This is a genomic window from Enterococcus sp. AZ088, assembly GCF_051714845.1.
GTDB lineage: Bacteria > Bacillota > Bacilli > Lactobacillales > Enterococcaceae > Enterococcus > Enterococcus faecalis.
On sequence record NZ_JBIOSQ010000001.1, the window covers coordinates 332675 to 390345 of the forward strand.

At 37.9% G+C, this 57671-nt stretch carries 58 protein-coding genes, 1 tRNA gene, 1 pseudogene and 1 other annotated feature (2 of these 61 running past the window's edge); of the genes and pseudogenes, 45 read left to right on the top strand and 15 right to left on the bottom strand.

Features of this window, described 5'->3' with window-relative positions; genetic code table 11:
- The 5 genes in view from IGL17_RS01675 to menC are tightly spaced (each overlapping or abutting the next) and all read left to right on the top strand, a layout consistent with a single transcriptional unit that may run on beyond the window.
- Nucleotides 1-328 carry the end of an o-succinylbenzoate--CoA ligase gene (locus IGL17_RS01675; RefSeq protein WP_438839730.1) on the top strand. Its footprint begins 1130 nt before the window's first position, so the window shows 328 of its 1458 coding nt (coding positions 1131-1458); its start codon lies off the left edge, out of view; the stop codon is at nucleotides 326-328.
- Nucleotides 325-1692, top strand: a complete 1368-nt coding sequence (locus IGL17_RS01680; protein ID WP_002364946.1) for an isochorismate synthase — start codon at nucleotides 325-327, stop codon at nucleotides 1690-1692. The genes IGL17_RS01675 and IGL17_RS01680 overlap by 4 nt, the downstream gene beginning before the upstream one ends.
- On the top strand, nucleotides 1692-3425 hold the full coding sequence (gene menD, locus IGL17_RS01685; RefSeq protein WP_016618128.1) for a 2-succinyl-5-enolpyruvyl-6-hydroxy-3-cyclohexene-1-carboxylic-acid synthase: 1734 nt from the start codon (nucleotides 1692-1694) through the stop codon (nucleotides 3423-3425). The genes IGL17_RS01680 and menD overlap by 1 nt, the downstream gene beginning before the upstream one ends.
- On the top strand, nucleotides 3413-4237 hold the full coding sequence (gene menH, locus IGL17_RS01690) for a 2-succinyl-6-hydroxy-2,4-cyclohexadiene-1-carboxylate synthase (protein WP_016618129.1): 825 nt from the start codon (nucleotides 3413-3415) through the stop codon (nucleotides 4235-4237). Before menD ends, menH begins: the two co-directional genes overlap by 13 nt.
- Nucleotides 4238-5341 carry an o-succinylbenzoate synthase gene (gene menC, locus IGL17_RS01695; protein ID WP_016618130.1) on the top strand — a complete coding sequence of 368 codons (1104 nt, stop codon included), beginning with the start codon at nucleotides 4238-4240 and terminating at the stop codon, nucleotides 5339-5341.
- Nucleotides 5342-5397: 56 nt separating this feature from the next.
- On the opposite strand, the gene IGL17_RS01700 is transcribed toward menC, so the two are convergent.
- Together IGL17_RS01700 and IGL17_RS01705 are read right to left on the bottom strand one after the other, a co-directional pair.
- Complete coding sequence (locus tag IGL17_RS01700; protein ID WP_002375854.1) at nucleotides 5398-6096, bottom strand: glucosamine-6-phosphate deaminase; 699 nt, start codon at nucleotides 6094-6096, stop codon at nucleotides 5398-5400.
- A 251-nt stretch (nucleotides 6097-6347) separates the two neighbouring features.
- On the bottom strand, nucleotides 6348-7874 hold the full coding sequence (locus IGL17_RS01705; protein WP_002361196.1) for an AMP-binding protein: 1527 nt from the start codon (nucleotides 7872-7874) through the stop codon (nucleotides 6348-6350).
- Nucleotides 7875-8094: 220 nt separating this feature from the next.
- On the opposite strand from IGL17_RS01705, the gene IGL17_RS01710 reads away from it, so the two are divergent.
- On the top strand, nucleotides 8095-8496 hold the full coding sequence (locus IGL17_RS01710) for an organic hydroperoxide resistance protein (protein WP_002355332.1): 402 nt from the start codon (nucleotides 8095-8097) through the stop codon (nucleotides 8494-8496).
- Between the two features lie 43 nt (nucleotides 8497-8539).
- Here the strand turns inward: IGL17_RS01710 and IGL17_RS01715 are convergent, their stop codons facing one another.
- A complete protein-coding gene (locus tag IGL17_RS01715; RefSeq protein WP_189656411.1) occupies nucleotides 8540-9310 on the bottom strand; it encodes a sulfite exporter TauE/SafE family protein in 771 nt (256 codons plus the stop codon).
- Between the two features lie 169 nt (nucleotides 9311-9479).
- Here IGL17_RS01715 and IGL17_RS01720 point away from each other — a divergent pair, with 169 nt between their 5' ends.
- From IGL17_RS01720 to IGL17_RS01750, 7 genes are read left to right on the top strand one after another with little or no spacing between them, the layout of a single operon-like run.
- Complete coding sequence (locus IGL17_RS01720; RefSeq protein ID WP_002373226.1) at nucleotides 9480-10283, top strand: PTS mannose/fructose/sorbose/N-acetylgalactosamine transporter subunit IIC; 804 nt, start codon at nucleotides 9480-9482, stop codon at nucleotides 10281-10283.
- The gene (locus IGL17_RS01725; RefSeq protein ID WP_002355336.1) at nucleotides 10276-11094 is read left to right on the top strand and encodes a PTS system mannose/fructose/sorbose family transporter subunit IID; all 819 of its coding nucleotides are present in this window, start codon (nucleotides 10276-10278) and stop codon (nucleotides 11092-11094) included. The genes IGL17_RS01720 and IGL17_RS01725 overlap by 8 nt, the downstream gene beginning before the upstream one ends.
- A 30-nt stretch (nucleotides 11095-11124) precedes the next feature.
- Nucleotides 11125-11601 carry a PTS system mannose/fructose/N-acetylgalactosamine-transporter subunit IIB gene (locus IGL17_RS01730; RefSeq protein WP_002355337.1) on the top strand — a complete coding sequence of 159 codons (477 nt, stop codon included), beginning with the start codon at nucleotides 11125-11127 and terminating at the stop codon, nucleotides 11599-11601.
- A 16-nt stretch (nucleotides 11602-11617) separates the two neighbouring features.
- Entirely contained in the window at nucleotides 11618-12469 is an 852-nt protein-coding gene (locus IGL17_RS01735) for a MurR/RpiR family transcriptional regulator (protein ID WP_002355339.1), read from the top strand.
- Between the two features lie 14 nt (nucleotides 12470-12483).
- Nucleotides 12484-13374 (top strand): N-acetylmuramic acid 6-phosphate etherase, encoded by an 891-nt coding sequence (gene murQ / locus IGL17_RS01740; RefSeq protein WP_016618133.1) that lies wholly within the window; start codon nucleotides 12484-12486, stop codon nucleotides 13372-13374.
- Between the two features lie 12 nt (nucleotides 13375-13386).
- Nucleotides 13387-14376 carry a serine hydrolase domain-containing protein gene (locus IGL17_RS01745; protein WP_016618134.1) on the top strand — a complete coding sequence of 330 codons (990 nt, stop codon included), beginning with the start codon at nucleotides 13387-13389 and terminating at the stop codon, nucleotides 14374-14376.
- 9 nt (nucleotides 14377-14385) lie between these two features.
- Entirely contained in the window at nucleotides 14386-14805 is a 420-nt protein-coding gene (locus IGL17_RS01750) for a PTS sugar transporter subunit IIA (protein ID WP_010708253.1), read from the top strand.
- Between the two features lie 179 nt (nucleotides 14806-14984).
- Here IGL17_RS01750 and IGL17_RS01755 read toward each other — a convergent pair whose 3' ends face one another.
- Nucleotides 14985-15794 carry a DUF1189 domain-containing protein gene (locus IGL17_RS01755; protein WP_002355344.1) on the bottom strand — a complete coding sequence of 270 codons (810 nt, stop codon included), beginning with the start codon at nucleotides 15792-15794 and terminating at the stop codon, nucleotides 14985-14987.
- A 193-nt stretch (nucleotides 15795-15987) separates the two neighbouring features.
- On the opposite strand from IGL17_RS01755, the gene IGL17_RS01760 reads away from it, so the two are divergent.
- The 7 genes from IGL17_RS01760 to IGL17_RS01790 all read left to right on the top strand — a co-directional run bounded on the left by IGL17_RS01760 (nucleotide 15988) and on the right by IGL17_RS01790 (nucleotide 22771).
- Nucleotides 15988-16596, top strand: coding sequence for a superoxide dismutase (locus tag IGL17_RS01760; RefSeq protein WP_002361201.1), 609 nt, complete (start codon nucleotides 15988-15990; stop codon nucleotides 16594-16596).
- A 147-nt stretch (nucleotides 16597-16743) separates the two neighbouring features.
- On the top strand, nucleotides 16744-17724 hold the full coding sequence (gene dapF, locus IGL17_RS01765) for a diaminopimelate epimerase (protein ID WP_010777383.1): 981 nt from the start codon (nucleotides 16744-16746) through the stop codon (nucleotides 17722-17724).
- A gap of 149 nt (nucleotides 17725-17873) precedes the next feature.
- Nucleotides 17874-19082 (top strand): LCP family glycopolymer transferase, encoded by a 1209-nt coding sequence (locus tag IGL17_RS01770; protein ID WP_002390468.1) that lies wholly within the window; start codon nucleotides 17874-17876, stop codon nucleotides 19080-19082.
- Between the two features lie 130 nt (nucleotides 19083-19212).
- Entirely contained in the window at nucleotides 19213-19914 is a 702-nt protein-coding gene (nagB, locus tag IGL17_RS01775; protein ID WP_002355352.1) for a glucosamine-6-phosphate deaminase, read from the top strand.
- A 95-nt stretch (nucleotides 19915-20009) separates the two neighbouring features.
- Nucleotides 20010-20711 carry an MgtC/SapB family protein gene (locus IGL17_RS01780; RefSeq protein ID WP_010711985.1) on the top strand — a complete coding sequence of 234 codons (702 nt, stop codon included), beginning with the start codon at nucleotides 20010-20012 and terminating at the stop codon, nucleotides 20709-20711.
- Nucleotides 20712-20869: 158 nt separating this feature from the next.
- Nucleotides 20870-21439: a LemA family protein gene (locus IGL17_RS01785; protein WP_002385314.1), complete on the top strand. Its 570-nt coding sequence runs from the start codon at nucleotides 20870-20872 to the stop codon at nucleotides 21437-21439.
- Nucleotides 21440-21484: 45 nt separating this feature from the next.
- Entirely contained in the window at nucleotides 21485-22771 is a 1287-nt protein-coding gene (locus IGL17_RS01790) for a TPM domain-containing protein (RefSeq protein WP_016617053.1), read from the top strand.
- Nucleotides 22772-22810: 39 nt separating this feature from the next.
- Here IGL17_RS01790 and nrdF read toward each other — a convergent pair whose 3' ends face one another.
- The 4 genes from nrdF to IGL17_RS01810 form a co-directional block, all read right to left on the bottom strand.
- Entirely contained in the window at nucleotides 22811-23776 is a 966-nt protein-coding gene (nrdF, locus tag IGL17_RS01795; protein ID WP_002355357.1) for a class 1b ribonucleoside-diphosphate reductase subunit beta, read from the bottom strand.
- Between the two features lie 200 nt (nucleotides 23777-23976).
- Nucleotides 23977-26136, bottom strand: coding sequence for a class 1b ribonucleoside-diphosphate reductase subunit alpha (gene nrdE / locus IGL17_RS01800; protein WP_010775548.1), 2160 nt, complete (start codon nucleotides 26134-26136; stop codon nucleotides 23977-23979).
- Complete coding sequence (gene nrdI, locus IGL17_RS01805) at nucleotides 26117-26494, bottom strand: class Ib ribonucleoside-diphosphate reductase assembly flavoprotein NrdI (RefSeq protein WP_002355359.1); 378 nt, start codon at nucleotides 26492-26494, stop codon at nucleotides 26117-26119. Before nrdI ends, nrdE begins: the two co-directional genes overlap by 20 nt.
- A 1-nt stretch (nucleotide 26495) precedes the next feature.
- Entirely contained in the window at nucleotides 26496-26720 is a 225-nt protein-coding gene (locus tag IGL17_RS01810) for a redoxin NrdH (protein WP_002355360.1), read from the bottom strand.
- A 513-nt stretch (nucleotides 26721-27233) separates the two neighbouring features.
- Here IGL17_RS01810 and IGL17_RS01815 point away from each other — a divergent pair.
- The 12 genes from IGL17_RS01815 (at nucleotide 27234) to IGL17_RS01870 (ending at nucleotide 41963) form a co-directional block, all read left to right on the top strand.
- Nucleotides 27234-27707, top strand: a complete 474-nt coding sequence (locus IGL17_RS01815; RefSeq protein ID WP_002355361.1) for a ferrous iron transport protein A — start codon at nucleotides 27234-27236, stop codon at nucleotides 27705-27707.
- Nucleotides 27704-29854 (top strand): ferrous iron transport protein B, encoded by a 2151-nt coding sequence (gene feoB / locus IGL17_RS01820; RefSeq protein ID WP_016618135.1) that lies wholly within the window; start codon nucleotides 27704-27706, stop codon nucleotides 29852-29854. Before IGL17_RS01815 ends, feoB begins: the two co-directional genes overlap by 4 nt.
- 6 nt (nucleotides 29855-29860) lie before the next feature.
- Complete coding sequence (locus tag IGL17_RS01825) at nucleotides 29861-29998, top strand: hypothetical protein (RefSeq protein ID WP_002355364.1); 138 nt, start codon at nucleotides 29861-29863, stop codon at nucleotides 29996-29998.
- Between the two features lie 81 nt (nucleotides 29999-30079).
- A tRNA-Lys gene (locus IGL17_RS01830) sits at nucleotides 30080-30153 on the top strand.
- Between the two features lie 278 nt (nucleotides 30154-30431).
- Nucleotides 30432-31307 (top strand): aldo/keto reductase, encoded by an 876-nt coding sequence (locus IGL17_RS01835; protein WP_002384874.1) that lies wholly within the window; start codon nucleotides 30432-30434, stop codon nucleotides 31305-31307.
- Between the two features lie 22 nt (nucleotides 31308-31329).
- Nucleotides 31330-31812 carry a VOC family protein gene (locus tag IGL17_RS01840; protein WP_002355441.1) on the top strand — a complete coding sequence of 161 codons (483 nt, stop codon included), beginning with the start codon at nucleotides 31330-31332 and terminating at the stop codon, nucleotides 31810-31812.
- Between the two features lie 165 nt (nucleotides 31813-31977).
- On the top strand, nucleotides 31978-33423 hold the full coding sequence (cls, locus tag IGL17_RS01845; protein WP_002361214.1) for a cardiolipin synthase: 1446 nt from the start codon (nucleotides 31978-31980) through the stop codon (nucleotides 33421-33423).
- A gap of 291 nt (nucleotides 33424-33714) precedes the next feature.
- Nucleotides 33715-33929 (top strand) — a binding site (T-box leader).
- A gap of 191 nt (nucleotides 33930-34120) precedes the next feature.
- Nucleotides 34121-35377 (top strand): tyrosine--tRNA ligase, encoded by a 1257-nt coding sequence (gene tyrS / locus IGL17_RS01850; RefSeq protein ID WP_002355444.1) that lies wholly within the window; start codon nucleotides 34121-34123, stop codon nucleotides 35375-35377.
- A 298-nt stretch (nucleotides 35378-35675) separates the two neighbouring features.
- Nucleotides 35676-37538, top strand: a complete 1863-nt coding sequence (gene tdc, locus IGL17_RS01855) for a tyrosine decarboxylase (protein ID WP_002355450.1) — start codon at nucleotides 35676-35678, stop codon at nucleotides 37536-37538.
- A 202-nt stretch (nucleotides 37539-37740) separates the two neighbouring features.
- Nucleotides 37741-39159, top strand: coding sequence for a tyrosine-tyramine antiporter (gene tyrP, locus IGL17_RS01860; protein WP_002355453.1), 1419 nt, complete (start codon nucleotides 37741-37743; stop codon nucleotides 39157-39159).
- A gap of 124 nt (nucleotides 39160-39283) precedes the next feature.
- Nucleotides 39284-40690: a Na+/H+ antiporter NhaC gene (nhaC, locus tag IGL17_RS01865; protein WP_002363118.1), complete on the top strand. Its 1407-nt coding sequence runs from the start codon at nucleotides 39284-39286 to the stop codon at nucleotides 40688-40690.
- Between the two features lie 355 nt (nucleotides 40691-41045).
- A complete protein-coding gene (locus IGL17_RS01870; RefSeq protein WP_010775570.1) occupies nucleotides 41046-41963 on the top strand; it encodes a hypothetical protein in 918 nt (305 codons plus the stop codon).
- A gap of 51 nt (nucleotides 41964-42014) precedes the next feature.
- On the opposite strand, the gene IGL17_RS01875 is transcribed toward IGL17_RS01870, so the two are convergent.
- The 3 genes from IGL17_RS01875 to IGL17_RS01885 form a co-directional block, all read right to left on the bottom strand.
- Nucleotides 42015-42464 carry a YehR family lipoprotein gene (locus IGL17_RS01875; RefSeq protein WP_002382937.1) on the bottom strand — a complete coding sequence of 150 codons (450 nt, stop codon included), beginning with the start codon at nucleotides 42462-42464 and terminating at the stop codon, nucleotides 42015-42017.
- A 150-nt stretch (nucleotides 42465-42614) separates the two neighbouring features.
- Nucleotides 42615-43121, bottom strand: a complete 507-nt coding sequence (locus tag IGL17_RS01880) for a phosphatidylglycerophosphatase A family protein (RefSeq protein ID WP_002355457.1) — start codon at nucleotides 43119-43121, stop codon at nucleotides 42615-42617.
- A 131-nt stretch (nucleotides 43122-43252) separates the two neighbouring features.
- Nucleotides 43253-44206 carry an L-lactate dehydrogenase gene (locus tag IGL17_RS01885; RefSeq protein WP_002355458.1) on the bottom strand — a complete coding sequence of 318 codons (954 nt, stop codon included), beginning with the start codon at nucleotides 44204-44206 and terminating at the stop codon, nucleotides 43253-43255.
- 167 nt (nucleotides 44207-44373) lie between these two features.
- Here IGL17_RS01885 and IGL17_RS01890 point away from each other — a divergent pair, with 167 nt between their 5' ends.
- A complete protein-coding gene (locus tag IGL17_RS01890; RefSeq protein WP_002382941.1) occupies nucleotides 44374-44736 on the top strand; it encodes a DUF4809 family protein in 363 nt (120 codons plus the stop codon).
- A 15-nt stretch (nucleotides 44737-44751) separates the two neighbouring features.
- Nucleotides 44752-45162 carry a DUF4809 family protein gene (locus IGL17_RS01895; protein WP_010828524.1) on the top strand — a complete coding sequence of 137 codons (411 nt, stop codon included), beginning with the start codon at nucleotides 44752-44754 and terminating at the stop codon, nucleotides 45160-45162.
- A 46-nt stretch (nucleotides 45163-45208) separates the two neighbouring features.
- Here the strand turns inward: IGL17_RS01895 and IGL17_RS01900 are convergent, their stop codons facing one another.
- Complete coding sequence (locus tag IGL17_RS01900; RefSeq protein ID WP_002358639.1) at nucleotides 45209-46036, bottom strand: LysR family transcriptional regulator; 828 nt, start codon at nucleotides 46034-46036, stop codon at nucleotides 45209-45211.
- Between the two features lie 141 nt (nucleotides 46037-46177).
- On the opposite strand from IGL17_RS01900, the gene IGL17_RS01905 reads away from it, so the two are divergent.
- Nucleotides 46178-47146 (top strand): TDT family transporter, encoded by a 969-nt coding sequence (locus IGL17_RS01905; RefSeq protein ID WP_002355462.1) that lies wholly within the window; start codon nucleotides 46178-46180, stop codon nucleotides 47144-47146.
- Nucleotides 47147-47166: 20 nt separating this feature from the next.
- A complete protein-coding gene (locus IGL17_RS01910) occupies nucleotides 47167-48126 on the top strand; it encodes a GDP-mannose 4,6-dehydratase (protein WP_016618140.1) in 960 nt (319 codons plus the stop codon).
- A 151-nt stretch (nucleotides 48127-48277) separates the two neighbouring features.
- On the opposite strand, the gene IGL17_RS01915 is transcribed toward IGL17_RS01910, so the two are convergent.
- On the bottom strand, nucleotides 48278-48628 hold the full coding sequence (locus tag IGL17_RS01915) for a winged helix-turn-helix transcriptional regulator (RefSeq protein ID WP_002415976.1): 351 nt from the start codon (nucleotides 48626-48628) through the stop codon (nucleotides 48278-48280).
- Nucleotides 48629-48739: 111 nt separating this feature from the next.
- Here IGL17_RS01915 and IGL17_RS01920 point away from each other — a divergent pair, with 111 nt between their 5' ends.
- Together IGL17_RS01920 and IGL17_RS01925 are read left to right on the top strand one after the other, a co-directional pair.
- Nucleotides 48740-49357, top strand: coding sequence for a nitroreductase family protein (locus IGL17_RS01920; RefSeq protein ID WP_025193395.1), 618 nt, complete (start codon nucleotides 48740-48742; stop codon nucleotides 49355-49357).
- A 187-nt stretch (nucleotides 49358-49544) separates the two neighbouring features.
- A complete protein-coding gene (locus IGL17_RS01925) occupies nucleotides 49545-50558 on the top strand; it encodes a lipoate--protein ligase (RefSeq protein WP_002389569.1) in 1014 nt (337 codons plus the stop codon).
- A gap of 70 nt (nucleotides 50559-50628) precedes the next feature.
- Here the strand turns inward: IGL17_RS01925 and IGL17_RS01930 are convergent, their stop codons facing one another.
- Both IGL17_RS01930 and IGL17_RS01935 read right to left on the bottom strand, forming a co-directional pair.
- Nucleotides 50629-51483 (bottom strand): M48 family metallopeptidase, encoded by an 855-nt coding sequence (locus tag IGL17_RS01930; protein WP_002384882.1) that lies wholly within the window; start codon nucleotides 51481-51483, stop codon nucleotides 50629-50631.
- Nucleotides 51484-51665: 182 nt separating this feature from the next.
- Nucleotides 51666-52001, bottom strand: a complete 336-nt coding sequence (locus tag IGL17_RS01935) for a hypothetical protein (protein WP_002358645.1) — start codon at nucleotides 51999-52001, stop codon at nucleotides 51666-51668.
- Between the two features lie 115 nt (nucleotides 52002-52116).
- Between IGL17_RS01935 and IGL17_RS01940 the strand changes: the two genes are divergently transcribed.
- The 7 genes and pseudogenes from IGL17_RS01940 to IGL17_RS01970 all read left to right on the top strand — a co-directional run.
- Entirely contained in the window at nucleotides 52117-52401 is a 285-nt protein-coding gene (locus IGL17_RS01940; protein ID WP_002382953.1) for a hypothetical protein, read from the top strand.
- A gap of 4 nt (nucleotides 52402-52405) precedes the next feature.
- Nucleotides 52406-53341 (top strand): LacI family DNA-binding transcriptional regulator, encoded by a 936-nt coding sequence (locus IGL17_RS01945; protein WP_002361227.1) that lies wholly within the window; start codon nucleotides 52406-52408, stop codon nucleotides 53339-53341.
- A 171-nt stretch (nucleotides 53342-53512) separates the two neighbouring features.
- The gene (locus tag IGL17_RS01950; protein WP_002355475.1) at nucleotides 53513-54109 is read left to right on the top strand and encodes a nitroreductase family protein; all 597 of its coding nucleotides are present in this window, start codon (nucleotides 53513-53515) and stop codon (nucleotides 54107-54109) included.
- A 42-nt stretch (nucleotides 54110-54151) separates the two neighbouring features.
- The gene (locus IGL17_RS01955; RefSeq protein WP_002355476.1) at nucleotides 54152-54997 is read left to right on the top strand and encodes a VOC family protein; all 846 of its coding nucleotides are present in this window, start codon (nucleotides 54152-54154) and stop codon (nucleotides 54995-54997) included.
- 130 nt (nucleotides 54998-55127) lie between these two features.
- Complete coding sequence (locus IGL17_RS01960) at nucleotides 55128-55889, top strand: DeoR/GlpR family DNA-binding transcription regulator (RefSeq protein ID WP_016618142.1); 762 nt, start codon at nucleotides 55128-55130, stop codon at nucleotides 55887-55889.
- A gap of 12 nt (nucleotides 55890-55901) precedes the next feature.
- A pseudogene (locus IGL17_RS01965) lies at nucleotides 55902-57301 on the top strand (M24 family metallopeptidase).
- An 86-nt stretch (nucleotides 57302-57387) separates the two neighbouring features.
- Nucleotides 57388-57671 carry the start of a uracil-DNA glycosylase gene (locus IGL17_RS01970; RefSeq protein ID WP_002361229.1) on the top strand. 367 nt of this gene lie beyond the right edge of the window, so the window shows 284 of its 651 coding nt (coding positions 1-284); the start codon lies at nucleotides 57388-57390; the stop codon falls past the right edge of the window.

Below are 57671 nucleotides of genomic sequence, written 5' to 3' on the forward strand. Positions count from 1 at the left end.
TAGTCGTTTAAGTGAACTCATTATCTCTGGTGGTGAAAATATTTACCCCACTGAGGTTGAACAGGTGTTACAGGCGATAACAGGAATTAAAGCAGCGGCAGTTGTAGGAGAACCAGATGCGCAATGGGTAGCCGTCCCAGTTGCATATGTGATTAGTGACCAAGAAATCACCTTAGCGCAAATTCAAGACCAGTGTTCACGAAAACTGGCAAAATATAAACGACCGAAACGCATTTATTTTTGTCATTCTTTCCCGCAAACAGCGAGTGGAAAGATTGCCAAACATCGTTTCATGACAGAAGAAAGAGAGGCGTTTTTAATCAGATGAAATTGCCTGATGAATTACGACAAGCCTATCAGAAGAATGCCCGTCAGTTCAGTTGGGTTTTTCCATTAGAAACAGAACAAACAGCCTTGGCAATTTTTGCCGCTGGTGAAAAGGCATACCAAGGAGAACGTTTTTTTTGGCAAACGCCGAAAAAAGATTTTGCTTTGGTTGGCTTCGGATATGAAACTATCTTAAAAGGCGCAGAAACAGAAACGCATCAATTGAACAACTTTTTAAAAAAAGAGGCGGCAACTCGTTTTCAAAATATGTCTATTTCTGGTACGGGGGCTCTTCTGTTTGGCGGTTTGCCTTTTGATACAGAACAAACGCCTACTGAGGCCTGGGGAGAGTTAGGGGAAGGTTGGTTTTATCTACCAAGTATTCTATTTACTTTTTCAGGTTCACGTATTTATGGAACGCTGAACTTTTCAGGTTCTAGTGAACAAGAAGTCGAGGAACGTTGGTCGACTTTGGTGGCTCAGTTTGATCGCTTGTTAGCTACCTGTGAGGAGTTGCCAGCTGTAGCGGAAACAAAGATTGACAAGGAAGAAGTTGCCGTGACTGAATGGCTACAAGCTGTCAACGAAACCGTAGCAGTCTTAAGAGAAGATGGCCCTTTAAAAAAAGTGGTTTTGGCTCGACAACTTGCTGTGAGCAGTCCTGAAAAAATTCGAAGTAACCAAGTGCTCGTTAATTTAATGGCACAACAACAAAATACGTATTTGTTTGCTTTAGAAGCCAAAGACACAAGTTTCATTGGTGCAACACCAGAACGACTTCTGTTGGGTACTAAAGAAACGTTTGCGACCGCTTGTATTGCAGGAACCATTAAAACGGGTCAAACACCAGAAGAAACGAAAACTTTAGGAGCACAACTTTTACAAGACCGCAAAAATACCGGAGAACACCAAATTGTGGTGGAACGTTTAGCGAAAGAGTTGGCGAAGATGACGACTTCTGAAAACAGTATTCAAGCACCCATTATTTTGGAAAATCGAGATGTACAACATCTTTATGTGCCAATCTCGGGTCAACGTAAGCCGGGAATTTCGTTCTTGGAAAGTGTGATGCAACTACACCCAACGCCAGCTTTAGGCGGTGAGCCCAAAGAGTTGGCAGTCGAATGGATTCGACAATATGAGCCAGGGAGTCGTGGGTTATATGGTGCGCCAATCGGTTGGATTTCAGGGAATGATGATAGTGGCGAGTTCGCTGTGGCCTTGCGTTCAGGTGTCTTTGCTGGTCAGCAAGGCGTTCTTTATGCAGGTTGTGGTATTGTTGCGGATTCCCAAGCAGAGCTAGAAAGAGAAGAAACGAAAATAAAATTTCAACCGATGTTACGAGGAATTGGAGGGCAGGTTTAATGAATCATCAAGAAACAATGACCGATTATTTAATGGCCTTTATTGAAGGCTTAAAAAATAGTGGGGTTGAACAAGCAGTCATTAGTCCAGGGTCCCGTTCCACACCACTGGCTTTATTACTTCATCGGGAAACCGCAATCCAAACTTTTGTCGATGTCGATGAACGTTCCGCTGCTTTTTTTGCTTTAGGATTAAGTAAAGCGAGTCAAAAACCAGTGGTCTTACTTTGTACCTCTGGAACAGCAGCTGCAAACTATTATCCAGCAATTTGCGAAGCCAATATTAGCCATGTACCCTTAGTTGTTTTAACAACGGATCGGCCGCATGAGTTACGCCAAGTTGGCGCCCCTCAAGCCATGGACCAATTACAAATGTATCAAAATCATGTGAAATTATTTGTTGAAATGGCTTTGCCAGAAGCAACAGAAGAGATGTTGAATTACGCCTATTGGCAAGGCGCTAAAGGAGCAGCATTCGCGCAACAAACGCCTGCTGCACCTGTTCATTTGAATTTTCCTTTGCGGGAACCATTATTACCTGACTTAGAGAGAAAAACAAAGAGTTCTCAACAAACGGCTTTATTCGCTGGCCAATCAATCCTTTCTACAGAACAAGTGCAACAGTTAGCGGATCAATGGTACCAGAAAAACGGCGTCTTGGTTGTCGGTGGCAGTCATACAGAGGAAGAAGCGGCGTTATTTATTCAATTAGCCGAAGCTTTGAAATGGCCGTTACTAGCGGATCCTTTAGCAAACATTGTGACACATGGGCAAAATAGTGAAGTTGTTATTGCACACAGTGATCTGTTTCTAAATGTGGCGACCTTGCCACAAGAACCAGAAGTGGTAGTGCGTTTTGGTTCGCTGCCAATTTCTAAAAACATCATGTTATGGTTGAAACGCTTAGCAACGACAGAGACTGCTTTTTATTTTGTGGACGAAAATGGGCAATGGCAAGAGCAATTGAAAAAATCACAAACAATTATTCAGGCAAAGGAAACCACGTTTGTAGAACAACTGCTAACGGTTGTCAAATCAACAGAAGCGACTTGGTTAGCACAATGGCTCTTGCTAGAAAAAACGGTCTCTGAAGTTCTTCTAGAAACGCTGAACGCGACAGAATTAAATGAAACAACAGCCAGCTTAGCTGTTCACCAAACAATGAAAGAGAACGGTCAGTTATTTGTATCTAATAGTATGGCTATCCGCTACTTAGATCGATTTATGGATAGTCGCCCTTATCGGATGTTTGGAAATCGCGGCATCAACGGGATTGATGGGATTGTTTCAACTGCTTTAGGAATGAGTGCCGTAGCACCGACACAGCAAAACGTTCTACTGATTGGTGATTTAGCGCTATATCATGATATGAATGGTTTATTTTTGGCTAAACGTTATCAGTTGCCGTTAACAATTGTTTTATTAAATAACAATGGTGGCGGGATTTTCTCTTTTCTATCTCAACGAACTTTACGTGAGGACGATTTCGAGCCTTTATTTGGAACACCGCTTGATTTAGATTTTTCGTTAGTTGCTGAACTTTACGGTGCTTCGTATCAAGAAGTCAAAACAATCGCGGAGCTCAAGCAAATTTTACAAACAGCGGCTGAAGAACCACAATTTCAAGTGATCGAAGTCAAAGGAAATCGCCAAGAGAATGTTCATTTGTACGAATCAATTTTAGCTGAAATTGGTAGACGAGTAGAAAGACAGGGGATTTCATGGAACGGTTAATTCGGGGGATGCAGTACCATTATCAATGGTTAACACCTTTTGATGCAAAGCGAACGACACTAGTCTGTTTACACGGTTTCACAGGAACGTTAGCCACGTTTGCAGCCGTTTTTCCCAGTCAAACACCTTATAACGTTTTAGGAATTGACTTACCTGGGCATGGCGCGACTGCTAGTTTGGTAGCACCAGAGCGTTATACCATGAAACAGGTTTGCCATGATCTTGCTGAACTAACCGAATCGCTAAATTTGCCTTGCTTTTGTTTATTAGGCTATTCAATGGGCGCTCGAACAGCTTTAGGTTTTGCATTACATTATCCACAAAAGGTACAGCATCTTTTATTGGAAAGTGGATCGCCAGGTTTGGCCACCGCCGCAGAACGTCAGGCTCGTATCTGTCAAGATCATCGTTTGGCGGAACGTCTCTTAGAGGAACCGCTTGTGGATTTTATTGATTTCTGGCAAGAATTACCGTTATTTCAAACGCAAAAAGCCTTGTCTGTGGCACAGCAAATGGCCATTCGTCAGGAACGTTTGAGCCAATCGGCCTTTGGATTGGCTAGTAGTTTGTGGTATATGGGCACAGGAGCGCAAGAGAGTTACTGGGAACGTCTAGCAGAATTGCAGCCGATTCCTACCGATTTATTGGTAGGCGGCGAAGATCAAAAATTTATTGGAATTGCGAAAAAAATGCAGGCACGTCAACCGTTGTTGAGGCTGACAATTTTTCCTGAAGCAGGACATTGTATCCATTTAGAACAACCAACGATTTTCTATGAAAAGGTGACAGCGTTATTGGAAGGAGCCGTCTGAATGAACATTCAATCAATTGAAACCTATCAGGTTCGTTTGCCTTTAAAAACGCCGTTTGTCACGAGCTATGGTCGCTTGGAAGAAAAAGCGTTTGATCTATTTGTAATAACGGATGAGCAAGGAAATCAAGGGTTTGGCGAATTAGTGGCTTTTGAGCAGCCTGATTATGTGCAAGAAACGTTGGTAACCGAACGCTTCATCATCCAACAGCATTTAATTCCGTTACTTTTAACAGAAGCGCTTGAACAGCCGCAAGAGGTTTCAACAATTTTTGAAGAAGTTAAAGGGCATTGGATGGGAAAAGCTGCGTTAGAAACTGCCATCTGGGATTTATATGCCAAACGGCAACAGAAGAGTTTAACTGAATTTTTTGGACCAACGCGGAGGAAAATTCCTGTAGGGATTAGTTTAGGGATTCAAGAAGACTTACCTCAATTACTTAAACAAGTTCAGTTAGCTGTAGAAAAAGGGTATCAACGAGTGAAGCTGAAAATTCGTCCCGGTTATGATGTGGAACCCGTTGCTTTGATTCGTCAGCATTTTCCTAACTTGCCTTTAATGGTCGATGCCAATTCAGCGTATACATTGGCTGATTTGTCTCAATTACAACGTTTAGATCACTATCAATTAGCGATGATTGAACAGCCTTTTGCTGCAGATGATTTTTTAGATCACGCACAATTACAAAGAGAACTGAAGACAAGAATTTGTTTGGATGAAAATATTCGTAGTCTCAAAGACTGCCAAGTGGCGTTAGCATTGGGCAGTTGCCGTAGTATCAATTTGAAGATTCCTCGTGTAGGTGGGATTCACGAGGCGTTGAAGATTGCCACATTTTGCCAAGAAAATGATTTATTGGTTTGGTTAGGTGGTATGTTTGAGTCTGGTGTTGGTCGCGCATTGAATTTGCAATTTGCGTCACAGCCTACCTTTTCCTTTCCAGGTGATATTTCAGCAACGGAACGCTATTTTTATGAAGATATCATCACGGAACCTTTTATTTTAGAGCAAGGGACAATGACCGTGCCTCAGGGACTTGGTATTGGTGTTACACTTTCCCAGACGAATTTGCTAAAATACAGTCAGTATCAAAAAATCATGTAATGATAACAAAATTGCGCCTATGACTATGCAGAGAAGCATAATCTAGGCGCAATTTTTTATTTTTCTAATTGACTCGCTGCGGCTTCATCCAAGAGAACCGTTAAATTTGGATGGAGTTGAAGAATAGAGGCAGGATACGTTTCTGTGACAGGTCCTTGGAGCACTTGTTTGACCATCTGAGCTTTTTGTTCACCATTTACAATTAGGACAAGGTGCTTAACTTTCATGATGCTGGCTGGCCCCATCGTAACAAAGGTCATGCCTGGCTGCATCATTTCAGGAACAAACCAAGGCTCTGAACCAGTGACGGTCACTTGGTAGGTTTCATTTTTAAAATGAGTGGTAGTGGGCATGTTCCCACAAAAATGACCATCTGCTCCTAAGCCAATTAACATCAAATCTAAGCCGCCTGCGTCAGCAATCCGTTGTTCTTGTTGTTGAAAGTTTTCGACAGTTAATGGATGGATGTTTTGCTCGGATATTTCCGCAGGTGTCAAATACAGCGTCCGCAAATCTGTCAGAGTAATGCCTTCCTTTTGATGAGGAACGGGGATTTCATCAAAGTTATAATAATGAACATTATCAAAGTCAGATGAATTTTTCACAATCGAGGCTAATTTTTGGTAAACAAGTGTTGGCGTTTTGCCAGCGGTAATTGATAAATTCACTCGTTTATCTTGGCTCATCGTGCTTAGAAGTAACATTTTTGCCCATTCGCTCATCGTGTCGAAATCTTGTTTAATTAAAATTTTCATACTTGCTCACTCCATTCTTTGAATAAGCTAAGTATAATTTGTGGGAACCATCCCATGTCAAGTTCTTCACAAAAAGGATTTAATTAACGGTAGACAAAAGAAAGAGGAGCAGCCGTCAAAACGACGGCTGCCCCTCTTTTTAAAGCTTAAGATAACCTACAACGAGTTAACTTTTTAGCTTTTTGTTCCACTTGCTCCAACGCTGGTCTAAACGTTCTTTTGACCAACACTGTTTAACAAAGAATTTTATTTTATTGTTCTTTTAACCATTTTTCTAGTTGTAAACGTTGCACTTTCATAGTAGCTGTGTGAGGGATTTCATCAAAAGCCATAATGATAGGTTCGTTTAAATGTGGTAAATCGGCTACTTGTGTCCACCAAGCGTCCCAATCCATTTCTTCCCCAGGGACAACCGCTAAAATTGGCTGAGGTTCATTTTCTTTGCCACGGACAATAATCACTTCTTCTAAGAAATCTAATGCATCCAATAAATGATCTTCAATAGCTAAATTACTGTCGATGTTTTCAATTAGATCTACTTGGCGATCTTTCAAGAATAAGTGGCCGCGTTCATCTAACATTCCGTAATCGCCGCTGTCCCACCATTCGCCGTAGACATTTTCTGCAAAGCGGGCATCTTCTTTATAATACGTTAAGGCCCGTCCTTTTGATAAAAATTGGATATGGCCATCCGTCATCGCAGGTAAAACTTGTCCTTTTTCATCGGTAATTCGAGCTTGTGTTAAATCCTCTAAACCAACGCCCATGTCACGAGCATCTGAATCTTTTAGAGATTCTAAAGTATGCGCTCGTAAGATCATTGGCCCGCATTCACTTTGTCCATAAACTTGTAGGAAAATTGGTTCATTGGCAGCAGATGCTTTTAAGAAAGCCACCATTGTAGCGTTGTTAATTGCATCAAAAGTAGAATGATAATAATGGACACTAGCGAAAGCTTCAGGTTTTTCTTTGGCCAAACGAACCCATTGAACGAAGTTATTGGGGTGTGTTTCTACAGCGATTGGTTGATAGGTGCTGAACATTTCAGCGACTTTTTCGCTCGAAGCATTTGCTAAAGGCATCATAGGGAAGCCCATGGCCATTAAAGAAGACACGCCAATGTTAAAACGAGAATGAACTGGCGAAATATGAAAGCCAACTAATTTCTTTTCAGCAATTTTTGTGAAAATGGTTTTTTGCCATTTTGTACGCCAACCCATAGAGTGATTGGAATGACAGATAAGTTTAGGAATACCTGTTGTTCCAGAGGTGTGGGTCATGTAGGCAATTTCGTCTTTAGTCAGTTCGTCTTGAGGAACTTCCGTGGCATCAGCTTCTAAAAGAGAAGCAACCGAAAGTTTTTTATTGGCAGAGCTATTACGAACAGCTTGAACTTTTTCAGCAGTCACATCATCAAATAAAATATAAGGATCTTCTAAACGATCAACGAATACTTCAATTGTTTCAAAAGGTAAATGGTATGAAACCATTACAGGAACGGCTGCTAGATATGAGGCTGCAACAGCTAGTAAATACGTGTCGAATTTAGGACTTTTATAAATAATAATTTTGTCGCCTTTTTTTACACCTAAAGCGGCTAATTGATATGCCCGTTTCAAAATTTCTTGATGGCTTTCACCATAAGTTGTTTCTAAGCCAAGTGCAGGAAAAGCAGGCAAAGATTCATCAAAAATAATTGGAACAGTTGGTGTTTTTTCTGCGGCTTCTTGATAGTTTGTGTAGAGGTTTAATGGTTGATAATCAAGTAAGTGTGTCAAGGGAAAGTCTCCTTTGTAAAATAGTTTGTGTACAAATGTACAAGTTCACTTTATCCTATCATAGAATGGGTTCTTTTTCTACGTCAAAAATACAACGTTAAATGTTATTTTTTATTATTCACAAGCACAACGTTTGCTGTATCTGACAAAGTTTCCTACAATAATTATGTAAGTAACAAGTTCTCAGAAGTGTAAAACTTTACAAAGGAGAGGAATTTACATGAAAAAAATCTATGAAACAACTATCATTAATACTGGTGGACGTGCAGGAGAAGTTCACTCACCGGATAAATCATTTTCTTATGCGGTTGCTTCGCCAGGTGTCAAGAAAGAAAATACAACAAATCCAGAACAATTATTCGCAGCGGCTTACAGTGCTTGCTTTAACGGTGCATTAGAATTAGTGATGGATCAAGAAAAAGTCGAAGGTAAAAGTACAGTAACTGCACGTGTATCCTTATTCCAAGGAGAAGATGGGTTTAGCGTTGGTGCTGAATTAGAAGTTCACATTGATGGAGTAGATCAAGCTAAAGCAGAAGAACTTGTTAAAAAAGCCCACGAAATTTGCCCATATTCTAAAGCAACAAGAAATAATATAGATGTTAAATTAACAGTGATTTAATTAAAAAAGAAGCGCTTTGTCATATAGACAAAGCGCTTCTTTTTTAGATAACAGTCCACAAATTATACATATTTAACAAAATAACTAAAAAAACAACTAAACTATAAATTTGGGCGACCCGTTGTTGAGATAATTTTTTACTGAAAAGACCGCCGACATAACCACCGAATAAAGCGGCAGGAATAATAGCCCAAAGCATTGTTAAATCAAAAACCGCAAACCCTGTGGTCAAGCCGATATTGCCAAGTTTGGCGAGTTGGGAGAAAAAAATAGTAATGATGGAATAGACAGTTGCTGATTTGATATCCATTCCAAAAAAGAGAATAAGGCAAGCTACATTAATGGGACCGCCACCGATGCCTAAAAAGGTTGATAGAATCCCTAAGCCTAATCCGACAATCAGAAAAATGCTCAATCCGTTGAGGTGTAAGTGCCAGTTGGAAAATTGATTGTAGAGAAGAACCAAAACCAAGGTCACCAACATGATGATATATTGGATTAGTTGTACTTTTTCTTCATTTGGCGCTAGTGCAATCGCCTGATTAAGAAGTAAATCACCTAACATACCGCCGACTAAGGAACCAAACGAAATACTCGCGGCTTTTTTCCATTCAATTTGGACACCATTTTGATACTGTTTATAAGTCGAAGAAATGGACATGACAAAAACAGCGACACTTGAATAGAACGCAATACTATTTAACGAATGGAACCCAAGAAAATCCAAAACAGGCTTAATAATGACGCCTCCACCCATCCCAGAGAGCGCCCCAACTGTATTGGATAGAAAAATAGTTATGAAATAAATCAGCAAAACCCGCACATAATCACTCCTAAACCGTTTTCTTTTAGTATAGCATAAAAATTATATAAGAAATGTAATTTCATTTGAAAATATTTTTAAAAAGAACTTGAAATGACATTTCTTTAATGGTATTCTACAAATACAAAAAAGAAAACGCATTCAAGGAGGATGAGAAAGCATGACAGTATCGATTGGTATTATTTTGATTTTATGTCTTTACACAATTGTTGGTGTACTTGACCAAATTTCTATTCAGATTGGTCCATATACACCATTGTTTGCTGCAACGTTTACTGGCCTAGTCTTAGGGGATGTTCAAACAGGTTTGATGATTGGGGCAACGCTTCAATTGATGACATTAGGCGTAGCGACTTATGGAGGAGCAACAGTCCCAGACTTTCTTTCGGGGGCCATTATGGGAACGGCTTATGCAATCATTTCAGGGAAAGGGGCAGAGTATGGTATCGGAGTTGCGGTTCCGATTGGGTTATTATTAACACAACTAGATATTTTAGGCAGAATGGCTAATACGTTTTTCCAACACAAAGCAGATCGCTATGCGGAAGAAGGCAATTATAAAGGGGTCGAGCGCTGCAATGTTTTAGGAATTTTTCCTTGGACGATTTCTCGTGTCATCCCAGTTTTTATTGGCCTAGCTTTTGGTGAACAAGTTGTAAACGCTATCAACAATTGGATTCCTATTTGGGTGATGAATGGGCTAAAAGCAGCAGGCGCTATTTTACCAGCGATGGGGATTGCTATTTTAATGCGTTACTTACCAATTAAAACATACTGGCCCTATTTTATTATTGGGTTCGTGTTACTTGCTTATGGGGCCCAATTCTTCTCAGTTTTAGGTGTCGCACTGGTTGGCTTGGCTTTAGCAGCGATTTATGTGATGAATCATAACAAAGGCGGCGCAGCTACAACAAGTGGCACGGTTATTTACGAAGATGATGAGGAGGTTGAGATTGATGACTAACAAATTAACAAAAAAGGATATTAATAAAGTTTACGTCCGTAATCTTTTTGGCTATCAGTGGGGCTGGAACTATGAAAAAATGCAAGGACTTGGTTACGCTTGGGTGATGATGCCTGCATTAAAGCGACTATACAGTGAAGATCCAGTAGCTATGAAGAAAGCCTTGAAGACACATCTTGGCTTTATGAATACAACGCCAGCCATGTCGCACTTAATTGTCGGAGCTGATATGGCTTTGGAAGAAGAAGTCGGCATTGAAGATGAAACGGCCATTACTGGCTTGAAAACAGGTCTAATGGGTCCGTTTGCTGGTGTTGGTGATACCATTTTTATCGCGATTTATCGTGCGATTGTTTTTTCGATTGCAGCTTACATGGCGCAAGGGGGCCAGGTTGTTGGGTTACTGATCCCGTTAATTGCCGGAGCAGTGGTCCTATGGGTTCGCTATAAATTCACTTGGATTGGTTACCATCAAGGGAAAAAAATTGCGACAGAATTTGCGGATAAAATGAAATTGTTTACGCAAGGTGCAGCTATTTTAGGGTTAACGGTGGTCGGCGGTTTGATTCCTTCGGTAATTACTTACAAATTAGATTTAACTTATAAAATGGGAGATGTAACATTATCTGTTCAAGAAATGTTGGATAAAATTTTACCCGCATTAATTCCTTTAGGGATTGTTCTTTTATCCTATTGGTTACTAGGGAAAAAGAAAATGAATTCAACACGGCTAATCTTTGTTTTAATTTTAATTGGCATGGTTTTAGGTAATTTACAACCAATGTTGGCTTGGGTTGGCGGTTTATTTTAAAAAAATAGTATATAATAGGAGAGATTTATTATGACAATTGTACATGCAAGAGTAGATGAGCGTTTAATTCACGGACAAGTTGCAACCGTTTGGACGAATACGGTTGGCGCACAAAGAATCATGGTAGTAAATGATGCCGCTGTCAAAGATCAATTACAAATTGGTGCCTTAAAAATGGCTAAGCCTGCAGGAGTTAAATTATCCATTTTATCGAAACGTAAAGCGATTGAAAAAATTTTAGCAGGCAATTATGATGAAGAGAAAGTCTTTTTAATTACGAAAGACATTGCAGACATGGCGGCTTTAATTGATGGCGGTGTTCCGTTACAGAGCTTCAATGTCGGCAATATTTCTCAAAAAGAAGGCAGTCGAGCAATTAAAAAATCTGTTGCATTAACCGATGAAGATATTCAAACCGTTCGTCGTTTAACAGATAATGGGGTGACTATTACCGCACAGATGATCCCTTCTGAACCAAACGAAGCAATTTTAACTTTCATAAAATAGAAATGGAGATGAGAAGATGGAGCCAATCCGTTCAATCAGACAAAAATATAAGGACTTTTCCAAAGTAAATAAGAGAATCGCAGACTATATACTGAAGGATCCGACCCGTCTTCTCTCATTAACAGCAAACGAAATTGCTAGCAATAGCGAAACTTCTCCAGCATCAGTTACCCGTTTTTCTAAACAATTAGGGTTTGACAGCTGGGAAGAGTTAAAACTATCCATTGCAGCGGTACAAGCTGCCAGTAACGGTAAAAAAGATATTGATCCAATTGTAGCGGCGGATGATTCGGTGGATACTATTTGTATGAAAGTAGAATCTTTATTAAATGCTACGATTGAGGATTTATTTTATACAGTGGATAAACAAGCCTTGGAACGAGCAATCGCGCATGTTAAAAAAGCGGAAAAAATTCATTTGGTTGGAATTGGTGCCTCTTCTTTAACGACTTATAATCTTTATCACAAGTTTAACCGCGCTGGTCGCCAAGCAATTTTTAATTATGATAGTCACATGATGTTGGAGTTTTTAAATTATGCAACGGCACAAGACATTTTGATCACGGTCTCCTATAGTGGTTTGACAAAAGAAGCCTTAATCGCCTGTGAAATTGCCAAAAATAGAGGCGCAACGGTTATTTTTATTACCAGTAACGATGGAGAAAACGTGCGATCATTGAGCGATGAAGTTCTTTTAGTCCCCAATAATGAGCACCTCATTCGAGTTGGGGCTATTTCATCGATTGCTTCGTCAATGGCAATTGGCGATGTTCTGTATTTAGGTTCAATTCAAGATGATTTAGACACAGAAATCGAACGAAATATGATTGAAACGAGTCAACTTGTCAGCCGTCTAAAAGAGAAGTAGGGGTGTGCAAGCAAATGAACTTAGAAGGATTAACGACAGAAGCCAGAAATGAAGCGACTAAAAAGATTGACCAAGTGTCAACATTAGAAATGGTGACTTTAATAAATCAAGAAGACCAAAAGGTAGCGCAAGCAATTGAAAAGGTGCTTCCGCAGATTGCTACAGCAATTGATGCAGCGGCAGAACGATTTAAAAAAGGGGGCCGTTTAATCTATTGTGGTGCAGGAACGTCTGGACGTTTGGGTGCTTTGGATGCGATTGAATTAACGCCCACATATAGTGTGTCGCCAGAACGCGCATTTGGTATTTTATCTGGTGGTGAAAAAGCAATGTATCAAGCAATTGAAGGCGCTGAAGACTCGAAAGAATTAGCTATCGAAGATTTAACGCAACATCAATTGACCGCCCGAGATGTTGTAATTGCGATTGCTGCTAGCGGTCGGACACCATATGCTGTTTCCGCAATTGAATACGGAAAAAAAGTGGGCGCTCTAACCATCTCCGTGACCTGTAATAATCAAAGTCCGATGAATCAATTGGCGGAAATTGGGATTGCGCCAATTGTCGGACCGGAAGTCATTACAGGGTCAACTAGAATGAAAGCGGGTTCAGCACAGAAAATGGTGTTAAATATGTTTTCAACAGGGATTATGGTTAAAGTAGGGAATATCTATCAAAATTTGATGGTCAACGTACAACCAACGAACGAAAAATTAATTCAACGTGCCACGAATATCATTAAAGAAGCAGCAGAAATCGAGGAATCGCAAGCCAAAGAATACTTGGAGGCAGCGCAGCTAGAAGTGGCACCAGCCATTGTAATGGCGAAAGCCCACGTTGATTTTCAAAAAGCCAAACAACTATTAGCAGAACATGACGGACGGATTTCAGAAGTTTTAGCATAGAAGTGGTGAACAATGAATCAAATCGCAATTCAAGAAACAATTCAGAGACTGATTAATCAGCAAGTCGTTCCGGGTGTCGCTTGGGGGACGATCACAGAAGATAGCTTATCAGAACAGTATACGGGCTTTTTAGGTAATACTGGTCCATTTGCAAGACAAAAGATTTCATCAGCTAGCCTGTATGATTTAGCGTCCTTAACGAAAGTTATTGGGACAACAAATCGAATGTTACAATTAATCGATACAAATCAGCTTGCTTTTTCAACCACTGTGGGGGAAATCCTACCTGATTATCAAGGACTATCTTGTTCGATTGGGGAGCTTCTACTGCATCAGAGCGGACTGCCAGCTGATGTTGCCGATAAGAAAAATGTCACAAAAAAAAGCTTGCAAGAAATCATTTTGACGCATTCGTTATCTGAACGAGGAAAAACCATTTATTCTGATTTAGGGTATTACTTATTGGGAGAAATTATTCAAGTATTGGATCGCTGCTCATTAGAAGAGAGTTTTCAAACATACGTATTTCAACCAATGAACCTACAGCATACAAGTTTTACGGTCAGCGATTTTGCCCAGGCAGTGCCCACAGAGATTACAAAACAACGCGGCGTTATTCAGGGAATGGTCCACGATTCGAAAGCCTATCAACTAAAAGCGCCAATCGGCAGTGCAGGTTTATTTGCAACTTTACCAGATTTACTCACTTTTGTTCAGTGTTTTATGAACAATCGCTACCCGTCTGGCAAACCATTATTTTCTGAAAAAATGTTCGATACTCTCTGGTCTATGAACCAAGGGGGACGTACATTTGGTTGGGAAGTGAAAAAGACGCAAGCCGGGGCAGACTATTTGTATCATACTGGCTTTACTGGAACGGCGATTGGTATGAAAAAAGAGACCAAAGAAGCCCTAATTTTGTTGACGAATCGGATTCATCCCACTCGTGAAGAACGTGGTTTTCTGAAAGCACGAACAAAAATTTATCAGCAGTATTTTTAGGAGGATATGATGAAACCAAAATTAATTTTAATGAGCCATGGACGGATGGCAGAAGAAACCTTAGCTTCTACTCAAATGATTGTCGGGGAATTAGCAGATGCTGCGATTGTGTCAATGACCGCAGAAGATGGCTTGAGCGGCACGCAAGCAAAACTGGCAGCAATCTTAAAAGAAGCTGGCGATGTCCCGACGCTTGTATTAGCTGATTTAAAAGGAGGAACACCTTGTAATGTGGCTATGATGGCCATGGGCACTTATCCGCAATTGCGAGTAGTCGCTGGACTTAATTTAGCAATGGCAATTGAAGCAGCCGTCTCACCTGTGGAAAATGTGGATGAATTAGCTGCATATTTAACGCAAATTGGCCAATCTGCGGTGACTACGATTGACTTACCTGAATTAACAGATGAAGAAGAATTTGAAGAATAGGAAAGAGGTCGGGACGGAACCGTTTAGCTCCGAGAAATAAGAAGGAATTTCCGAAAATTGCTTTTTAATTTTTGGAGAATTTCGGCTTATTTCCGAAGGAGTTGGTTCTGTTCCCGCCGTTTATCAGGTTTTGAGCCTGGAACAAAAATCCAAAGTGATTTTTGTCCCAGGCTCTTTTTTTAAGAACCAGGGATATTCCGCGGTTCGTTTTTGGTTGTGACAAAGAAAAAGAATAGACTCAGTAAAATAACTAGGATGCCATCGTTAAACATCGGATTTACGAAGTTTAAAATAGCACTTAAGATGACTGGCACGGTAGCACAATACGTAATAATTTTTAAACAATCAATCAAACGTAAAGAATAAAAACGTAATTTTGAATAGAGAGATGCACCGATAGCGGCAATCAGTAAGTCTAAAACTAAACCGATTAGAACAGGGTAGATAGCCACTAAAAAGACAATGAGTTTTGTCCACCAGGGGATCGCTGCCTCACTTAGCGCAGTCTTGATACTCTGAGCGTTAACGCCATCTAAGGTTCCTTTACTATAGGGGAAGATAAATTGGTCGGTGCCTAGAATTGATTCAGTTGCGCCTGAATTTGGTAAGGCGACTACAAATTCATCTTGTAAAAAAGCCAAACCAAACGCATTACCAATTAAATCCTTTTGGACATCAGCGGCTGTACGTTTTCCATCTGGATCAAACGTAAAAATAATCGAGTCGGTTTGATAAATAAAGCCAGATTCTTTGGCCTTTGTTTGCAACGTGCCATTTTCAATAGAAAAGTCAGGCAACTTTTCTGCAATTTTTTGGCCATCTTGTTGCACCTCTTGTAGCACAGAAAAGACTTGTTTGGTAATAGGTAGTGCTAAAATAGCGCTTAAAAAAACAGCATAGAGAATTACTTTCCAAAACGCCATTTTTTTCGCATGCCGTAATTCTGAAACTGAAAAAAAGGCCTGCTTAAATAATTGCAATGTATTCATTTATTTACTCCTCACATCATTCTTCTACAGGTCATTCTAGCGAATTTATGAGGGAAACACAAGGTAATCTCCCTCTTTTGTAAAACTTTTCTTTTGGCAAGCAAACTATTTTGTAGAAAGCGGTTCACTCTGTTATCATAATAGTTGTATGAAAGACGTATGTTACATACTAAAAAATAGGGGGATTTAAAAAATGACTTACACATTACCAGAATTACCATATGCTTATGATGCATTAGAACCTTACATTGACGTGGAAACAATGCACTTACACCATGATAAACACCACAACACTTATGTGACTAACTTAAACGCAGCGATTGAAAAACATCCAGAATTAGGCGAAAAATCTGTAGAAGACCTAATTTCAGATATGAATGCTATTCCTGAAGATATCCGCACAGCCGTTCGTAACAATGGTGGCGGCCACGCAAACCATACATTCTTCTGGGAAATTATGGCACCTAATGCTGGTGGACAACCAACTGGCGCTATTAAAGAAGCAATCGATGAAACATTTGGTAGCTTTGATGAAATGAAAGCTGCTTTCAAAACAGCTGCAACTGGCCGCTTTGGTTCAGGTTGGGCTTGGTTAGTTGTGAATAACGGTAAATTAGAAATCACTTCAACACCAAACCAAGATTCACCATTAATGGATGGCCAAACACCTGTTTTAGGGCTTGACGTTTGGGAACATGCGTATTACTTAAAATATAAAAACGTTCGTCCAGATTACATTGAAGCATTCTGGAACGTTGTTAACTGGGATAAAGTAAACGAACTTTTTGCAGCAGCAAAATAAGTTTGCCAATTGTGAAGGAAAGAGTCAAATGACGGCTGTCATTTGACTCTTTCCTTTTACAAATCAAGGGTCGAAATAGTTATTCGTTTATGGCATACTAAAGTAAGTAGGGAAAGATAACGGATACATAAAGAAGGAGCTAAAAAAATGAATGTTATGATGCAAAAAGTACACGGGTCAGAAAATGATTTCTTTTTATTGGATGAAACACAGTTTGAGCGTTCTTTAACCGCTGAGGAAATTGAGCAATTGCGCATCCAGTTATGTTCGCGGGAAACAGGATTATTGGCGGGAGCAGATGGGTTACTTTTGGTAGGAGAAGGGACTCACGGCACGTCCAATGCTAGAATGCGAGTGATTAACAGCGATGGTAGTGAAGCAAGCATGTGCGGGAACGGCTTGCGTACGGTTGCCCGTTATTTATCTGAAAAAAACCAAGAAAAATCATTTACAGTTGAAACAATGTTTGCAGATTTGAAAGTACGTCAAGCCCCCAATTTAGCTGAAGAAGTAGCGACTTACCAAGTGGAAATTTCACCAGTAAGTTTTGAAGCAGTCACTATCCCAATGCATTTAGGGGTCCAAACATTAATTGATGAAATCGTACCAGCCTTATCTAAAACCATTCGCTTTACAGCGGTAGCAGTGCCTAATCCGCACCTTGTAGCATTTGTGGATCACGAAACCTTAAATGGTCCAGAATTTGAACGAATCGCTACCTATGTAAATAATGAAAATCCATATTTTCCAGAAGGGATAAATGTGAGTTTTGTTGAAATTCTTGGCAAAAATCAACTATTTGTTCGAACGTATGAACGTGGTGTAGGTTTTACAAGTGCTTGTGGGACAGCTATGTGCGCAAGTAGTTTACTTTATACGTTATTGAAAGATGGTGTTTTTTATGAAGAAATAACCGTCAAAAATGCTGGAGGTATGGTGAAAACAGTCGTCCACGAAACGTCTGATGGCAGTTATTGGATGGAATTAATTGGGAATGCCACGATTACGCATTTGATTGAAGGATCACTGACTGATTTACTAAATGGTGCATTTGAGAAAATAACTATCACTGAAACGAATGAACAGAAACATTATCAAGAATTTCTGCAAACACTTTCTCAAAAATAACAATTGTTCCTTGATAAAGCGCTCTTTTATTTTACAATTGTGTTAAGTTCTTGTTCCAAAAAATAAAAAATATTGCTTGAATAAGCAAACTATGAGAAAATAAAGGGCATGAATTAAGAATTATTCTTAGATAAACGAGGAAGTGTCTTATGAAACTATGGAAAAAAGTAGTACTGGGCTTCTTGAGCGTCTTGCTAGTGGTAGTAGCTGGGGTATGTGCTTACGGGATTAAGATGTATTCAGATGCCAATTCAACAATTAATGGGATCTATCAATCAGTTAACCGTAAGTCCAATAAAGGAGCCACGGCCAATATTGATGCGCAAGAACCATTCTCTGTTCTTTTAATGGGGATTGACACAGGCGATTTAGGTCGAACAGAACAAGGTCGTTCAGATACTACAATGGTTGTAACCATCAACCCGAAAGAAAACAAGTCCACAATGATCAGTTTGGATAGAGATATTCTAACAGATATTGTTGGAAATGACACACAAGACAAATTGAACCATGCCTATGCATTTGGTGGCGCCGAAATGGCGATTAATACAGTCCAAGAATTACTGGATATTCCCATCCATCACTATGTATCCATCAATATGAAAGGGTTAAAAGACCTGATTGATGCGGTAGGCGGTATTGAAGTAGATAATACGATTGGTGAATTTACGTTGGACGGTATTACTGTTCCAGCAGGTAAAATCAAGTTAGATGGCACGACAGGTTTGGCATATGCGCGGATGCGTCACGAAGATCCTGAAGGAGATGTGGGTCGTCAACGCCGCCAACGAGAAGTTGTTGAGAAAATTGTGCGCAAAGTCATGAGTTTTGACGGTGTTTCAAAATATCGAAAAATTCTTGATGCTGTTGAAGCCAACGTAAAAACAGACTTAACTTGGGATGACATGATGGATATCCAATCAAAATATTTATCTGCCTTTAAAACAATTGACTCTGAACAATTACAAGGATACAGTGCAACCATTGATGATATTTATTATCAAGTCCTAGATCCAAATAGCTTATACAAAACACAAACAACGCTTAGAAAACAACTTGGTTTAAAAGAACATGCTTCTGAACGTGAAAAAGATTTAGCCTTTTATAATCAGTTTAGCTATGCTGTTACAGATACTGCACTGATTGGTGAATCTGGTGATTCAAGTGCTAATAGCTCTACTAGTTCGAGTAGCACAGCGGACACCACAGCCGGACAAACAGAATACAACGGCAATACGCAACAAGCAGCAGAAGGAGCCTACGATCCGAATACGTACGTTGACCCAAATGCGTACACAGATCCAAACGCTTATGCTGATCCAAATACGTATGTGGATCCCAACGCACCACAATATTAATCTGTTAAACAAGCTCGAAAACTTCTATTTCTGATGAGAAATAGAAGTTTTTTTCTTTTATTCTAGAAATTTTTTTCAGAAGGTGTTATAATTGGACTATACCAAAATAAACCGTAAGGAGCGTGTCAAAATGCAAATTATCCGTGTAGCAAATGCAGAAGAAGGCGGCAAAAAAGCGTTTGAATTAATTAAAGAAGGTATGAACAATGGTGCGAAAGTTTTAGGCTTAGCAACAGGTAGTACACCAGAAACATTATATAAAGAAATGACAGCAAGTGATGTCGACTTTACAGAAATGACTTCTGTAAACTTAGATGAATATGTTGGTTTAGGTGGCGAAGATGAGCAAAGTTACCGTTATTTCATGAACAAACACTTATTTGACAAAAAACCATTTAAAGAAACATTTGTACCAAATGGTAAAGCAGAAGATTTAGATGCTGCTTCCGCAGAATATGAAAAAATTATCGATGCACATCCAGTAGATATCCAAATCTTAGGTATTGGTCAAAATGGACACATTGGTTTCAACGAACCAGGCACACCTCTAGATAGCTTAACACATGTCGTTGAGTTGACTGAATCAACAATCAACGCAAACAAACGTTATTTTGACAAAGTAGAAGATGTCCCAACACGTGCTGTTTCTATGGGGATTGGCTCAATCATGAAAGGTAAAAAAATGATTTTAATGGCTTATGGCGAAGCAAAAGCAGAGGCCATTAAAGGGATGATTGACGGACCAGTAACAACAGACATGCCAGCAAGTGCATTACAAAACCATCAAGATGTTGTTGTAATCATTGATGATGCAGCTGCAAGTAAATTATAATCGTTGATGAAAAAGAACTTGAAACATAAGGATTTCCTTATGTTTCAAGTTCTTTTTTTGTTATACTGGAAGTAATAGAAGAAGAGGTGAAAAGGATGTTACAGCTAACAATTCCAGAAATTATTTTACGGTTAGTCCTAGCGATGGTGATGGGTGGCACAATTGGTTTTGAAAGACAATATAAGAATCGCCCAGCAGGGATGCGCACTCACATTTTAGTTTGTATGGGCGCGGCTATTATTGCGTTAATTCAGTCGCAAATTGCAATCAATGCATTGAAAGATGCGTTAGCTAATCCGGCTTTGACGGGGGTCATTCGTTCAGATCAAGCAAGATTGATCGCACAAGTTGTAAGTGGAATCGGCTTTTTAGGTGCTGGAACCATCATTGTAACGAAACAAAGTGTCACCGGATTGACGACAGCAGCGTCACTATGGACCGTTGCTGGTTTAGGGATCGCGGTGGGCATGGGCTACTATACGATTGCCTTAACAAGTTTTATCGGTGTATTATTTGCCTTAACCATTGTCAAACGAATTATTCACGTACCAACAATCAAAAAATTAGAAATTCGCTATCAACATAAACAAGAAACCAAAGAATTTATTAATCAGTATTTTGAAGAAAAACATATTGAAATTTATGATGTGAACTTCAATGTTTCTTGGGTGGATGATACAAAAATCTATACGAATATCTATACTATTGATTTGCCTAAAGGCCTAACGTATGCCGATGTTATCGAAGACCTATCTGTTTCAAATAATGTAACAAAATTACGATTGATTAATGTGTAGAAACATCTATTTATAATTAATGACAACCGCTATAAGTTAAAATGCTTATGGCGGTTTTCTTCTAGGACCTAGGACTGATTTTTTAAGTTTAATATTTCAAAAAGATTACAAAAGAGTTATGATTGTATTACGAGTTAGAAAGAAAGGTGATAAGTAAGATGAATAAAAAAAATAAATTTCTTAGTATTATTGTTGTTGTCGTTGTGATTATTGGTGCATTTGTGATGAAAGCTTATAATCAATTGATTACTTTAGATAATAAAGTCGAAGCAGAATGGTCACAAGTAGAGAATGTAATGCAAAGACGTGCTGATTTAATTCCGAATCTTGTCAGTAGTGTTCAAGGCAGTATGACTCAAGAAAAAGAAGTTTTAAAAGAAATAACGGAAGCACGTAAAGCATACGCAGGAGCAAAATCTTCTTCTGAAAAAGGGCAAGCAAATGAGCAAATTGAAAAAGGATTAGGTAATTTTGTTACAGTATTGAATGAAGATTACCCAAAGTTAGCTTCTTCTGAAAATGTCAAAACCTTAATGACTCAATTAGAAGGATCTGAAAATCGAATTTCTGTTGAACGCCGTAACTATATACAAGCTGTTGAAACATATAACCAACAGATTTCAAAATTCCCTGATAAAATAATTGCAAAACTTTTAGGATTTGAGAAGAAAACTAACTATGTTGCGACAGAGCAGGGAAAAGAAGTGCCACAAGTAAAATTTAAATAAAAAAATTATAGAAAATTTGGGTTAAAAAGAAAGAAGTGAGGAAGGTTGGATAAAAAAGTCGAAAAAATTCAAGAAAAAGTTCGTTTGTTTTATAAAAAGCATCAGCGGAATACAACGATTGTTGTGGTAATTAGTTTAAGTATGATTTTAATATTAGGAATGGCTGCTTGGCATGAAGGAAAGGGAATCTCCTATGAAGCAAAACAAACTGCACTGAGAGAGAAGCAACAAGTCTTACAAAAAAAGAGAGACGATATTTTAGCAGGGAAAATGACTGAAGCGTCAACCCAGACAACAATAAATAACTTTTCTAAACAAGAAATAACTGGTGAAAATGAATTAGTGACAATTACTGGAACGAATGGGCAGTTGAACATTAATGATGCTAATATCTATGTTTCAGATAATGCGGGTATTGTCTCAAATCAACTTAAACAGAAAATGTTTCAATTGAATCAACAATTGTTGGAAAATGCGAATGGCGCACAATTTATGCTTATTACCGTTCCTGCGTTACCTAGTGGGGAATCTGTTGAATCTTACAGCAATAAGATTGCTAATCAATTAGGTGTAGGGGATCGTGAAAAAAATAATGGTGTGGTTTTTCTAATGGCAATTGAGGATCGCGAGTCTCGCTTGGAAGTTGGATATGGCTTAGAGAGTATTTTAACGGATAGCTATGCGGATGATATTATTAATAATGAAGAAGTAAAAGAGGCTTTTAGAGACGAGGATTATAATACAGGTCTCAATAAAATTATTGATCAAGTATCGGCTGCAATCAATTCAAAAACCGCACAAGTGGATAATGAATTAACAAATATACAAGCAGAGTTAAACACTAACACAACGAAAAGAAATGTTCTTTTAATGGCAAGTATTGCTGGGATGCTCATTTGTGCTGTTTATATTTTACAAATTTTAAGAACAAGAAAACTTGTTAAAAAAATGTATCAAGATTATTTGAATTGTTTACCAACAAAGGCTGTCCTAAATAACTCAGAACAGACAAAGAAAGTATTAAATAAGATGAAAAAGACTTCTTTTTATTGTTTATATCTTAATGGAGCAACGTTATTTGCCACAAAAGGGAAAATAAGACGTGCCACTAAGCGTGGTTCTTTACTAAGTATATATCCAAATGCAAAAAAACAATCTTTTGGGCGTTTATTAGTAGGAGATACTTTATATAGTTATGATGGTAGTGTTTTGACGTATGCTTATTTAAACTCACAATACAATCCGTCTAATCATAGTAGTTCTGGTAGCAGCAGTGGTGGTTCATTCGGTGGCGGCTCATTCGGCGGTGGCGGCGCCTCAGGAAGTTGGTAAAATAAAAAGCTAGAAACGTTAATCGTTTCTAGCTTTTTGCTATTTATCTAAACCGTAAAGATAGTCATCATCTTTCATGGCTTCAACTGTTCCTAGTAAATAGCCATTTCCTACTTGAGAGAAGAAGTCATGGTTGCTAGTTCCTGTCGAAATACCATTCATTACAATCGGATTCACATCATTAGCTGTATCCGCAAATAAGGGATCCATACCTAAGTTCATTAAAGCTTTGTTGGCGTTGTAACGTAAAAAGGTTTTTACTTCTTCGGTCCAACCTAAGTCATCATATAATTCTTCTGTATAACGTTCTTCGTTTTCGTACAATTCGTAAAGTAAATTATACATCCAGTCTTTTAGTTTATCTTGCTCATCTTCTGGTAATTCATTAAATCCTAATTGGAATTTATAGCCAATATACGTGCCGTGCACTGATTCATCACGGATAATCAATTTAATAATTTCAGCGACGTTCGCTAGTTTATTGTTTCCTAAATAGTAAAGGGGAGTGTAGAACCCAGAATAGAATAAAAACGTTTCTAAAAATACACTAGCAATTTTTTTCTCTAATGGAGTGCCGTTTTTATAAATTTCGTTAATCCGTTCTGCTTTATATTGCAGATGTTTGTTGGTATTTGTCCACTCAAAAATATCATCAATCTCTTTTTTTGTATTTAATGTACTGAAGATAGAAGAATAACTTTTGGCATGGACAGATTCCATGAATTGGATGTTATTTAAGACGGCTTCTTCATGGGGCGTCCGCACATCATTTCTCAGTTGATCCATGCCGCTTTCTGATTGAACAGTATCTAATAAAGTTAAACCGCCGAAAACGTAGCCGACAGTAGTTTTTTCTAAATCGGAAAGAGTCCGCCAATCATCTAAGTCATTGGATAACGGAATCCGTGTATCTAACCAAAATTGTTCGGTTAATTTTTCCCAAGTGGATTTATCAATGACGTCTTCAATGGCGTTCCAGTTAATTGCTTCATAATACGTTGCCATGGTTATTCCTCCTGTATGCTGGGACAGCAGTCTGTTTGACTAGTTGTCTCGTTTCTTCGCTTAAAACGTTCTACAGAGTCCAAATAGGAGCGTGCAGCCGTTCTTCTTTGTCCAGTATATCTGAAAATGTCCTGTTTAAAAAGAGAACATTCCTAAAAAATAAGACGCTCAAGCAGAACGCCTTATTTAAGTGCTTTTCATTAAATCACGCAAGACTCACATTGATTGCTGCCAATTTCTTCAGCATCATCTGTAAATGTACGAATATAGTAAATTGATTTAATCCCTTTGTTGAACGCATAATGACGTAAAATGTTCAAGTCACGGGTTGTTTGTTTTGGTGTTTCTTTCCATTCATACAAGCCTTCAGGGATTTCTGAACGCATAAACAAGGTTAAACTCATTCCCTGATCAACGTGTTGTTGCGCTGTTGCGTAGACATCAATCACTTTGCGCATATCCATGTCGTAAGCAGAAGTATAGTAAGGGATTGTATCATTAGCTAAATAAGGCGCTGGATAGTAAATCTTACCAATTTTCTTCTCTTGACGTTCTTCAATCATGCGAGTAATTGGATGAATGCTGGCACTAGTATCATTAATATATGAAATTGAACCATTTGGCGCTACGGCTAAACGATTTTGATGATAAAGACCATCTTTTTTCACAGCATCGCGTAACGCAGCCCAATCTTCAGCCGTTGGAATCTGAATGTCTTTAAAAATTTCTTTCACTTTATCAAATTTTGGTGTAAAGTTGCCTTCAATATATTTATCGAAGTAAGCACCAGAAGCATAATCTGATTTTTCAAAATTGTGGAAGACTTGGTTACGTTCTCTCGCAATTTGGTTACTTTCCATTAAAGTCCAGTAATTTAATAACATGAAATAAATGTCTGTAAAGTCTAATGATTCTTCAGAGCCGTATTCCATATGATTTTTAGCGAAGAAGGTGTGTAAGCCCATTGCGCCTAGCCCGATTGTATGGCTTAAACGATTTCCATTTTGGATAGTTGGTACGACATCAATTTCAGAAGCATCTGTTACAAAAGTTAACGCACGCGTCATAGCGCGGACAGATTTTCCAAAGTCAGGACTTTCCATTAAATTAACAATGTTAGTTGAACCTAAGTTACAACTAATATCTGTTCCTAAAACTTCATATTCTTGTTTCCCATTAATAACAGAAGGCGTTTGAACTTGAAGAATTTCAGAACATAAGTTACTCATGATAATCTTGCCATCAATCGGATTGTTTTTGTTAGCTGTATCAATATTGATGATATAAGGATAGCCAGATTCTTGTTGTAATTTAGAAATTTCATTTTCTAAGTCACGGGCTTTAATTTTACGTTTACGTATGTTTGGATTGGCCACTAGGTTATCATATTCTTTGGTGATATCTACATAGGAATAAGGCACACCATATTCGCGTTCCACACTATAAGGACTAAATAAATACATATCTTCGTTGTTACGTGTTAATTCGTAAAATTTATCAGGAACAATAACACCCAGAGACAACGTTTTTACACGGATTTTTTCATCAGCGTTTTCTTTTTTAGCAGATAGGAACATTTCAATATCTGGATGGAAGACATTTAGATAGACCACACCAGCACCTTGACGTTGACCTAGTTGGTTAGAGTAGCTAAAGCTATCTTCAAATAATTTCATAACAGGGACAACACCACTTGCTGCGCCATCGTAACCTTTGATTGGTGCGCCCGCTTCACGTAAGTTGGAAAGAGTAATCCCTACGCCACCGCCGATTCGTGATAATTGAAGGGCAGAATTAATTGAACGCCCAATGCTGTTCATATCATCTGTTACTTGAACTAAGAAACAAGAAACCAATTCACCTCGACGTTTACGCCCAGCGTTTAAGAAAGAAGGTGTGGCTGGTTGATACCGTTGATGGATCATTTCATCCGCCAATGTTAAAGCCAACTCTTCATCGCCATCCGCAAAATACAAGGCATTAAAGGCAACCCGATCTTCATATGTTTCTAAATACTCTGTTCCGGCGTTGTTCTTTAAAGCGTATTGAGAATAAAATTTATAAGCCGCCATGAAAGACTTGAATTGGAAATGTTGTTCATCTAAGAAAGCATATAATTTTTCAATAAAGTCCATTGAATATTTTTCGATGAATTCAGTTTCAATAAAATCTTCTTTCATTAAAAAGTTGATTTTTTCTTCAGCAGAGCTGAATTTACGTGTATTCGGTTCTACATTTTCTTTAAAGAAGGCTGCGAGTGCTTCTTTATCTTTATTTAAAGGGATTTGACCATCAACAGGACGGTTAATCTCGTTATTCAGTTTGAAATAGCTGACATCTTTAATTTCTTTTAGACTCAATTTCTTCCACTACTTTCTTAAAGGTCTCCACGTCTTCGTCTGTTCCGCTAAACTCAAAGGAGTATAGAAGCGGAACGTGGTAATCGCGGGCAATATCTTTGGCGGTATAGACAAATAATTCAGCAAAATTACGGTTGCCCCCACCAGCTACACCAACTAACAGTTCTTGATTACTTTTATAATCAAGAAAGTCATTCACTACCTCTGTAATTTCTGCATCATAGGTAGGAATGACAAGAATAAAAGGCTCATTTATTTCAAAAAAAGGATTCGCTGGCTCAAGTTCATAAGCAGGCAAATCCAATTTTTTAATAAAGCGCCTTGTTTGACCGGTGACTGAAAAATAAACAAGTTTCATCTTAGCTAGCCAATTGTTTTAATTGGTCTGGACGGAAGCCAACAACGGTTGTTGCTTCAGATGTGATTACCGGTACGCTTTGGAACCCTTGTTCTTTTAACCAGTCGATAGCATCTGGTTGTGCGTCGATATTGATTTCTTCAAAAGCGATGTTATTTTCACTTAGGAAACGTTTCGCCATTTTACATTGGATACAGTTATTTTTTGAAAAGATTTTTACGTTCATTGAAAGTTCCTCCTCTTTTTTTCTACATAGACTAGTATAAATCTATGTAGAAAAAAGTCAACACTTTAACACTATATATTGTGGTGCGTTTTTCTCATAATACTAGTTTTTGTGTTTTTGAAAGAAAAATGAAAACACGTGAATCCTCGTTTTTGGGAGAAAAAACACATTGGTCAGTGTTTGACAAACAAAAAAATTAAAATTTTGAAAGAGAACATTTAGTGAAAAAACACTAAATATTGTGTTGACATTTGAGTTAGGCACAAGAAGAAAAAATAAGCGGATTTGTTATTGAATGAGTGGAACTTTATAGTAGCTAGTAACATAAAAAACAAGAGCTGACTTTTTTTCAAAAATGGTAACCTGAAAAAAGTGTCTCTATATAGAAGGAAAATAGAAGAAAACAGGAGATACATCCAGAAATTCATTGACTTTCCGTGTAAGCAAGCGTATTCTTTTAATTGAGAACGATTCTCATTTTCGTTTGAAACTTTTTCACATGGAGGAAAGTAAATGATTACGTTAGCGCAGGCAGAAGTTGGGAAAGTCTATACAGTCGAAAGCGTCCAAGCAGATGTTCAGACAAAGAAACATCTGAACAATTTAGGTGTCGTTGCAGGCCAAGCAGTTGTCCTTGTCAATTATCAGAATCAAAATGGTATTGTTTTATTACATAATAGTCGAATTGCGCTGACAGATACGATTTTACAAGCGATTCATGTGGAGGAGCGCTCGGCGAATGAGAAAGTTTGGGTCTCCTTAGATACCTTGAAAGTTGGAGAACGCGCTACAATAGTAGGGATCCACGGACAAGGAGCGGTGAAACGTCGGTTGATGGACATGGGCTTAACAAAAGGAACAGTAATTTTTATTCGCAAAGTAGCTCCTTTAGCTGATCCAATTGAAATCAATGTACGTGGTTACGAACTAACGTTACGAAAAAGTGAAGCGGAACTAATCTTGGTTGAAAAGGAGGAAAGCGAATGACTCAGCAAATTGCACTAGCCGGCAACCCTAATAGCGGTAAAACGACAACGTTCAATATGTTAACAGGAGCCAACCAATATGTTGGAAACTGGCCAGGGGTGACTGTGGAACGCAAAGAGGGGGTGGCAAAGAAAGATAAGACACTCATTATTCAAGATTTGCCAGGGATTTACTCTCTTTCTCCTTATACGCCTGAAGAAATTGTGGCACGAGATTATCTTTTGGAGGACCAACCTTCAGTGATTTTGAATATTCTCGATGTGACCAATTTGGAACGGAATCTTTATTTAACAACACAATTAATTGAAACCGGATTACCGGTTGTTTGTGCGTTAAACATGATGGATTTGTTGGAAAAAAACGGCCAAACATTGAATAGTGAAAAGTTAAGTTATGGCTTAGGCGTGCCTGTCGTTGAGATTAGTGCTTTGAAGAATCGTGGGTTGGATCATGCTTTAAAACAAAGTAAGCAGCGAGCGAATGCCATAGGGACAGAGGTTATTTATCCTTCTTATGATAATCGCTTAGAAGCAGCACTTGCTGAAATTGTTGATATTTTAGGGAATACTGTTCCTGAAACGCAACAGCGTTGGTATAGTTTAAAACTTTTTGAACGAGATGTTCGAACCAAAGAGCAATTATTATTGAGTTCTTTTCAAGAAAAAGAAATTGAAGAAGTCATTCAAATTACTGAAAAAATCTTTCAAGATGAAAGTGAAGCGATTATCATCAATGAACGCTATGCCTTTATTGCTCGATTAATTGCTTTGTGTGCGACGAAAAAAACAGAAATGACATTTACTCACAGTGATAAGATTGACCGAGTGGTAACCAATCGGTGGTTGGCGTTGCCAATCTTTGCGTTTGTGATGTGGTTGGTCTATTACTTGTCTATTCAAACGGTTGGTACAATGGGGACAGACTGGTTAAATGATGTCTTTTTTGGGGAATGGGTTCCTCAATTTGTAGGAAATTGGTTGGCGCAATGGCAAGTAGCGCCATGGATGCAAAGTTTAATTTTAGATGGGATCATTGCAGGTGTTGGGGCTGTGTTAGGCTTTTTACCACAACTGGCCGTCCTGTTTTTATGTTTAGGTTTTTTAGAAGATTGTGGCTATATGGCACGGATTGCCTTTGTCATGGATCGCTTGTTTCGGAAATTCGGCCTATCTGGTAAGTCGTTTATTCCAATGTTAATTGCGACAGGTTGTGGGGTCCCAGGCGTGATGGCTAGTCGAACGATTGAAAATGAACGTGATCGGCGAATGACTATTATGGTCACGACTTTTATGCCGTGTTCGGCGAAGTTGCCAATTATCGCTCTGATTGCAGGTGCATTTTTTCCTAACCAAAGTTGGGTCTCGCCCTCTGCTTATTTCTTAGGGGTTGCTTCCATTGTGTTATCAGGGATTGCTTTAAAAAAGACCAAGCATTTTTCGGGAGATCCAGCACCATTTATTATGGAACTTCCCGCCTATCATTTGCCACAGCTTAGAAGTGTGGTTCGACATGCCTATGAACGATGTCGCTCATTTGTAAAAAAAGCAGGAACGATTATTTTTGTTTCCAGTATTCTCATTTGGTTCATGTCCCATTATTCTGTGACGTTTCAACCCGTTCCAGAAAGTCAAAGTATTCTAGCATTTCTAGGTAAAGGATTGGCGGTGCTATTTATCCCATTAGGCTGGGGTAATTGGCAAGGGGCAGTTGCCACAATTACAGGATTGATAGCGAAAGAAAATATTATTGGTACCTTAGGCATTTTATTTGGCAATGTGAAAGATGTTTCTGAAAACGGGGTAGAAGTCTGGGGCGCACTGCAACACACCTTTACGCCAGTCGCGGCCTATTCGTTCTTAACTTTTAACTTATTATGTGCACCTTGTTTTGCTGCAATTGGCGCAATTCGTCGTGAAATGGGAGACCTCAAATGGACATTAGGAGCCATTGGTTATCAATGCGGTTTGGCTTATATGGTTAGTTTTGTGATTTATCAATTGGGCCATGTGTTAGTCGAAAAAGGCACACTAACTCTGGGGACTTTTTTAGCGATGGGTGTTGTTTTAGCTGGATTTTATTTCCTTATAAGAAAACCAAAGCCAGGCAAAGAAAGTGTCCAAGCAATCACTTCTTTAGAAAGAGGGTAATAACGGATGGCAACAATTATTTTATCCATTTTAATTTTTGGAACAGCAGGAATCATCACCTATCGACGAATCAAAAAAGGGGAAAGTTGTGAAGATTGTCAAACAGCTTGTCCTGTAAAAAAAGAACAATCTTCACAAGAATAACAACTGAAAAAAATTCCCTCTTGTATAAATAATAGCGGAGTGCTACAATATTGAGGTAGCTGAAAAGCCATTTTATACAACGGGGGCATAGCTCAGTTGGTTAGAGCATCTGACTCTTAATCAGAGGGTCTAGGGTTCGAATCCCTATGCCCCCATTGGGTGCCAAACCCACGAGAACGGTATTCTGTCGGCGTCTTAGGACGTTTCGAAGACGGAGTACGCGTTCTCTTTTTTTACATAAAATGTCGTGTGTCGTGAGAGATACACTAGTTAAATCGGTTAAAGAATGCTACGCTTAGAAGAGAGAAAAAGTATGTTATATAAAAAAAGTTAAAAATTTTTCAGGCTAAAAAAGCGAATTTACCAAAAAGCGCACTTTTTGGTTCCTATGAAACGAAAAAGTACGTACTATACAGCATGTACGGCACGGTATATGATGATATCAGAAAACGTTAAAGGAGCGAATCAAATGATTACATCACTAGCAGATACAGTAACATTGAACAACGGCACTAAAATTCCAGGAATGGGTCTCGGGGTATTCCAAATACCAGATGAAGAGACAGCAAAAGTGGTCGAAGAAGGGATTATCAATGGTTATCGTTTAATCGATACAGCGCAAATCTATGGCAATGAATCTGGCACAGGAGCGGGAATTAAAGCAGGCTTAGCGGCAACTGGTTTGAACCGTGAGGACTTATTTGTTACCTCGAAAGTTTGGAACGCGCATATTTCCTATGATGAAACAATTCAAGCTTTCAATGATAGTTTGGAACGTTTAGGTTTAGATTATTTAGATTTGTATTTAATTCATTGGCCAGGAAATAATTCTTACAAAGAATCATGGCAAGCTTTAGAAACTTTATACGCCGAAGGAAAAGTGAAAGCAATTGGTGTCAGCAACTTCCAAGTTCATCATTTAGAAGATTTACTTTCTTATGCAAAAGTTGTTCCGGTAATTAACCAAGTGGAACTACATCCAAAATTGGATCAAAAAGAAGTGCGTGATTTCTGTGAAAAACATGATATCAAAGTCCAAGCTTGGTCACCATTGATGCAAGGCCAATTATTATCGAATGAAACCATTTTGGCGATTGCTGAGAACCATAATAAATCAGCAGCGCAAGTGATTTTACGTTGGGATATTCAACAAGATATCTTATTAGCCGTGAAATCTGTCCACAAAGAACGGATGATTAGCAATGCAGCGGTCTTTGATTTTGAACTAAGTGCAGAAGAAATGGCACAAATTAACCAATTGAATGAATCGTTACGTGTGGGACCAGATCCAGACACGTTTGATTTCTAAAAATTAACTAGGAGGAGATACAATGAGTGAAGCAGTTAAAGGTTTTTCAGTAGTCAACCACGTGGGGATTACAGTCAGTAATTTGGATGAATCAGTGAAGTTTTATGAAGCATTAACAGGAACAAAAATCGCAAATCGTGATGAAATTGGTGGAAAACGGATGGCCCAAACACAAGGGTTAGATGATACATTAATCAAGTATGCCAATGTGCATCTAGAAAACATCAATATTGATTTATTAGAATATGTTAAACCAAAATCAGAAAAAGCTTCTTATTCCAACGAACAAATTAGTGCAATGCATATGTGTTTCGAAGTGGAAGATATTGATGCAGCTGTTGCACGTTTAAGAGCGATTGGCGTAGAACCTGATGGAGAGCCGATTACATTCCAAGAAGAAGATGGCTTGAAGAGCGGTTTTGGTACAGGGGTTGCTTACTTTACCGATCCAGATGGTACAAATTTAGAATTGATTGCTCCTAAAGGTCCATTTACACGAAATTAAGTTAAAGGACTTTCAAACAAACATCAAAAAGAACCCCTCATTCTAGTATCACTAACTAGGATGGGGGTTCTTTTTATTTTTTGAGACAGAAGCAGCTAAAGAAAAGATATTCCAAATCCGTAATTGATGGTATACTAAAACGTAACAAATAAAGGAGGAAGACAATTGATTCTTAGCGTCTTAACAGTTATTTATTTTATTAATGCAATTATTGCGGGAATTACCATTTTGTTAAAACCTCGAGATGTAGCAGCAATTTGGGCATGGCTACTCGTACTGATTGCTCTACCCGTTTTTGGTTTTTTCTTATATTTATTCTTTGGGCGCGGTTTAACCGACAAAAAGAAATTTTATTTGCAACAAAGTGATTTACGGGAATTAGAGAATTTCCAGAATTTCCAAGAAGAAAGTTTTGAACTTTATAGTCAAAAGATGCCGACGGAGGAGCAACAACAGTTTACAGACTTTTTTTCCTCGTTAAATAGGATGCCTCTGACTAAGAAAAATGATGTTGAAATTTTTACGGATGGTACGGAAAAATTCAATGCGTTGATGGCGGATATAAAAAAAGCTCAGCACTCTATTCATATTGAATATTATGCCTTTGTAACGGATCATATCGGTACCAAAATTTTGAACTTATTAGAAGAAAAGGCGGCTGAAGGGGTTGAAGTGCGGTTGCTTTACGATGCCTTTGGCTCAAAGGGCACCAAGGTTCATCATTTGAATGAATTGAAAAAAAACGGTGGTTTTGTCCAAACGTTTATTACTTCTCAAAAAGCACTTTTGAAGTTTCGTTTGAATTATCATGATCACCGGAAAATTGTTGTTATTGACGGAAAAGTAGGCTACATTGGCGGCTTTAATGTTGCCGATCAATATGCCGGAACGACTAAAAAGTTTGGCTATTGGCGGGATACACATTTACGGATTCAAGGGCCAGCAGCCTCATTACTGCAAATGCGTTTTTTAATGGATTGGAACGTCTCTTCCCCCGAGAAAAATCGTGTGGCGTATCAATTGGATTATTTCTTTAAACTTGAAGCGTTGGTGCCAGAGGCAAATACATCCATTCAGATGATTGCCAGTGGTCCTAATAGTGACCGTGAACAAATTAAATTGGCCTTTATTAAATTGATTACTTCTGCCAAGAAAAGAGTCTGGATTCAAACGCCGTATTTAGTTCCTGATGATAGTGTCTTGGCGGCTTTAAAGGTTGCTGCGGCTTCAGGAGTAGATGTTAAAATTATGATTCCAGATAAGCCCGACCATCCGTTTATTTATCGAGCAACACAGTATTACGGCCGCTTATTGATGAAAGAAAATATTGAAATTTTAATTTATAACGGTGGTTTCTTACATGCGAAAACAATGATTATGGATGATGAAGTCTGCACAGTTGGTTCAGCCAATCAAGATATCCGAAGTTACAAATTAAACTTTGAAGCAAATGCTGTGTTATATGATAAAAAAATCATTGATCAATTAGAAGCAATTTTCTTAGAAGATCGAAAAAAATGTACAACAATGACTCCAGAAGTTGTTCGCGACATGTCAAAATGGTTGATTTTTAAACAACAAATTTCACGATTATTTTCACCAATTCTTTAAAACTGTTTTTCACAAAATGACGAACTTCTGATCCGAAGTTCGTCATTTTTCTTCGGGAATTTTATAAAAGTATAGAAAATCACAAAAAAAGTCAAAAAAATTTTAAAGAATATTTTTTGATTTTATTCGTTATTTTTTTATCTGTATTTGCTGTTAAAACGAATAAATCTTATTGTTAATTTGTTATTTTATTTTTGTGAAAAAGGGACATCTTTTGTAAAAGTAAAAAAAATTAAGCAAAGAGTGTTGACAAAAAAAACGAAAAGGAATATGCTACATGTACAAGTTAAATACAAAGCAATGACAGAAAAGCAGTAGAGAAATAACCACTGTTACAGAAAGCTAGTGGCGCTGGAAACTAGTACACGTTATTTATCGAATTACATTCTTGAGCTTCTGCCTACAGGGCACGGGTAACAGCGTTATTTGTTAAGAGGTATATAGTATTTTAAATAAATTAAACTATGTATAAATTTGGGTGGTACCACGAGAAATTCGTCCCTAAGTCGTTTTGACGGCTTAGGGATTTTTTGTATTCTTTTTTTGAATACGTGGCAGACCAAAGAAAATTTCGTGAACCCGTGTATACATAGAAATAAACACGGGATATCGTGTAAAAACAAGTGTGTTAATCGTTTATTTCGTTAAATGAACGATTTCCTATAAAGAGATAATTATAAATATGGAGGGTGATAACATGAATATCATTGACGAGCTAGCATGGCGTGATGCAATCAATCAACAAACAAACGAAGAAGGACTAAGAGAACTTACAGAAAATACGAGCATTTCGCTATATTGCGGTGTCGATCCAACTGGAGATAGCATGCATATTGGACATTTAATTCCTTTTATGATGATGAAACGATTCCAATTAGCAGGTCATCACCCATACATTTTAATTGGTGGCGGAACTGGAACAATTGGTGACCCAAGTGGACGAACAACCGAACGTGTCTTACAAACGATGGAAGCTGTGCAACATAATGTGGACAGTCTTTCAAACCAAATGAAAAAATTATTTGGTAAAGATGCTGAGGTAACAATGGTGAACAACTACGATTGGTTATCAGAACTATCTTTATTAGATTTTTTAAGAGATTACGGGAAAAACTTTAATGTCAACACGATGTTGGCAAAAGACATTGTCGCTAGTCGTTTAGAAAGTGGCATTTCCTTTACAGAATTCACATACCAAATTCTTCAATCAATTGACTTTTACACATTGCATAAAAAACATAATATTCAATTGCAAATTGGTGGTGCTGATCAATGGGGCAATATCACTGCAGGATTAGATTTGATTCGTAAAAAAGAAGGACCAGAAGCCAAAGTATTCGGGTTAACTATTCCTTTAATGCTAAAAGCAGATGGTACAAAATTTGGGAAAACAGCGGGTGGCGCTATCTGGTTAGATCCTAAGAAAACCTCACCATTTGAATTCTACCAATTCTGGTTAAACCAAGATGATCGTGATGTCATCAAATACTTGAAATTCTTTACTTTCTTAGATAAAGAAGAAATCGATGCGTTAGCTGAAAAAGTTGAAAAAGAACCAGGTAAACGTGAAGCACAAAGACGCTTAGCTGAAGAAGTGACACGATTTGTTCACGATGATGCAGCATTAGAAGAAGCGCAAAAAATTTCAGAAGCTCTTTTCTCAGGCAATATTAAAGACTTAACGATTGAGGAAATCGAGCAAGGGTTAGAACATGTGCCAACTGTTGAAATTACCAAAGATGCTAAAAACATCGTAGATTGGTTAGTTGACACAGAAATCGAACCATCAAAACGTCAAGCTCGCGAAGATGTGAGCGGAGGAGCTATAAGTATTAACGGTGACCGAGTTACCGATTTAGATTTTGCAGTCGATCCAACACAACATTTCGATGGAAAATTCGTTGTTGTACGGAAAGGGAAGAAAAATTACTTTTTAGCAAAAGTAATGGATTAGAAATTGATAATAATTTCACGAAGAGAAGACGTGTGATTATTTGATCAAAGTTAAAATTCTATTTCTCCTTACAGGTAGTGGTGAAACCGTTAATACACCTAATAAGAGTGGGATTGTACACACAATCCCACTCTTATTTTTTTATATAATGGTTCTGACAAGACACCTTGTGAAAAAATTATAAAATTAAAGAGCTATGATAACCATTGTTATTTTTCTTCTTTACACTTTAGCCGTTTGGGTGTAAGTTGTGAATGCAAAATCTAATTCATTAAAATTTGTAAGGAGGAATTTTCGTATGAAAAACGAAAAATTAGCAAAAGGCGAAATGAACCTTAATGCACTATTCATTGGGGACAAAGCCGAAAACGGACAATTATATAAAGACTTGTTGATCGACTTAGTAGATGAACATTTAGGATGGCGTCAAAACTACATGCCACAAGACATGCCAGTTATCTCTTCTCAAGAACGCACATCTGAAAGCTACGAAAAAACTGTCAACCATATGAAAGATGTATTGAATGAAATTTCTTCTCGCATGCGTACACATTCAGTTCCATGGCATACAGCAGGTAGATATTGGGGACATATGAACTCAGAAACATTAATGCCTTCTCTATTAGCTTACAACTTTGCAATGCTATGGAACGGGAACAACGTTGCCTATGAATCTTCTCCAGCAACTTCTCAAATGGAAGAAGAAGTAGGACATGAATTTGCTCACTTAATGAGCTACAAAAATGGTTGGGGACACATCGTTGCTGATGGTTCTTTAGCTAACTTAGAAGGCTTATGGTATGCCCGTAACATTAAATCATTACCATTTGCTATGAAAGAAGTAAAACCAGAATTAGTTGCTGGTAAATCAGATTGGGAACTATTGAACATGCCAACAAAAGAAATTATGGACTTATTAGAATCAGCTGAAGATGAAATTGATGAAATCAAAGCTCATTCAGCTCGTTCAGGTAAACATTTACAAGCAATCGGTAAATGGTTAGTCCCACAAACTAAACACTATTCTTGGTTAAAAGCTGCTGATATTATCGGTATCGGTTTAGATCAAGTTATCCCAGTACCAGTTGACCATAACTACCGTATGGATATCAACGAATTAGAAAAAATCGTTCGTGGCTTAGCAGAAGAACAAATTCCAGTGCTAGGTGTTGTCGGTGTAGTTGGTTCTACTGAAGAAGGTGCCGTTGACTCAATCGATAAAATTATTGCTTTACGCGATGAATTAATGAAAGACGGTATTTACTATTATGTACACGTTGATGCTGCTTATGGTGGTTATGGACGTGCCATCTTCTTAGACGAAGACAACAACTTCATCCCTTACGAAGATTTACAAGATGTTCACGAAGAATACGGTGTCTTCAAAGAGAAAAAAGAACACATTTCAAGAGAAGTGTATGATGCATATAAAGCAATCGAATTAGCAGAATCAGTAACAATTGACCCTCATAAAATGGGTTATATCCCTTATTCAGCTGGTGGTATCGTTATCCAAGATATCCGTATGCGCGACGTTATTTCTTACTTCGCAACTTACGTATTTGAAAAAGGTGCCGATATTCCTGCGTTACTAGGTGCTTATATCCTTGAAGGTTCAAAAGCTGGTGCAACAGCTGCTTCTGTATGGGCTGCACATCACGTTTTACCTTTAAACGTTGCAGGTTATGGTAAATTAATTGGTGCTTCAATTGAAGGCTCACATCATTTCTATAACTTCTTGAATGATTTAACATTCAAAGTTGGCGACAAAGAAATCGAAGTCCACACATTAACTCATCCAGACTTCAACATGGTTGACTATGTGTTTAAAGAAAAAGGCAACGATGATTTAGTAGCAATGAACAAATTAAACCATGATGTGTATGACTATGCATCATACGTTAAAGGAAATATTTACAACAACGAATTCATTACTTCACATACTGACTTTGCTATTCCAGATTATGGCAACAGCCCATTAAAATTTGTAAACAGCTTAGGATTTAGTGACGAAGAATGGAACCGTGCAGGTAAAGTAACTGTGTTACGTGCTGCTGTAATGACTCCATACATGAACGATAAAGAAGAATTTGATGTTTACGCTCCTAAGATTCAAGCTGCTTTACAAGAAAAATTAGAACAAATTTACGACGTAAAATAATTGAATCTTAAACGGAAAAAAGAAATGGTAACCGAACGAGGGAACGTTCGTCTGGTTGATTTATTCAAGAGATAAATCAACCAGACGGCTAACCTCTTAACCAATTCTTTGTCTGGGTAAGAGGCAGTCGAATGACTGTTTTACTCAGCGTATAACAGTCATTCATGCTCCTTATCCAAAATCTTATAAGGAGTGTACAAAATTGGATAAACAACAAGTTAAAAAAATTGAATTAGGTACTTTTATCGGTTTAACAATGGCATTGTGTGCAACTGTACGTAGTATCCCAACACTTGCTGCTGTTGGTTGGACATTAATTTCTTACACAATTTTCGCGGTCTTATTCTTTGCTGGTCCAATCGCATTGATATCTGGTGAATTATCTACGATGCTTCCTCAAGAAGGTGGCCCTCAACTTTGGGTTAAAACTGCCTTAGGTAGCAAATGGGGTTTTGTTGTCGCTTGGTTACTATGGGTGCAAATGTTCCCAGGAATGGTAATGGTTGCTTCTACATTAGGCCCTTTGCTAGGTAATACATTTGGCAATGTTCACTTAGGTGAAAATCATTGGTTCGTATTAGGTTGTATCTTAGTGATTTACTGGATTATTACAATCTTGAACTTGAAATTTGATATGGCGAAAGTTGGCGGAAATATTGGTGTTTGGCTAGGTGTTTACATCCCAGTATTAGTTATGTTTGTTTTAGGTCTTCTTTCAATGATTAAAGTAGGCTTAACACCTGGCGGCTATTTAGGTGCCTTCTCTTGGTCAAAAGTTTTACCAAACTTAGAAAATATGGACACATTTAAATATCTAGCAGGGATTGCGTTTATCTTTGTTGGGATTGAAATGTCTTCTGTTTATATTCCTCGTTTGAAAGATGCAACAAAAAATTATACAAAAGGCGTTTTCATTTCATTAATTGGTTTAGTTTTATTAAACGTTATTAATGCAATGTTTGTTGCTAATATTGTTCCAAATGGCAAAATGGAATTGTCTAACATTACACAACCAATTTTGCTTTATTGTGACGTTTTAGGTTTACCAACAATTATTGGTAATATCTTTAGTTTCATGGTCTTCTTAGGCGTGTTATTACAATTATCTGCTTGGGTTACTGGACCATCAAAAACAATTATTCAAGTTGCTCGTGATGGCTTATTGCCACCAAAATTTGGCTTCCATCGCGAAAATAAATATGGCGTTTCTCGTAACGTTGTGTTAACACAATCTGTAGTTATCTCATTATTCGCTTTACTTTATGGGGTAATGGATGATGTCAACGCTGTATTCTTAACTTTAACAAATGCAACAACAATTATTTATAGTATTGTGTATGTATTGATTGCGATTTCCCTAATTAAATTACGTAAATCTCAACCAGATACACTACGTCCTTACCGAATTGGTAAAAAAGGTAATGGCTTAGCTTATTTAGTGGCAGCAATGTTAATTTTTAGTGTTATCATTGTTATTTTCGCCACATTAGGTACAACAACCGTGACTGATGCAGTCTTAGTTGCATTAATCACTATTGTCATGTTTGTGATTCCGTTAATCATTAATCGCTTTAAAAAAGCAAGTTGGGCAACGGAAGTAAAAGAAGATTTAGGTGAATAAAAAGGCTAGCAATTATTTTGCTGAGTGCCTCTTCACCTGATGACTATAGTAAATTGTCGTTTGGAAACTGAAGCAAGTTCGATTATTGCTTCAGTTTTCGCTTTCCATAAAAGGAGGTTTTCATATGAAATCAACGAAACCTACTGTTTCGTTCGCTGAAAGTTTAGGCATTTTGATTGCCTTGTTAGCGATTCTCGGGTACTTAATTATTGGTCAAAAATTAACCCCTCACATACCGATTCTTTTTGTATTCATGTTGTTGTTGCTTTATGGCAAATGGAAAGGATTTTCTTGGGATGAGATCCACGAGGGCATTGTGGAAGGGATCAAACCAGGGATCATTCCGATTATTATTTTCTTGCTGATAGGTGTCTTAGTTGCTACTTGGATCTTGTCTGGGACGATTCCAACAATTATGGTCTATGGTTTTAAAATTATCTCAGTGAAGTTCTTCTTACCAACCGTTTTTGTGGTCTGTGCACTAGTTGGTGTGACGGTAGGGAGCTCCTTTACGACTGTTTCAACTATGGGGATTGCCTTTCTAGGTATTGGACATATTCTTGGATTCGACAATGCGATGACAGCTGGTGCAGTTGTTTCAGGTGCCTTTTTGGGGAACAACATTTCACCGTTATCTGATACAACAAACTTAGCTGCTGGAATTGGTGGCGTGAACCTTTTTGAACATATACTAAACATGATGTACACTGTTATTCCGGCGTTTATTATTTCGATTGTCGGCTATATCTTCTTGGGACATCAATCTGGTTCGGCGGATTTACAATCGGTTGATGCAATGGTCCAAACGTTACATCAAGGATTCTGGATTTCACCGATTACATTGTTGCCAGTAGCGGTTTTATTCTTATTCGCCTGGAAAAAGGTACCGGCTATTCCAACGTTACTAGTCGGCTCTACAGTGGCGGTCATCTTAGCTTTTATAAATGATCATCACCTAAGTTTAGCGAAAGTTTCTACCATTTTAATGAGTGGTTATGTGGCAGATACAGGGGACCAAAGTATTGATACACTTTTATCTCGTGGTGGGATTGAAAGCATGTTAGGTTCTGCTGCGTTGATTATTTTGGCATTAGGTTTGGGCGGCTTGTTGATTAAGTTTAACATCGTGGCTACTTTAATTGATAAAATTAAAGGCTATGTGAATAATCCAGCCAAATTAATCGCTTTAACTGCCTTAAGTTCTGTGGGAATTAACTTACTAGTTGGCGAACAATATTTGTCAATTATTTTACCAGGGGAAACATTTAAATCCTCATTTACTCGTTTAGGTATTGATAAAAAATATTTAACTCGTACTTTGGCAGATGCTGGGGCGGCAGTCAACTCGTTAATTCCTTGGGGAGTTAGTGGTACCTTCATTATGGGAACGTTAAAAGTTGGTGCACTAGAATACTTACCATATGCCTTTTTCCCATTGCTTTGTCCCATTATCACCGTCATTTTGGGGATATTCTTAAAAAAACAACAAGGGGAAAACAAAAAAGCACCAGGGACTAACGTTGAATTGTGAGTTTTTTCAGATAATTAAACAATTGGTTACGATTGAACCTCAGTGTCTCTACTGATTGGTTCAATCGTTTTTTCGTCACAGATTTTTTACAATTCTTCATATAATCTTTGAAGCTCCTTAAAGGCAATTTAATTATTCTAAGTTATGATACAAAGGATCAATCAAATAGGTGGATGAACGTGGTGTTAAACTCATAGAGACTAACAGTAGTTTATTCTTGCTCATTGTTGAGGTGTAGGTTCGAATCCTACCGTCCACTTTCTGTTATTTAAACCAACTAGAACGAAACACAAACAAGTGACGGATACACATGATTAAGGTACAATAAGGGTAGGGAAAACAAGGAGGAATTCTTATGAAAAAGATAGGGCTTATTTCTAGTGCTTTTCTTTTAACCCTTGCTTTAGCAGCATGTGGCGGCGGAAAAAGTACAGAAAATACGGATAGTCGTTCCAGTGCTGCGGAAAGTACCACAGTCGAGAGTACAAAAGCATCTGCTATAAAAGAATCAAGTAGCAAAGCAGCAACAAAATCTAGTGATGCGAAATCGTCAGGAACAACAACAGCTGATTCGAAAGCAACAGCTTCTTCTACGAAGGAAGCGACAAATAATGGCTCAGCAGAGAAGCAATCACCAGCGAAAAATGCGAATCCAGATGACCAAGCCAACCAAGTGCTTAACCAGCTAGCAAACATGTTTCCTGGTCAAGGCTTACCGCAGGCAATTTTAACGAGTCAAACGAATAACTTTTTAACTGCAGCGACAACATCACAAGCGGATCAAAACAATTTCCGTGTTTTATATTATGCAGAAAAAGAAGCGATTCCAGTGAATGATGCACGTGTCAATCAGTTAACGCCAATTAGTTCTTTTGAGAAAAAAACATATGGCTCTGATGCCGAAGCAAAAAATGCAGTGAACCAAATCATTGACAATGGCGGTCAACCAGTAGATTTAGGTTACAATATTACTGGGTATAAACAAGGGGCGGCAGGTTCTAGTTACTTATCTTGGCAAGAAGGCAATTGGAGTTTAGTCGTACGGGCCTCAAATATCAATGGTGAATCGCCTGATGATTTAGCGAAAAATGTTGTCAATATTTTGGAACAAGAAACATTACCAGCACCGAATACCGTTGGTCAAATCACACTGAACGTGGCAGGAACCACTGACTATAATCGAAACTCAGTAGTTTGGCAAGCTGGTACAGTCGTTTACTCTGTCCATCATTTTGACCCAATTCAAGCAGTGAAGATGGCAACATCAATGTAATTAATAAAAAGAAAGCGTGCGACAATGCCCATTGTCGCACGCTTTCTTTTATTATTTTTGTTCTGTATAACCTTGTGACTCCACCAATTCTTGGCTTTTCTTCATGCTGATTCCCTTAGAAGAATCTCCATCAATCTGGATACCATCTACTTTTTTGGCTTTATCATAATCAAGTTTTTCATAATTAATCGTCAATTTTTCGATGGCTTGTTTGTCCTCATAGGTCAGTTTGTAATTAAGCCCTTTGATGTCCTCATATTGTTTAGAAACGGGTTCCAACGCTGTTTTTGCCTCTTCTTTTGTAATCCCCAATTTGTCATAAGAAACAATGTTTTTAGCCGTTTGCGTTAAGACTTTATCTCCTTGGTACGTATAGGTTAAGGTGGAATCAATCCCATCTTGTGGCGAACCTACAAAGGTTTTTGTCTCTATTTTTGAACCGCAACTTGCAAGAAAAAATACCCCAATAAAAATTAAAAATACGCGTAAAAACTTTTTCATTTCTAGATAACCTCCTTTAGCTGTTTATTCTTGAGTGTAACATAACACGGCAAATAATTACTGTTAAGTAGAAAGCTTGTGAGAAGTCCAGCAAATAAAACTAAATAAAAAAACTTGCCTCTTCATTTTTATGAGAAGAGGCAAGTTTTTTTATTTAGTAATATCACTTAAATCTGGTTGTGAGTGAGCCAACCGACTGGCAGCCGCAGCCGCAATTGCGCCCACGATATCATCCAAGAATGTGTGGACATGTTCGCCATCATGCGCATTTAACTCTTTTAAAATGCCTGGTTTTACCTTGTCGATATACCCATAGTTCGTAAAACCGATAGATCCATAAACATTTACAATGGAGAGCGCCATAATTTCATCAATGCCATAAAGCCCTTCATCTTCCGTTAAAATTTCTTGTAACGGTGAAAGTAGCTTGTTTTCTTCCGCCAGAATATCCAGTTGGACACCTGTAATAATCGCGTTGTGTACTTCACGCTTTGTTAACACGGCATCAACACTTTCTAAACAAGTATCTAATGTTAAATTGTCAATATAATCTTTTTGTAAAAATAACACAAGTTCAGCTAAATCATTCATTGTTACGCCACGTTCTTGCAATAAACGACGTGCGCTATTTTCTAACGTATCTCCTTGGATTACCATTTTTTGTCCTCCTAATTTCTGCTTTAGTTGAAGTTCTTCTTTCATGGTACCAAAAAGAACGATAAAGGGGAATTAGAATCTATTTTGGTAGAGAATAATTTAGTTGAAGTGTTATTTTTAGTTAAAAATTACTAAGCGTTCGGTTGTAACGATGCCATCACTTGTTTTAATTGTGTCACTGATTTTTGGAAGAGTTCTTTTTCAGAAGCATTTAGATTCAATTCAATAATGTCAGTCACACCTTGATTGCCAACGACTGCAGGAATCCCTGTAAATACATCTTGTTGCCCATATTGCCCATCTAAGTAAGCTGAGACAGGTAAAATAGCTTGTTCATTATTTAAAATGGCTTTAACAATGCGTGCAGTACTCATACCAATCCCATAATAGGTCGCTTGTTTGCGATCGATAATTTCATAAGCTGTATTTTTCACTTTATCAGAAATGATTGGTAAATCGTCACTAGTTAAGCGCTCTGTCGTATCCACAATTTCTAAAATAGGTTTTGTTCCAATCATGGTATGAGACCAGACAGCCACTTCAGAATCCCCGTGTTCGCCAATAATATAGCCGTGAACATTGCGTGGATCAATCGCTAAACGTTGAGACAGTTCTTTGCGGAAACGAGTTGTGTCCAAAGTTGTACCAGTTCCAATTACTCTTGAAACAGGTAAACCAGAAGCTTGCCAAGCCACATAAGTCAGTACATCGACAGGATTTGAGGCAATCACTAAAATTCCATCAAAACCAGATTTCATGATATTGTTAACAATTGTTTTCATAATTTCTGCATTGATTGAAACCAAATCTAGACGACTTTGCCCAGGTTTTTGATTAGCGCCAGCTGTAATCACGACGATATCGGCATCTTGGCAGTCTTGATAGTCGCCAGCCCAGACGTTTACATTTTCTTGACCCCAAGACACACCATCTAATAAGTCAATTGCTTCGCCTTCAGATTTGGCTTTGTCAATATCAACTAAGATTAATTCATTCGCAATCCCTTGGTTGATCATGGAATAGGCAATACTTGTGCCAACAAAACCAGTACCAATAATTGCGACTTTTTTGTTAAATACTTTCATCGTTCATCTCTTCTTTCTGTAATATTTCTTTCTTAGTGAATTATATCACGAACTTTTTAGGTGTGGTTATACCAATCTGTAATAGTCTTTATTAACAATTTAAATAAGGGAAGCGTGCTTTTTTTGTTATGATAAGAGTAGGAAAATAGAGGAGATAAGGAGGCAAAATGACAACGACAACAGTATATTATGCAAGCAATAATGAAAAACAGCCGAACTGTTTTCAACTAGTTATCGGTAGCTTTAGCTATGAACTTCCAAAAATAGAAATCTACGAAATCCTGGAATGTGTCGCTTCAGCATATGGCTATCAAAAAGAACCATTCATTGAAGAACAAACAGAATGTTTTGTTAAAGGCAACCGTTGTATACATGTTTCCCAACAAGCGACGACGTTGACTTTTGTTGTGAATGATCTGCGTTTAGTAATGGAAAAACAATGCCGGAATCACGAAGAAGTCTTTCAAGAAGTCAATCATATTTTATTGAATATTTTTGAGGAGACCCCTTGTGTTTTTCTCGAAAAGTAGGAAAGAAGGATTAAGATGAAACAGGTGAAAATAACAACTACCTCAGATTTGATTAATGGCGGCTGCAATGCCTGTCCGAATGTGAAGTGTACGAATTATCTTGTTCATGTAGAAGATGAAACAATTGCGTTAGAAACACTAACCGTTGCAGATTTAGTAACTTTATTAGCACTCAAAGAAGGGTTTCGTCAAAAATTAGTTATGGAAATGTTCGAAGAATATACGGTGTTTGAAAGGGAAACTCATCAAGTTGTATTCAAGGAAGAGGAAACGAGAATTCTTTTTCAATCAAAAAAACAGACCATTCAAAGCACTCTTTTGTCTAAAGAGCCACAACAAGTGTTCCAAGAAACCCAGCAAATTTTACACCAACTATTTGAGTTAGAACCTTTTGAATTTGAATTGGTAGAGGAAACTGATGAATAAAAAACAGGAAAACGATTTAGCGAAAGCTAAGTCGTTTTCCTGTTTTTTAGGTTTGTCGTTCACGAATTTTTTCAACGATTCGGTTATAAACTTCAGAGAAGGAAGTATTGGCATGGTGATCGGTCTGGACAATGAAAATTTTTCGAGAAGCAAAGGACTGATCAATTGGTTGCCAAGGGATCTCATCGGAAATAGATAATCGAGAAACAATTGATTGCCCAATGTTATTTTTTAGCAATTGTAACAGGACTTCGTTGTTGTTTAATTCGATAATTGGTAAGTTGATGCTGTGTTCGTTGAGATAAAGCTCATTGAAAAAACGTAAGCCAGAGTTCTTTTCTCTTAAGAGCCAAAATTTTGAAGCGGCATCTCCTGCTAGAACTAGTTGATCTTCATAAACAATTTCTTTGTGTAGATTTTTGGTTTCAATGGGTTTTTCAATTAGTCCAATGTGGGCATGATTATTTTGAACCATATCCACGACTTCGTTTGAATTCATCAGTTGAATCGAAAAGTTGATGAGTGGAAAAGCGGTAACCAAACTCTCCATAATATCTGGCAATAAATAAATAGCAACTGTATTTGAAGAGGCTATAATGCAGTCTTCTTTAAAATTCTCTTTTTCTGCAGCTTGCGCAAAAGAAGTAGTTAAGCTTTCAATAATCGAGAGCATTTTTGGATATAAAAAATCAGCTTCTTTGGTAGGAATAACCGATTGTTTTCCATTACGATAGAACAGCTTGATCGAAAAGTGTTGCTCTAATTTCTTGATTTGCAAAGAAACAGTTGGCTGAGAAATATACAATTGTTTAGCCGCCGCACTAAAATTTTTGGTTTCATACACAGCAATAAATGTTTTGATCCATTCGAACATAAAATCGCCTCTTTCTATTTACTATCTTAATAGTTGGTATTGCAAATATTTATTTTACAAATATAAATATTTCATTTAGTATAATAACATACTTTTGATTAATATCAATAATAATAAATAAAGACGGAGTGTGACTACATAATGGTAGAAAGTGCGAAAAAATTCTTGCGGAAAGTCCCGATTCCCATTTGTGGACTAATTTTAGGGATGGTTTCTTTGGGGAATTTACTTTATTCCTTGGGATATGCAACAATTGGGACCATTTATTGTGTACTTGGCAGTCTCTTAATGATTTTAGTTATTTTAAAAATTATTTTTACAATGAAACATGCATTAAGCACCTTAGATGATCCAATTATTGCTTCGGTATCACCAACATTTACAATGGCTTTAATGGTTATCTGTGTTTTCTTAGATCGGATATTTACCAATGCTGCTTGGATTAATGTGTTGTGGATTGGCGCAGTGATTTTACATTTTATTTTAATGATTTATTTTGTAGCGGTGCATATTTTTCCAACAAAAATCGAATTGGAACACATTTATCCAAGCTGGTTTATTACGTTTGTCGGCATTGGCGTTATTCCTAATACTTCTCAATTGTTTATCAATGAGTTGGGAAAAATTGTTTTTTGGGTAGCGTTGTTCTTTTATTTACTCTTGTTACCAATTTTAATCAAGAGAATTACGAAGTCGAAAGAAATGCCTGAATCGACCATTCCTTTATTGACGATTATGACAGCGCCAGGTTCGTTATGTTTAGCTGGCTATATTTCAATGGGTGGTCATTTGTATATGCCATTAGTTGTTTTCTTGCTAATTTTATCTCAATGTATTTATGGGATTGTAGTAGTGAATCTATATAAAATTATGCAAGTGACATTCTATCCAAGTTATGCTGCCTTTACATTCCCATTAGTGATTTCTGCGACAGCATTAGTCAAAGTTAAACCTTTATTTGCAGAAAAGGTAGGCCTAACGAGTCTGTTAAATATTTTGTCTACTTTTGAACTCTTATTAGCTGTGGCTATTGTAAGTTATGTGTTCATTCGATATTGCATTTTTTTATTCCAAAGAGAAAATAACACGAAAAAAGTGGAATTAAATTAAAAAAGAGAGGAAGCAAAGAGGTGAAGAAACTATTAATTACTGGAGGAGCTGGCTTTATTGGTTCTAATTTGGCTAATTTTTATAGTCAACAGTATCAAGTTTTTGTGATTGATGATTTGTCCATGGGGCGAGTGTCAAATTTGCAACAAACTGAGCAGTTGGTTTTTATTAAAGGAAGTGTGACGGATCAGCAATTATTGGACGAAGTACTTTCAGAGCATTCGTTTGAGTACATCTTTCATCTTGCGGCTGTGGCAAGCGTGGCAAGTTCTGTGGCACAGCCTCTAGAGACCCACGAGGTCAATTTTTTAAGTGTATTGAAAATATTGGAATCAATAAAAAAATATCAAAAAGAGCTCAAACGTTTTGTTTTTGCTTCGTCGGCAGCCGTTTACGGTGCAGAGCCAACGTTGCCTAAAAGAGAAACTTCGGTGATTTGCCCTTTGAGTCCCTATGCTATTGATAAGTTTGCTGCTGAACGTTATGTTCTCAATGAATACCATTTACATGGGGTACCTACAAGCGCAGTTCGCTTCTTTAACGTCTATGGTCCCAATCAAAATCCTGCTTCACCCTATTCTGGTGTCCTGTCCATTTTGATGGATTGTTATATCCAATTAGAGCAAGGGCAAGCGAGCCAATTTCAAATATTTGGAGATGGTCAGCAAACACGTGACTTTATCTACATTGAGGATGTCCTAACTGCATTAGATTTAGTAGCAACCAAAAGTGAAGCGTTGGGACACGTTTATAATGTGGGTACCGAAGTTGCCATTTCCCTTAATCAATTAATTGAAGAAATGAACCAATTAGTGGGACTTCCTTTGCCAGTTTCTTATCAAAAGGAACGAGATGGCGATATAAAATATTCTCTTTCAGATAGTTCTGCTTTGAAAGGCTTAGGTTTTTCGCCCGTTTATTCAATTCAAGAAGGACTTCAAAAATATCTTAAGTTTACCCATAATACCCAAAATAGATAAAAAAGAGCCTGGGACAAAAATCACTTTGGATTTTTGTCCCAGGCTTAAAAATTGATAAACGGCGGGAACAGAAGCAACTCCTTCGGAAATAAGCCGAAATTCTCCAAAAATTATAGAACAATTTTCGGAAATTCCTTCTTATTTCTCGGAGTTAAACACTTCTGTCCCGACCTCTTTTTTGTGCAAATGTTTCGCCCCAATGGCAAAGTGAAGAGAGGGCATCGTAAAGAGCATATCCTTCCGAAGTGAGCGTATATTCCACACGCGGGGGCAGTTCGTTAAAGGATTCTCGATGGACTAGGCCATCTTTTTCCATTTCTCTCAAGCGATCTGTCAGGACGCGTTGAGTGATTCCGTCGAGCGCACGCATCAATTCACCGTTGCGCTTGGTTCCTTGGAATAATTCATCCATTAATGATAATTTCCATTTGCCGTTAATGGTGGAAAGGGCTAAGTTGATACTGGTTTGTTTATCAGTTGTCATAGTTTCTCCTTGTGACACGTAATGGTTACTTTTTTCTTCCTAGGTGAATAAAAAGTGCGTACTTTTTTTCTCCATCATAGTGAGTAATAATAACTATGTCAAGTAAGGTAAGAGGAAGGAAGAAGAAATATGATGTATCAAGATGTTGTTCGCAGCCGCCGCTCAGTTCGGGATTTTATGCCAGATGTTGAGATTCCTAAAGAGGAATTAATGGCCATAATTGAGGAAGCGATGTTCGCGCCAAATAGTACCAATTTAAATTCATGGCGTTTTTTTATTGTCACAGAAAAAGAACAAAAAGAGGCCCTTTACGAAGTTTCGATGCAACAACCAGCAGTTAAAGGGGCAGCGGCGGTGATTATTTTATTAGGTGATTTGACTGCTTATACAGTGGCCAATGCAGATGAAATCAGTGCTAAAGCTGTCGCACAAGGAACGATGACGGAAGAAATTCGTCAAGGAATTAATGAAAATGTTTCTTGGTACTATGATGTTAGCGAAGAACAAAAAAGAGAGTGGCTAATGTTAGACCAAGGCTTAGTTGCGATGCAGCTGATGCTTTCTGCAAAAGATCGAGGCTATGATACTGTGGCGATGTCTGGTTTTGAAACAGAAGCTGTTCGCAAGTTATTTAATATTGAGGATCATTTAGTGAACGGACTGATTATTCCGATTGGCAAAGCTCAAACACCCGGCTTTGAAACAGTCCGACGAGATGTTTCAGAAGTAGTAACTTGGTTAGACTAAAAAGCTAAACAGTTCTGTAATTGCTGTTTATTAGATTTTGAGCGTGGAACAAACATCCAAAGTGATTGTTGTCCCACGTTCGTTTTTTTGTTGATCATCCGCTTTTGAGAATGGCCAGAGAAGACGTTTAGTGAACCAATTTTGAAAGAAAGTGATACACTAGAAGAAAAAGAAGTGGGGCGACCTTATGCGTTATGTCATAATGCAGTCACGAGATATTCGTGAAAATTTAGCAACGGAAGATTATCTATTAAACACTCTCTCTTTTGAAGAGCCCTTAGTGTTGTTCTATATTCAGGAACCCTGTGTTATTTTAGGCCGAAATCAAAATGCTTATGAAGAAATTGACTTAGCTTATGCTAGAGAGAAGGGAATCGTTATTACTCGCCGTTTATCGGGCGGTGGTGCTGTTTATGATGATCTTGGGAATGTCAGCTTTAGTTTTGTTGTTCAGGAAGGACATCAAGCTTTTGGGGATTTTAAAGCGTTCACTAAACCAATTATTGAAGCATTACATAAAATGGGCGCAACGGGGGCCGAGATTAGCGGTCGCAATGATTTATTAATTGATGGGAAAAAATTTTCTGGCAATGCCATGTATACAAAAAAGGGGAAGATGTATACTCATGGTACCTTGATGTATGATGTTGATTTGGCAGAAGTTCAACGTGTTTTAACTGTTTCTAAGAAAAAAATTGAATCAAAAGGGACAAAATCTGTTCGGGGACGCGTAACCAATTTACGGCCGTACTTAGACGAAAAATATCAACAATTAACCATTGAGGAATTTCGCAATCGTTTACTGATGGAGCTCTTTGATGTCGAATCTCTAACTGAAATTGCGGAGAAAGAATATGTCCTAACCAAAGCAGATCAACAGGAAATTAGGAAATTGGTCGCTGAAGTGTATGGCAATGAAGCTTGGATTTTTGGTGAAGCGCCTAAATTTACGATCAAAAAAGAAGAAAAGTTTAAAGGCGGCATTGTGGATGCACGTTTGACTGTTGAAAAAGGTAAAATAATTGAGTTAACGATTTATGGTGATTACTTTGCCAAAAAAGAAACAGCGGAAATCGTTGCGGCTTTATTAGGTGTGGACTATCAGTATTCATCAATTTGGCAAGCATTAGCAGCGTTTAACTTTGAAGACTACTTTGTAAATATCACCAAAGAAGAATTTGTTCATTTATTGGTGGATTAATAAACGTGCTGGGACAAAAGTTAAAGAATCTTTTGTCCCAGCACGTTTATTTAATGATGGTTGGCTCTTGCTAGAAAAATTTTCCATGAACATCCCAATTGCCAGTATCTTTGGCTTTTTTCAATGTTTGCATTCGACGGAAGCCAACAGGATGATCGGATAAGAAGTTACTCAATTTAAGCCAGATGGTATCATCATGTAAATCAATACTGTGAAAGTATTCTTCTAAATCCACACGACTGCCCATGTATTTTCCTGAAAATAAATAAATCATACTTAAAGCACCTTCTTCGGCGTAGTATAAACCTGCGCGATCAGCGGTATATTCTTGCGTTCTTGTAAAACTTTTATCTAACGCAACTGGTTTCAAAATAATGGATAACATTAGCCGCCATAAATTAGTGTGTCCACATTTATGGTGTCCTAGCTCGTGTGCCAAAATAAAGCGAATCAGCGAAAAATCGCCTGTATTGTACGCGATGTCCAACAAATCACTGTGAATGACAACATAGCGTCTGTGTAAAGAGCATTTTGCCGCAAAAGCGTTTAAGACACCATTCCCGTTGATTAAATAAAGACGTGGCATCCTTAATTTTTTAGTGCCAAAGCCCATTTCTTTTGCCAAATCAATATATAAAGAATAAATTTCTGGTAACTGATTTTCTGTAATTTCCACTCCGTTAGAAGCAGTATCCATGTACATATAACGAATGGTAAAAAAAGCAATGACTGGCGCAATTGGTGCAATTAAGACAATTAATAACCAGTCAGGAATCGGCAAATCACTCAATATCAATAAAGCAACTAACCCCAATGCTAAAAACAATAAAACAAAACCAATGATAATCATTGGTAATTCAAAACGATAACGTAACTTAGCAACAGAAATTTCTTTCTTTTTTTCCTGCGGTTGACACATAAACATTCCTCCCCAAACATTTCCCAAACACTTTTTCAAATAAAATGACTTACCTGTTACTTCTAATATACCATTGGTTAATCGATAATGACAATGGTGGGAACTTGAATAAAGGTAATTATATCAAGTGATTAATGAAAGGAACTCGTTGTACGCAGGGAATTGGTCTATCTTGATTAAATAAAATTTTAATAATCTAACTGTTTTAGACGTAATAAAGTAGTTTCTGGAGTTAATTTTTTAATAACATATAAACGCAAAATTGCATGTTCAATTTTTTGTTCTTCTGGCGATAGCGCCGAATTTATATAGGATAACTTCTCGATTAAATAGGTTAAAAATGAGCCAGCACCTTGGCTGCCCACTAAAAAGCCCATTTCTTCCGTTTCGGTTAATTGTTGTTTTTTTAAGTGGTAAATTTCTTGTGCAAGTGCCCCCGAGATAATGATTTCATCCGTTTGCTTGTTCAAATTTGTTAGTAAGTCGCTTTTTGTTGCTACTGTAACAGTTTCCATTGCACTCATCCTTTGCTTTTATATGATACATCTAGTATAACATGGTCTCACTTTTTTTTATTTTTCCTCTTGCTCTGGTACGCGTTTCATAAGGTAAGATATGTGTATCAAAATATTGGAGGGCATGAAAATGAATGTTATAGTGGAGATAAGCGATAGACTTGGTATGGATTACTATTTTGTCTCGGTGACTACGACGGCCAAAAGTCTGCAGTTAGATAGTCCCAAAAAATACTATAAGATTTGGCATCAAGAAATTCCGTACCATCAGATAACGGAGTGGCACTTGACACAGCAGGAGGATATTCAGGAAATTTCTTTTGCTTGGCAGGAGACCTTTTATCGTTTTGTTGATTACGGGACAGGGATTGTGCCTTATTTAACTCAATTTTGTAAAGTAATGAGGTGAAAGTATGACAACAATTCGAGAAATTGCGCGCCTTTCAGGATCTTCAGTTACGACTGTTTCGCGTGTGATTAATCATCATCCGTATGTTTCTGAAGAAAAACGACTGAAAATCCAAGCAATTATCGATGAGTTGGGCTATAAGCCCAATATATTAGCGAGAAATCTTAGCTTTGGGAAAAGTAATACATTAGGTGTCATGGTTCCTTATACGAATCAACCTTATTTTGATGCTATTTTAAGTGGGATTATCCACCAAGCATTTCAACAAGGGATGATGGTCAGTTTATTACCAACGGATTATGATAAAGAAGTTGAAAAAAGTTACTTGGAAAAAATGGCGACGGGTGCGTTTGATGGCATGATTGTTTTGTCAAAGGCAAATCCTTTAAGTGTGTTTGCTCCGTATAAAGAGCAAGTTGTTTTTTGTGAAAAAATAGAAGACCCTAGTTATGCTAGTATCTATATCGATCGTTTAACCGTTTATCGGCGGGTCTTCCAAGCGTTGAAACAACAAGGATGTAGTGAAGTGGCAATTACGATTAACCGTGCACCAGAAAAAAGTACAAGCGCACGCTATTTAGTTGACGCATATCAGGAAATTTATGGAGCGATTCCTGAAAATCGGTTATTTAAGGACTGTTTAACCTATGAAGATGGGTGTGAAGTAGGACGTCACTGTGGGCAAGATCCAACGCTCCAAGCGGTTGTGACCAACGGTGATGAAATTGCCGCAGGGATTCAAGCCGTTATTGAAAGACCACTCTTTTTAGTGGGACAGGAACAAACTTTATTAAGTGAAATTTTAAATTTTTCAACAATCTGTCATCCATTAATGGAATTAGGGGAAAAAGCCACACATTTATTTCAAGAAAAACGGCCGAAAACGATTCAATTGACTTCTACATTTATTAATCGACAACCAGATTTTTCTTTTTCTTAGAAAAAAGCTGGTTGTTTTTTTCTTTGGTAGAATAAGGTTTTTCGCTAAAAAATAAAAAAACTTACAAAAAGTAAGACAAAAAGCTTTACTTACTTTTAGTAAGGTAGTATAGTAAGCATGTAAACAAAATTAAATGAATTTACTGAGGAAATTCGAAAGGATGAACATATTATGTCAAAATTTACTGAAATGATGAAAAACCGTCGTTCAATCTATGCTTTAGGAGAAAACTTACCAATTTCAAAAGAAGAAGTAACTGCTTTAGTAAAAGAAGTTGTTAGAGAAAGTCCAACAGCTTTTAACTCTCAAACACAACGCGTGGTGTTCTTATTCGGCGATGCTCACAAAAAATTATGGGCAATGACTGAAGATGCCTTAAAACCATTAACTCCAGCAGAAGCATTTCCAAACACACAAGCTAAATTACAAGGTTTTGCAGCTGGTGCGGGTACAATTTTATTCTTTGAAGATACAGATATCGTGAAAAACTTACAAGATAGCTTCCCATTATATGCGGATAACTTCCCTGTTTGGTCTGAACAAGCAACTGGTTTAACACAAGCGAACGTTTGGACTGCCTTAGCGCAAGAAAATATTGGCGCAAACTTACAACACTACAACCCAGTCATTGACGAAGCGGTTGCTGCAGAATGGTCAATTCCTGCAAACTGGAATTTGCGTGCACAAATGGTCATTGGTTCCATTGAAGCGCCAGCTGGCGAAAAAGAATACATGGAAGATAGTGCTCGTTTTAAAGAATTCAACTAAATCATTGCTTTAGTAAAACGAAGAGGAAAGAAGTGAAAGCAAATGGTTCAAGCATTACCAAGTAATATTGGGATTCAACAAGTCACTTTGAAAGTGGCTGATTTAGATAAAATGGTAAACTTTTATACGAAAACAATTGGCTTAAAACTTTTAAAACAAGGAGAGGGACGTGCTTGGCTAGCGCCACAAGGCACCAACGATGCAATTCTTGTCTTAAAAGAACTAACAGCTGGGGAAGAAAATCAGGGTACCACTGGCTTGTACCATATTGCTTTCCTGCTACCAACCCGCAAAGATTTAGGCAATATGTTGCTGTGGCTTTTGCAGGAAAATGTGCAAATTGGCGCAGCAGATCATGGCTATAGTGAAGCCCTTTACTTAAGTGATCCAGAAAATAATGGCATCGAAATTTATTGGGATAAACCAGAAGAAGTCTGGGATATTCGTCCAAATGGTGAAATTATCGGTGTGACAGAAGAATTAGACGGTGATAGTTTAGCTGCAGAAGCTGACGGTCACTGGCTAGGAATTTCCGAAGGTTCTAAAATTGGGCACATTCATTTGAAAGTGGCCGATTTAGATACCACTGAAACGTTCTATAAAAACTTAGGGTTTGGCTTAAAGTCTAACTTTGGTCAACAAGCGAAGTTTTTTGCAGCGGGTCAGTACCATCATCATATTGGGACAAATACATGGAGCGGCAAACAGCTGCCAACGATTCAAGAAAATCAATTTGGCTTAGAAAATTACACCTTCCGTTTACCAACTGCGGCAGATTTAGAGATCGTCCAAGCCAATGCGGAAGAAGCAAAGTTACATTTTATTGCCAAAGATCATTTACTTGCGTTAGAAGATCCTAGCGGCATGATTATTCAATTTACCTATTAAAACCACTCTCAAACTAGCCCTTCGTTAGAAAATGAAGGACTAGTTTTTTTGTCTTTTTTTTGCATTATTTTGCATTTGTTTGCAAAATGATGCAAAAGATGCTATCTTTACTTAGAAGAGGTGAGGAAGCATGTTGATTGAAGAACGTTTAGCCAAGATTCAAAAAATAGTGAATAAACAAAAAAGTATTTCCATGGAAGCGTTAGCGGAGCAAGTCTCCGTTTCAAAAGATACTATTCGGCGAGATTTAATTCGTTTAGAAAAGGAAGGACATTTAAAGAGAACGCACGGCGGCGCTATCTCAGTGCAGTCTGAAGCAACTATTTACGATTATGCTCAACGAATAGTGAAGCATCCAGAGAAAAAACAAGCGATTGCCCAAAAAGTTTGGGCAAATATTCCCAAACAAGCGTCCATTTTTTTTGATTCATCAACCACGGTGGAAGCAGCTATTCGAGCGATGGAAAATAGTCCGATTCACGCGATCACGAACTCTCTCAGTCATGCGCTACTTCTAGCGCAAATGGATCAGACAAAAATTACAGTATTACCTGGGCAACTGCATAAACAACAACTCTTTTTGTTTGGGGCAGAAACAGTCGCTAAGGTTGGGGAATTTGCCCCCGACTATACATTATTAGGTGTGTTTGCGTTATCTGAACAAGGATTATTTATTCACACAGAAGAAGAAGGTCAAGTCAAACGGCGAATGATTCAACAAGGCAAACAAGTCATTGCCTTAGCAGACCAAACGAAATTAAACAAAACGGGTTTATTTAAAATTTGCGAATTAACAGAAATTGATTGTTTAGTGACAGATACACGACCTGATGAAAAATTCTGTGAGCAGTTAGCGCAAGCAGGCGTAACGTTGATTGTCGCAGATGAATAATGGAGGATAATAATGAAGCGAAAAATTAATTATACACATATTGCTGAACCTACTGTTTTTGAGAATGTTTTTCCAACGTATTTGACGAATGAAACGATGATGGCGCGTAAGCAGAAAGTATTACAACGAATGGAAACAGAAAAATTCGATCAATTGGTCTTCTATGCAGACAAAGAGCATGGCAGTAATTTTGAATACTTAACTGGCTTTATTCCGAGGTTTGAAGAAGGACTCCTTGTGTTAAATAAGGATGGTGCGGCGACAGTTATTTTAGGCAATGAAAATTTAAAACTGTGCCAACATGCCCGCATCTCAGCCGATTTAATTCATTATCCAGCTTTTTCGCTACCGAATCAACCAATGGCTGGGGAACAAAAGTTGTCGCAGATTTTTGAAACGCTTCTCGATGAAACTGCTCAAAAAATAGGTATCGTTGGGTGGAAAATGTTTACAACACAACAGCAAGAACCTGCTACGATGTTTGATGTGCCACATTTTATTGTCGAAGCACTGAAAAAAGCGCTGCCGAAAGAAGCTCGTTTACTAAATGGGACCCACTTATTGATTGGAGCAAAGGGGCCCGCACAACAAATAATGCTAACGAATTGGCGCACTATGAATATGGGGCGAATTTGGCTTCTCGCAGTATGTTAAAGGCCTTAAATGCAATTGAAATAGGACAGCGTGAAACGGACATTGGGGCTTTGTTAAATGATGAAGGTCAAACGCCGACGGTAGTAACCATTGCGGCAACTGGTCAACGTTTTGAATATGCAAACATGTATCCGACTGCCAAAGAAATTCAGTTAGGTGATGCCTTATCATTAACTACAGGCTACAAAGGCGGCTTGTCTAGCCGAACAGGTTTTGTTATTGAAAACGAGCAGCAATTGCCAGAAGCGCAACGTGATTATTTAGAACGCGTAGCAAAACCCTATTTTCAAGCTGTCGTTCACTGGCTTGAAACCATTCGAATCGGACTGTTAGGGCGAGAAATGTACCAAGCGATTGAAGAACAGTTACCAAAAGAAAGCTATCACTGGCATTTGAATCCTGGGCATTTAGTTTCGGATGATGAATGGATGTCGTCGCCTATTTATCCAGATTCAGCCATTCGCTTGGAAAGTGGCATGCTCTTTCAAGTGGATATTATTCCTTCTGTACCTGGTTATACAGGGGTGAGTGCAGAAGAATGTGTGGCTTTGGCTGATGAAACACTGCAAAAAGAGATTCAGCAAACTTATCCAGACATGTGGCAACGGATTACGACACGCAAAGCCTATTTAAAGGAGACATTAAAGATTGACTTACCAACGGAGGTTTTACCAATGTCTAATTTAGTTGGTTACTTACGGCCTTTTTATTTAGCTAAAGACAAAGCTTTGTGTGTAGAAAAACCAGCTCCTAAATGAGTAGGCTCCTTTTTTGAGTTTCTTTTGGGCCTTATTTATAATCAATATAGCGAAGGAAGAACACCAGAAGAGAGGCGTGATGGTAAATGCACTATCCTGAACATCTGAAACAAGCAGTTTTAGCTAAAGCAAAAGACTTACCATTAGAAGGTTTTGTGGAAGGGCAAGGTCCGCAACAGCCAAAAGTGATGTTGATTGGGGAAGCCCCTGGAAAAGAAGAAATTAAAGAAAACGTACCATTTATAGGGCGTTCAGGTCAATTGTTGATGGAACAATTACAACAAGTTGGCTTAAGTCGTGAAACGGTGTATATCACCAGTGCGGTTAGGAGTCGGCCTTTTTCTGTAAAAACAAAACAGATTGCAAAAAC

Excerpts from the sequence above, each read along its gene's own strand:
- IGL17_RS01730 (WP_002355337.1), top strand. The coding sequence starts at position 11,125 with ATGACAATTGTACATGCAAGAGTAGATGAGCGTTTAATTCACGGACAA.
- IGL17_RS01945 (WP_002361227.1), top strand. The coding sequence starts at position 52,406 with ATGACAACAATTCGAGAAATTGCGCGCCTTTCAGGATCTTCAGTTACG.
- murQ (WP_016618133.1), top strand. The coding sequence starts at position 12,484 with ATGAACTTAGAAGGATTAACGACAGAAGCCAGAAATGAAGCGACTAAA.
- IGL17_RS01680 (WP_002364946.1), top strand. The coding sequence starts at position 325 with ATGAAATTGCCTGATGAATTACGACAAGCCTATCAGAAGAATGCCCGT.
- nrdI (WP_002355359.1), bottom strand. The coding sequence starts at position 26,494 with ATGAAACTTGTTTATTTTTCAGTCACCGGTCAAACAAGGCGCTTTATT.
- IGL17_RS01890 (WP_002382941.1), top strand. The coding sequence starts at position 44,374 with ATGACAACGACAACAGTATATTATGCAAGCAATAATGAAAAACAGCCG.
- IGL17_RS01960 (WP_016618142.1), top strand. The coding sequence starts at position 55,128 with ATGTTGATTGAAGAACGTTTAGCCAAGATTCAAAAAATAGTGAATAAA.
- IGL17_RS01870 (WP_010775570.1), top strand. The coding sequence starts at position 41,046 with ATGAAAAAGATAGGGCTTATTTCTAGTGCTTTTCTTTTAACCCTTGCT.
- IGL17_RS01725 (WP_002355336.1), top strand. The coding sequence starts at position 10,276 with ATGACTAACAAATTAACAAAAAAGGATATTAATAAAGTTTACGTCCGT.
- IGL17_RS01905 (WP_002355462.1), top strand. The coding sequence starts at position 46,178 with ATGGTAGAAAGTGCGAAAAAATTCTTGCGGAAAGTCCCGATTCCCATT.
- IGL17_RS01875 (WP_002382937.1), bottom strand. The coding sequence starts at position 42,464 with ATGAAAAAGTTTTTACGCGTATTTTTAATTTTTATTGGGGTATTTTTT.
- IGL17_RS01710 (WP_002355332.1), top strand. The coding sequence starts at position 8,095 with ATGAAAAAAATCTATGAAACAACTATCATTAATACTGGTGGACGTGCA.
- nagB (WP_002355352.1), top strand. The coding sequence starts at position 19,213 with ATGCAAATTATCCGTGTAGCAAATGCAGAAGAAGGCGGCAAAAAAGCG.
- IGL17_RS01815 (WP_002355361.1), top strand. The coding sequence starts at position 27,234 with ATGATTACGTTAGCGCAGGCAGAAGTTGGGAAAGTCTATACAGTCGAA.
- IGL17_RS01810 (WP_002355360.1), bottom strand. The coding sequence starts at position 26,720 with ATGAACGTAAAAATCTTTTCAAAAAATAACTGTATCCAATGTAAAATG.
- IGL17_RS01825 (WP_002355364.1), top strand. The coding sequence starts at position 29,861 with ATGGCAACAATTATTTTATCCATTTTAATTTTTGGAACAGCAGGAATC.
- IGL17_RS01720 (WP_002373226.1), top strand. The coding sequence starts at position 9,480 with ATGACAGTATCGATTGGTATTATTTTGATTTTATGTCTTTACACAATT.
- IGL17_RS01900 (WP_002358639.1), bottom strand. The coding sequence starts at position 46,036 with ATGTTCGAATGGATCAAAACATTTATTGCTGTGTATGAAACCAAAAAT.
- IGL17_RS01935 (WP_002358645.1), bottom strand. The coding sequence starts at position 52,001 with ATGAGTGCAATGGAAACTGTTACAGTAGCAACAAAAAGCGACTTACTA.
- IGL17_RS01920 (WP_025193395.1), top strand. The coding sequence starts at position 48,740 with ATGATGTATCAAGATGTTGTTCGCAGCCGCCGCTCAGTTCGGGATTTT.
- IGL17_RS01755 (WP_002355344.1), bottom strand. The coding sequence starts at position 15,794 with ATGAATACATTGCAATTATTTAAGCAGGCCTTTTTTTCAGTTTCAGAA.
- IGL17_RS01735 (WP_002355339.1), top strand. The coding sequence starts at position 11,618 with ATGGAGCCAATCCGTTCAATCAGACAAAAATATAAGGACTTTTCCAAA.
- IGL17_RS01770 (WP_002390468.1), top strand. The coding sequence starts at position 17,874 with ATGAAACTATGGAAAAAAGTAGTACTGGGCTTCTTGAGCGTCTTGCTA.
- IGL17_RS01895 (WP_010828524.1), top strand. The coding sequence starts at position 44,752 with ATGAAACAGGTGAAAATAACAACTACCTCAGATTTGATTAATGGCGGC.
- nrdF (WP_002355357.1), bottom strand. The coding sequence starts at position 23,776 with ATGGCAACGTATTATGAAGCAATTAACTGGAACGCCATTGAAGACGTC.
- tyrS (WP_002355444.1), top strand. The coding sequence starts at position 34,121 with ATGAATATCATTGACGAGCTAGCATGGCGTGATGCAATCAATCAACAA.
- IGL17_RS01700 (WP_002375854.1), bottom strand. The coding sequence starts at position 6,096 with ATGAAAATTTTAATTAAACAAGATTTCGACACGATGAGCGAATGGGCA.
- IGL17_RS01940 (WP_002382953.1), top strand. The coding sequence starts at position 52,117 with ATGAAAATGAATGTTATAGTGGAGATAAGCGATAGACTTGGTATGGAT.
- IGL17_RS01750 (WP_010708253.1), top strand. The coding sequence starts at position 14,386 with ATGAAACCAAAATTAATTTTAATGAGCCATGGACGGATGGCAGAAGAA.
- nhaC (WP_002363118.1), top strand. The coding sequence starts at position 39,284 with ATGAAATCAACGAAACCTACTGTTTCGTTCGCTGAAAGTTTAGGCATT.
- menC (WP_016618130.1), top strand. The coding sequence starts at position 4,238 with ATGAACATTCAATCAATTGAAACCTATCAGGTTCGTTTGCCTTTAAAA.
- IGL17_RS01880 (WP_002355457.1), bottom strand. The coding sequence starts at position 43,121 with ATGGTAATCCAAGGAGATACGTTAGAAAATAGCGCACGTCGTTTATTG.
- menH (WP_016618129.1), top strand. The coding sequence starts at position 3,413 with ATGGAACGGTTAATTCGGGGGATGCAGTACCATTATCAATGGTTAACA.
- feoB (WP_016618135.1), top strand. The coding sequence starts at position 27,704 with ATGACTCAGCAAATTGCACTAGCCGGCAACCCTAATAGCGGTAAAACG.
- menD (WP_016618128.1), top strand. The coding sequence starts at position 1,692 with ATGAATCATCAAGAAACAATGACCGATTATTTAATGGCCTTTATTGAA.
- IGL17_RS01955 (WP_002355476.1), top strand. The coding sequence starts at position 54,152 with ATGGTTCAAGCATTACCAAGTAATATTGGGATTCAACAAGTCACTTTG.
- IGL17_RS01835 (WP_002384874.1), top strand. The coding sequence starts at position 30,432 with ATGATGATATCAGAAAACGTTAAAGGAGCGAATCAAATGATTACATCA.
- IGL17_RS01780 (WP_010711985.1), top strand. The coding sequence starts at position 20,010 with ATGTTACAGCTAACAATTCCAGAAATTATTTTACGGTTAGTCCTAGCG.
- IGL17_RS01760 (WP_002361201.1), top strand. The coding sequence starts at position 15,988 with ATGACTTACACATTACCAGAATTACCATATGCTTATGATGCATTAGAA.
- IGL17_RS01950 (WP_002355475.1), top strand. The coding sequence starts at position 53,513 with ATGTCAAAATTTACTGAAATGATGAAAAACCGTCGTTCAATCTATGCT.
- IGL17_RS01930 (WP_002384882.1), bottom strand. The coding sequence starts at position 51,483 with ATGTTTATGTGTCAACCGCAGGAAAAAAAGAAAGAAATTTCTGTTGCT.
- dapF (WP_010777383.1), top strand. The coding sequence starts at position 16,744 with ATGAATGTTATGATGCAAAAAGTACACGGGTCAGAAAATGATTTCTTT.
- IGL17_RS01925 (WP_002389569.1), top strand. The coding sequence starts at position 49,545 with ATGCGTTATGTCATAATGCAGTCACGAGATATTCGTGAAAATTTAGCA.
- IGL17_RS01885 (WP_002355458.1), bottom strand. The coding sequence starts at position 44,206 with ATGAAAGTATTTAACAAAAAAGTCGCAATTATTGGTACTGGTTTTGTT.
- IGL17_RS01785 (WP_002385314.1), top strand. The coding sequence starts at position 20,870 with ATGAATAAAAAAAATAAATTTCTTAGTATTATTGTTGTTGTCGTTGTG.
- IGL17_RS01840 (WP_002355441.1), top strand. The coding sequence starts at position 31,330 with ATGAGTGAAGCAGTTAAAGGTTTTTCAGTAGTCAACCACGTGGGGATT.
- tdc (WP_002355450.1), top strand. The coding sequence starts at position 35,676 with ATGAAAAACGAAAAATTAGCAAAAGGCGAAATGAACCTTAATGCACTA.
- IGL17_RS01745 (WP_016618134.1), top strand. The coding sequence starts at position 13,387 with ATGAATCAAATCGCAATTCAAGAAACAATTCAGAGACTGATTAATCAG.